The following is a 57,671-nucleotide window of genomic DNA, read 5'->3' as shown; positions in this document are numbered from 1 at the left end:
GATAAACGCGCCACTCAAGCCCGCATGTTATCGGGTGGGATGAAACGCCGCTTGATGATTGCACGTGCCATGATGCATGAACCGAAATTACTGATTTTAGATGAACCAACTGCAGGTGTTGACATCGAATTACGTCGTTCTATGTGGGATTTTCTCACGGAGATGAATGATAAAGGCACCTCTATCATTCTGACCACACACTATTTAGAAGAAGCAGAAATGCTGTGTCGTCGCATTGCGATTATTGACCGTGGTGTGATTAAAGAAGACACCTCTATGAAAAACTTCCTCAATCAACTGAATGAAGAATCTTTTATTTTTGATTTGGCTGAACCCATTCAACCGATTGAACTGGACATCATTGGGGTTCGCTTTAATCTAATCGATGCTGTGACTTTAGAAGTCACGATGGATAAAGCCCATAGCCTGAACGATTTGTTCCAACTGTTAGAAGCACAAGGTATTCGGGTGCGCAGTATGCGAAACAAGTCGAACCGTCTAGAAGAGTTATTTGTCAAAATGGTCGAAAAGAATTTAGATGGAGCTGCGCAATGAATTTTACCCAACTGCGTATTGCACTCTACACCTTAGTTCATAAAGAAATTCGTCGTTTTATGCGGATTTGGCCGCAAACCTTATTACCACCTGCCATCACCATGAGTTTGTACTTCGTAATCTTTGGTAATTTGGTTGGCTCACGTATTGGTGAAATGGGCGGCTTTAGCTATATGCAATTTATTGTGCCTGGCTTAATTATGATGGCTGTCATCACCAACAGTTATGCCAACGTATCTTCAAGTTTTTTTAGTGCAAAATTCCAAAAAAGCATTGAAGAGCTGATTATGAGTCCTGTACCTTTACATGCCATTTTATGGGGCTATGTATTGGGTGGCGTCTGCCGTGGTGTATTGGTCGGCATTATTGTGACAGCAATGAGCCTTTTCTTTACAGACCTTTATATTACCAATTGGTTCGTGACTATTTATACTGTTTTAATCACCTCCTTTTTGTTTTCTTTAGGTGGCTTTATTAATGCAGTCTATGCCAAATCTTTTGATGATATTTCCATTATTCCAACGTTTGTTTTAACACCCCTGACGTATTTAGGCGGTGTGTTCTATGCAATTAGCGCTCTCAGTCCATTTTGGCAAAACTTATCTTTAATTAACCCAGTCGTGTATATGGTCAATGCGTTCCGTTACGGCATTCTAGGTCATAGCGATGTAAACGTGACGATTTCACTCACAGTGATTACACTATGCTGTGCCGCGCTGTATGGCATCGCCTATCATTTACTTTCTCGTGGCTCAGGAATGCGTGAATAATGAGTGTTGAACAATCTCTCCTTGGTAAAGACACCAACTACCCAACCGAATATCAACCCGATATTTTATTCCCTATTTCACGTGCGGCTGCACGTGAAAAATATGCTGACGTTGAAGGCATCCAACTCGGTCAGGACTGGTGGCACGTTTTTGAAATTTCTTGGCTAAATGCTGAAGGTGTCCCTCAGGTTGCGATTGGTCGTATTAGCTTACCTGCATCCTCGCCTAACCTGATTGAATCTAAATCGCTAAAGCTTTACTTCAACAGTATGAACTTTACCCGTTTTCAATCTCCTGCCAATTTTATTGAAACGGTAGAGCATGATTTAACTGCAGCAGCAGAAGCACCAGTTACGCTAACGCTATTTCAGGTTGATGATTTAGCCATCAGTCAGCCTGAGGGCATTTGCATAGATCAACTTAGTCCTGAACGCTTGGAGCAACATCCTGATCCAAGCTTATTACAGTTTGATTTAGAACAGGCAGAAGATGTAGAGGTACAACTTTACTCTCATTTATTGCGCAGTAATTGCCCAGTCACTGGACAACCTGACTGGGGTACAGTTTTTATCCGTTATCAAGGCAAAAAACCTTGTTATCGCAGTATTTTGGCTTATATTATTTCATATCGTCAGCATAATGGTTTTCACGAACAATGCGTGGAACAAATGTTTGCAGATATTTGGCAAAAATTTGCACCAGAAAAGTTGATGGTATATGCAACCTATACACGTCGTGGTGGTTTAGACATTAACCCATGTCGTGTATCGGACTTAACATGGATGCCTCGCCCTATTCGTTTAGCGCGACAATAAAAACATTGAGGTTTTACAATGCCATTTTTTGGATTTATTCCATCTGCAGAATTATTAAATACAATTGAAACTGCACAACAGAAAAAAAATTCAAGTGAACCGCTGTACCCGCTTCGTGACAAAACAGCACTCATGATTAATGATGAAATCATTGATGCAATTTTAACGGAGTTGGTACGCCGTTTTCCTGCCAGTGATAAGCGTGACACTGCCGAAAAACTTGCGGGTTATATCAAATCTACCGTTGCGGTATTGCTTAAACAATTATTAAGCAAAGCACCAAATGATGTCGTCAAACAATCGATTGAATTTTCTGAGCGTAGTAGCTTTAAAGATGCGGCAGGCAATGCACGCATCGGAGAAACACTAGATGCGAGTTTGGTGACCAGCCTTAAACACAACTATGCCGAAATTCAAGCAGGCAATGAAGTCAATAAAGCGGCTTTAACTGAACTGTATAAACAGTTCGCAGAAGCGACAGTACGTCACTTTATGAGCGACTTTAATAAAACCTTAGATTTAGGCATGATTAAACGTAAAGCTGCAGATATCGGTGCTGCTGCGGTAATTAAAGCTGTTCATATTGCTGTTGATAAAATCATTCCAAATCTTAACAAAGAAGAGCTGATGGTATTAGCGGAATATCACGACACTTTATTCCATCCTTAATATAGATACGTACATACATCTTAATCATGTAATGAACTGACAAAATGCCTGATTTCGATCAGGCATTTTTATTCGGAGAATAAATACTGTCAAATCTGTCCGTTTTTAGACAATTGCAGCAAGTTTTTGTGATGCGTTTTAACTTTGTTACAAATCCTGCGCGCTTTTTACACATTCTTTGTCTATTTTTGTATAAGTTTTTACAAAGCAAGCGCGCTTGAATGCTATCTTAGCCGCTGACTTCGCTTTAGCGCTTTAAGGTCAATCTAAGACCTCTTCTTCTATATAAGTACAAACTTATTTACTGCATATAAATAAGTTGTGCAAATCATCAATTTGGAATTTTGCCCAATATGTTCAAACTTGATTTTTATAACAAACTAAAACGTGTTTCTTTACTGATCGGTGCATTTTCTATCACCAGTTTCTGTCAGGCCAATGATTTTCAGCAACATCCGTCTTATGCCAGTTTTAAACAAAAAACGATGCAAACTTATGGCTTGAGCGAAGCGCAAGTTGACTGGGCAATGAATGGTTCTAAAAATTTACCCAATATCATCAATATTATGAACCGTCCAGGCGAAAGTAAGCCTTGGTATGCCTATAAAACGAATTTCCTTGCAGAAAGCACTATTCAGCGTGGTGTACGTTTTAAACAGCAGTATGCAGATACACTCAATCGTGCTGAGCAGCAGTTTGGTGTGCCACAAGCCATCATATTAGGTATATTGGGCGTAGAAACAGGCTTTGGCAGCAATAAAGGTTCATTTATTACTCGTGATGCTTTAGCAACGTTAGGTTTTGGCTACGAACGTCGTGCTGAATACTTCAAAGATGAACTCGCTGCACTCATTGCATGGTCATATAAAGATGGTATTCCAACCTCTTCTGTGGTCGGCTCTTATGCAGGTGCAGTCGGCTACCCTCAATTCATGCCAAGCAACATTCCAAAATTTGGGGTGGATTATGATGGCAACGGTCATATCGACCTTCGTAATTCAGCAGTAGATGCGATTGGCTCAATTGCAAATTACTTGGCACAGCATGGCTGGCAGCGAAATCAACCCATTGCATTTGCAGCACGTTATACAGGTAACAATCCTGACAGCGTGATTGCCAAAGATTTAACCTTACCTACACCTTATGGTGTCTTAAAATCACAAGGCATCGCACCGCTGAATCCTATTGTACAAATAGATGATCTGGATTTGGTGAATGTCATTCAATTGCAAGAGAATTATGGGCCAATTTACTATATTACTTACCCAAATTTTCAGGTGATTACGACCTATAACCGCAGCCGTATGTATGCAACTGCGTTATGGTTACTCGGTACTGAAATTGCCAGCCGATAAACCCCACACCCAAACCAAACAAGTAAAGTCAAGAAATATTTTTAACAATTTGATCACAAAATCATCTTTTTAAATATATTGTTACAATATTGATTATTTTTTAATCAAACAAAGTTGTTTTTTGGTACTTTTTGTCATTATTTTCGTATAAAGACTAGACACCTTTGGTAAGGGATGAATATTATCCATTTCGTCAAATGTAGTCAAAAAAGTGAAATTACAGACAGGATTACCACTATTTCAATCAGTTAAGAGCGAAATAAGTTAAAAATTCTGTCTTCAGGAGTTCAAACCATGCATAGTTCACTTAAATACTTACTTGCACTTTCTGCAGCTGTTGCCCTAAGTCAGTCGCAAGCTGAAATGGTGCAATCATCATTCAATAATGATAATGAGTCATCTAGCCTTGCTGCACGTGTACTCAATAAAGAAGCTCAAAGTTTTAATTCACATTTCTCAAATTTAAACAGCCTTTCAATCACCGAACGTTCAGGCGACCAAATTCGTCGTCAAACGATTGCAGCGAAAATTGAAATTCCTGCAGAAGAGCCTTCAGTGATTGAGAAGTTAAACACTGTGGCTTCAAATACTGTACGTAAATTTAGCCAAACAGGTATGGCGTCTTGGTATGGTCGTCAATTCCACGGTCGTAAAACTGCAAGCGGTGAAACATTCGATATGAATGCAATGACCGCAGCACACCGTAGCCTACCGCTCAACTGTTATATTCGCGTGACCAATAAAAACAACGGCAAAAGCGTTGTTGTAAAAGTAAATGACCGTGGTCCGTTCCATGGCAACCGTGTACTTGATCTTTCTTACGGCGCTGCGAAGCAATTGGGTATTACCAATGCAGGCGTAGGTAAAGTGAGTATTGAGCGTGTTGAAGGTCCTAACTCTTAAAACTTCGCTTTACTCCTGAACATTTGACAAAAAAAGCCACTTTATGTGGCTTTTTTAACATCTAAGCTTTTTGCCCTTAAATCTTAGAGCAAAATATAGATCTACCCCCTTATTCACCACGCTATACTTTTGACCGCTGCATCGTTCTACGCTATATTTTATTCAGTCTAAAAATAACAATGAATCGTTTTCTACAGGAGTAGTGCATGAAGACTGTAACAGAGTGGTTTGATGAGTATAGTGAAAGCCATCAAAATAAAACCAATAAACTTATTCATTGGGTATGCGTACCCACAATCTTTTTTTCAATTGTGGGTATTCTGGCGCATTTTAGCGCGCTACTCACCACGTTGCTGTTAGTCCTCAGTTTTATTTTTTATGCGCGACTCGATTTAGTTTTAGCTGTCGCCATGGCGGCACTCATGCTGGTGATGGCATGGTTAATTTATATTTTACCTGTAGGTTCTGGTTTCTATATTGCCTTGTTTGTTCTGGCTTGGATTGGCCAGTTTTATGGACATAAAGTAGAAGGTAAAAAGCCTTCATTCTTTAAAGACGTCCAATTCCTTCTCATTGGCCCAATTTGGTGCATGGATGCATATTTAGGTAAAATCCTACCTTCTTGGCAAACACGGCAAAAAACGAGCGATTTGCGCGTTTAAACGCTATATCCAATTAGAATAATCGGAAGAACCTTTATTGATAGGTTCTTCCTTGGTGTTTTAACCATCCACTCACATGCTTATCGGCTGGGTCATGATGCGTCCAATGAATTACCCCACCCTTGTCTGAATATTCATATTCACCAAAAAACTCAACCTTATCGTCTTTTTGAATATTGGCTATACGAGGCGCCAAATCAATATTGTGTGCCACTAAAAGTGTTTGTTCATTGCTAAGTTTCAAGATAAATTTTTGATGACGTGAACCCTCATTATCATCAGGTAAAATTGCAATTACCCGACCACTAGCACGAACTTGCACATCACGCTGTTTTAGCCGAAATGCTCGCTCAATCTTGGCAACATCATCTGACCCATTTTCATGCTTAAAAGGTGTTTGAGCATCCTTAGATGGAGTAGATTTTGTGCTTTCACTTGAAATGGATGCGTCATGGCGTGTTTCAGTTTGAAACTGCTGTAAATCTATGCCAAAAAATGCTGCAATTAAAATAACAATAATTGCACCAACACCTAAATTCTTTTTATTTGCCATATTGTCATCACACTTTTAGTCTAGTTTGCATTTCGATATTTATACCCGAACACCGCTCATAAAAAAGCCCCAAATAAACTTGGGGCTTTTTTACAAAATATTTTACGACAGTAAAATTATTTCGCAGCAGCTTGAGCAGCAGCAACTTCTTCAGCGAAGCTCATTTCTGCTTTCTTCTCAATACCTTCACCCACTTCAAAACGAACGAATTGAGCAACTGTAGTACCTGTTGCTTTTAATACTTCAGCAACTTTCTTCTCGTTGTCAATTACGTACATTTGACGATCAAGCGCAACTTCGTTCAAGTATTTTTCTACTGAACCAGTTACCATCTTCTCTACGATGTTTGCAGGCTTACCAGATTCGATTGCTTTCGCTTCTGCAATTTCTTTCTCTTTTGCGATAAGATCAGCAGGAACTTGCTCAGCAGTAACAGCAACTGGGTTGAATGCAGCAACGTGCATTGCAATGCCTTTACCAGTCGCAGCATCACCTGTATAAGAAACAACAACACCAATTTTTAGACCGTGCTTGTATACAGCAAGGTTTTCACCTTCAACGATTTGTGCACGACGTACTTGGATGTTTTCACCAATTTTTTGAACAAGGGCAATACGTGTTTCTTCAACAGTTGCGCCATCTTCAAGTTTAAGCTCAGCAATTTTAGCAGCATCAGTTTCGTTTGCAGCCAATGCAGCAGCAGCAACTTTTGCAGAGAAACCAGCAAAGTTTTCGTCTTTAGCAACGAAGTCAGTTTGGCAGTTTACTTCTAAAAGAATTGCTTTGTTGCCTTCTTGAACGATAGTGATTGCACCGTCAGCAGCAATGTTGCCTGCTTTTTTAGCAGCTTTTGCTTGACCAGATTTACGAAGGTTGTCAATCGCTAATTCGATGTCACCGCCTGCTTCTGTCAATGCTTTTTTACATTCCATCATTGCTAGACCAGTACGATCACGCAATTCTTTAACCATGCTTGCTGTAACTGCAGTCATGTTAATCTCCTAAAATCGGTAGAAAATGAATTCTTTTTTTAACAGAAACGGCCCAGAGGGTGTCTCTTGGGCCGTCTGCATACATGACGCTTACTTTGCCACCATCACATGTCGCAAAAATGACAAGCTTGCGTCAAAACGCATTAAGCCTCAGAAGCAGGAGCTTCTTCGCCTTTCGCTTGAGCGTTGGCTTGAGTTTGAGCGTATTCTTTACCAGCAATGATCGCATCAGCCATTGCAGAAGCATAAAGTGTTACTGCACGGATCGCATCGTCGTTACCCGGAATAACGTAGTCTACGTTGTCTGGGTTAGAGTTTGTATCAACGATACCGATTACAGGAATACCTAAGTTTTTCGCTTCTTTAATTGCAATTGCTTCGTGGTCAACGTCAATTACGAATAATGCGTCAGGTAAACCACCCATGTTTTTCACGCCGCCTAAAGCACGCTCAAGTTTTTCCATTTCACGGCTACGCTCTAAAGCTTCACGTTTAGTAAGCTTAGCGAAAGTACCGTCAGTAGATTGAACTTGAAGATCTTTTAAACGATTGATAGATTGGCGAAGTGTTTTCCAGTTCGTCAACATACCACCTAACCAACGGTGATCTACATACGGTTGACCAGCACGTTGAGCTTGTTCACGGATGATTGCAGAAGCAGCACGTTTAGTACCTACGAACAAAACTTTGTTCTTTTTGCTAGCCAAGTTGTTAGCAAAGTTCAAAGCATCATTTAACGCTGGAACAGTGTGTTCAAGGTTGATGATGTGAATTTTGTTACGCGCACCAAAGATGTATTGACGCATCTTTGGGTTCCAGAAACGTGTTTGGTGACCAAAGTGTGCGCCAGCTTGAAGAAGGTCGCGCATGCTTACGTTGTAATCTGCCATTTTCTTTACCTTAAAGTTTGGGTTAGGCCTCCATATATCCGCATTCTCCACCCCAAAGGGCACCCAGAGTAATGTGACGATATATGTGCGGATTTTTTAAATACCCTTTTACCATGCCGCATGAAACATATTCATAAAAAGCATTTGATAAAATGGGCGGCTATTTATACCATAGTCACACACAAATTTCCAAAAGTTTTTAAAGATCATGAACACTACTTATCAAGCACCACGTCGACTTATTAAAACCGCAGAAGATATTGAAAAGATGCGCGTGGCAGGACGACTGGCGGCAGAAGTTTTGGATATGATCAAACCACACGTCAAACCAGGTGTCAGCACGCTAGAACTAGACACTATTTGTCATGACTATATTGTCAATAAACAAGAGGCTATTCCTGCCTGCCTAGGTTACGGCGCAGCACCAGGTCGCCCTGCTTTTCAGCACACCATTTGTACTTCAGTTAACCATGTCGTGTGTCACGGCATTCCATCTGAAAGTAAAATTCTTAAAAAAGGCGATATTTTAAATATTGATGTTACCGTGATTAAAGATGGTTTTCATGGCGACACCAATATGATGTATGTCGTGGGCGGTGAAACCTCTATTTTAGCCAACCGTTTATGTAAAGTTGCTCAAGAAGCCATGTACCGTGGTATGGCGACTGTAAAGCCAGGTTCTACCATTGGTGATATTGGTCATGCGATTCAAAAGTATGTCGAATCTGAACGCTTTAGCGTGGTACGTGAATATTGTGGTCATGGTATTGGCACTACCTTCCATGATGAACCGCAAGTATTGCACTATGGTCAAGCCAATACAGGCATGGTTTTAGAAGAAGGCATGACGTTTACCATTGAACCTATGGTTAACGCAGGCGTATGGCAAACGAAATTACTAGGTGATAAATGGACAGTCGTAACTAAAGACCATAAATTATCGGCACAGTTTGAACACACCATTTTAGTAACCAAAGATGGCTTAGAAGTTCTGACTGCACGCCCTGATGAAGATTTGTCTCGCTTTCAAGCCTAAGCTTTAATGACAGTTAGCTAAAATCTGTCATTGGCTTGAAATTGAAACTGTTTGTCAAAAAGATCAGTTTTAAACTGGTCTTTTTTTAATTTATTTGCTCTAAATTTTAAAGATAATTTTAAAATTCAAAAGATTATATAAAAACTTAACACTAAATAGTTAATTTACTGCATTTCAACTACCCGCTATAGAGTTAACAAAAACTCAATACAACTTTCAGATCACAAACAAACAATTAAAAAAATATGCTGTAAAAACAACAGTTTTATTTTCCCACACCATTTCATAATGCCTCACATAACAAAATCGCAAATAACAACAAGCACAATGGACATGGAGTTCCGTTATGAAAAAAACCTTATGCTGCCTTGCAATCAGCAGCTTACCAATTGTGAGTTATGCCAATTCACCCTACTTCAGCTTACAGGATGGCGATGGTTTTAAACGCTTTTCTGTCTCGGTGGGAGCATTGCACGTTATGCCGCAAGGCAAAGCACAACCGTTCCAAGTGGGTACTGCTGTAAAAAATGGTGAAGTAGCGAATAATGGTGCCATTAAAGTTGATACTGTTATAAATAATTTAAATGGCGATGTTGATCAGACTCTGCTCGCAAATGTGCTTAAAGCGATTGGTACACTGTCTGGTGGAAATTTGAGTGCTGGACTCAGTGGAACTTCAGCAATCAATGGCTTAGAAGGATGGAGTAACCCTGGTACAGGTTTAGAAGCCGATGATGTCACCACCCTCGGGATTATGAGTAACTATTTCTTTACCGATAATGTCTCTTTTGAAGTCAAAGCTGGGATTCCCCCAAAAGTCGATTTACAAGGTAAAGGAAAAATCTATGCACCTTTCTCTGCCATCGCAACGCCACAACTTGCTAACTTGCCGTTAGAGTTTATGAATATTGATTTGAAAAATAATATTTTCATTACCGATTTAGAAGCACATGGCCCTGCTGCTTCTGCCCGTGCTTGGACACCTGCATTTGAGTTTCAATACCATTTTGGCAAAACAGGTGTAAATAAATTCCGTCCTTATGTCGGTGTCGGGTTAATGTATGCTTATTTTAATGAATTAGAAATTAACCCACGCACTGAACAAGATCTGATTGCCGCAGGTCACATGATTGCCAATATTAAAGAAGGAAAAGCGGGCGCATCTTTAGAAGGTACACCAAGTGCAGCCAATCCTAAAGTTGAATTAGACGCCACCGATGCCTTTGCGCCCGTTGCAACCGTAGGTTTTACCTATGACTTTAATGAAAAATGGTTTGCTGTCGGTTCTGTATCTTATGCACATCTTAAAAACGAAACCACCATTACTGTGACCGATGCTAAACACGGCGAACTCATTCACTCCAAAGCCGATATTGAAGTGAATCCGATCATTGCATACGCAGGTTTTGGGATGCGCTTTTAAGCTCTAATTTTTCTCTTCCCTCTTTCAACTAAATTTAAGACGGCTACGGTCGTCTTATTTTTTCCTGTACTTTTTAATTAAAGCAATCGCTTCAATCTTAATAACTCAATTTTATCATTTGATGAATTTTATTTTATCGCGATCTTGAGCTGAATCGACTACCATAGCAGTCTGTTTGCTGTTGTTGGATGCCTTATGTCGAATGCTCAATTTTCCAAACCTCTGATTTACATGTTAATTGGAAGTGCCATTATTTTGGCATTGTCACTTGGTGTTCGACATGCCTTTGGCTTATACCTTGTGCCAATGAGCCATGAATTTGGCTGGGGACATAATGTTTTCAGTTTAGCCATTGCCATGCAAAACCTCATTTGGGGTGCAGTCCAACCCATTACAGGCGCTTTTGCAGACAAATACGGCAGTAAAATTGTAGTGGCCGTAGGCGGTGCACTGTATGCCATTGGCTTATTACTCATGGCCGTCAGCTCGACAGGCTTGTTGCTAAATTTAAGCGTCGGTTTAATTTTGGGTCTCGCTTTATCTGCCACTTCATTTCCTGTACTACTTTCAGCAGTTGGTCGTGCAGCACCGCCTGAAAAGCGAAGCCTTGCGATGGGTATTGCCAGTGCAGCAGGCTCTTTTGGGCAATTCATTATGCTGCCATCGACCTTATTGTTATTACAAAATGTTGGTTGGTCTGGTGCTTTAATTGTCAGTGCTATTTTAATTGCATTGATTGTTCCTTTGGCATGGATGCTCAAAGCTCCCATGTATCAAAACCCAAGCTCTACAGCGTCCACACAACCAGCTTTGGGGTTTAAGCAAATTCTGATCATCGCTAAAAATCACAAACCATTTTGGTTTTTGGCGCTAGGCTTTTTTGTCTGTGGTTTTCAAGTAGTGTTTATTGGCATTCACTTACCAGGTTATTTAATTGACCATGGTTTTGATGCCACCACAGGAACCATTTTTCTCGCCTTGGTGGGTTTATTTAACATTGTTGGGACATACACAGCAGGTTGGTTAGGCGGTCGCTATTCCAAAGCACATTTGTTGATGTGGCTGTACGGGCTACGTGGCATTGCGATTATCGCATTTTTAGCCCTGCCATTGAACATCTGGACAATTTATGCATTTGGCATCATCATGGGCTTATTGTGGCTATCTACTGTTCCGCTAACCAATGGTATTGTGGCCAATATGTTTGGTATCAAATATCTGACTATGCTTAGCGGCATTGTGTTTTTTACCCACCAAGTCGGTTCTTTTTTTGGGGGATGGCTCGGTGGCTTAAACCACGACCTAACAGGCAACTATAATGCAATTTGGATCGTTTCAATTGCCTTAAGCGCATTTGCGGTCTTGGTGCATTTCTGGGTCAATGAGGAGCACGTTATTCATGACTAATTCTTTATTTAATTTTAAAGTGCTGCTCGCACTAGCGGTTATTGTCCTGCTCGTCTTTTCAATTTTTTTATGGATGCAAACGCCTCAACTGTTTGAGTATTTTAACCAGGCATTCTGTGCGCATTAATTGTCTGCGTCACTCGATCTCTTTATCAATGTATTAATACCAAAAGGAGCAGCTTATATAACATGCTCCATTGACTAGATTGCATTTAAACAGCAAATCTATGCAAAATAAGTTAAATGGTTCAAGATCAAACATTTATTTAAAAAATAATATTTTTCATAAGTTTAGCATTTCTTTTAATTTTATTTGATGGCTGTTTTTACTTAAATTTTCTTGACCATATACCAAGAAAGAGTAAAAACCCAATGAGCAGTCTAAGCCCGCTTTCTCAAGCAATTCATGATGCACCACGTTGGCATCAAGCCGATTCATTACAAAATCCTAATGATATTCAAATACAACCTTTAGCATGTGCTGCCTTAGGTGCTGTCGTGACAGGGCTAGATGCGAAAAAAGCCCAAACAGGTGCAACAATTTATCGTCTAAAACAAGCTTTGGCACAACATCTAGTTTTGATTTTTAAACAACAACATTTAGATGATTTACAGTATTTAGCATTTGCCAGTTACTTTGGTTCTATTTTCCGTCCAAGTTCAGACAACCCTGTTTTAGGCAGTCAAGCCGACACAGGTACACCGCCTGATGTAGTGCCAGTATCAAATGCTGTTGGGCAAGGTGATTATACGGGACATGCAGAACTTAAACCGCATGCAGACCATCAATGGACACCGTTACCCTCTTTTGCCTCGCTGCTGTATGCCATAGAAATTCCAGAACAAGGCGGACAAACCACGTGGTACAACACCATTAAAGCCTACGATGCCTTAGATGAAACCACCAAAGCGGAGATTGATCACCTTCAACTCATTACATACAACCCTTTTGTGCGTGCGCAAAATACGACTGCGACAGGCAGTTATGGTAATTCACCACTGTATCGTTTTCATGATCAACCTATTGTTGGTCATGGCTATCCACACCCTTTGGTGAGAGTCCATCCTGAAACTGGACGTAAAGCCCTTTGGCTGAACACCCATTCTGAAGTTGAGTTGCTCAATTATGATGATCAGGCAGGCAGTGAATTAATTGCTCGGCTCCGCACACATATTTTAAAGCCAGCCTTCCGCTACACGCATCATTGGGAACAAGGGGATTTGGTATTTTGGGACAATCAAGTGACCTTACACTCTAGGGAGCCATTCCCTGCCAAGCAACGGCGCTTACTTAAAAGAATTAGTTTGGCGGGTAGCCGACCATTTTAACTTACTCATCATGCAGACATTGTACCGAGCCATTATTGGACTCAAATAAAATGACGCACCAAAACTAAAACACCAAACGAATAACTTAGAATAAGAAAACCCGTAAAGCCTAAACTTTACGGGTTCTTCTTTTAATGAACTTTAAGCGATGTTGCAGCAACTTAGAATAAGCGGTTCATACCATTTAAAGTTGCTACACGGTAGGCTTCAGCCATAGTCGGATAGTTAAATGTTGTTTCAACAAAATACTTAATTGTATTGTTCGGGCTGTTCATCACGGCCTGACCAATGTGAATAATCTCTGCAGCATTATTACCAAAGCAATGCACACCCAACACTTCTAAAGTATCACGGTGGAACAGAATCTTTAATTCACCTACGGTATCACCCGTAATTTGCGCACGTGCTAAATGACGGAACGACGCCTGACCAACTTCATACGGAATTTTCTCTTCAGTTAATTCCTGTTCGGTCTTACCAATCGAAGAAATTTCTGGAATGGTGTAGATCCCTGTTGGAATATCAGTTACAGGTACCACATTTTCTTCGCCACTCATATTCGCACCCGCACAACGACCTTGGTCATACGCAGCAGATGCCAATGATGGCCAACCAATCACATCACCCGCAGCATAAATATTATCTACTTCGGTTTGATATTGATCATTAACTGTTAACTGACCACGGCTGTTTGGCTTGAGTTCGACATTTTCAAGACCTAAACCATCGGTATTACCTGAACGACCGTTACACCACAGAATTGCATCGGCTTTAATTTTTTTACCACTTTGCAAATATAAAACCACGTGATCATCAAAAGTTTCTAAATGATCAATTTGCTCATTATGACGAATCAACACACCCTGCGCACGCAAGTGATATGACAGCGCATCGGAAATTTCATCATCCAAATAGCTGAGTAATTTATGCTGTGTATTGATCAAATCGACTTTGTGATCTAAACCAATAAAAATAGACGCATATTCACAGCCAATCACCCCTGCACCGTAAATAATAATTTTTTGGATAGAAAAGTCCAAATCCAAAATTTTGTCCGAATCAAATACACGTGGATGGTTGAAATCTAAAATTTCAGGACGATACGGACGACTACCCGTTGCAATCACAATTTGCTGACAAATAATGGTTTCTTTAATGCCGTCTGCACTAAAAACCAAAACTGTATTTTTATCTTGAATATAAGCACGGCCATGATAAATCGCAATTTCATTGCGATCATAAAAACGTGAGTGCGTTTCAACCTGCTGTTGAATTACTTTATGTGCACTTTGAAGCACTTGCTTCATGGTAAACTGACGCCAGTCACCCATTTTTTTAAACATTGGGTCACGACGGTAACGAATAATATTAGACACCGTCTGACGCAGTGCTTTACTCGGGATTGTACCCACATGCGTACAGTTACCACCGAGTTGTTCACGAATATCTACAATCGCAACACGCTTACCTGATTTGGCAAGTTTCATTGCCGCGCCTTCACCCGCAGGGCCTGAACCGAGAACGACCGCATCATACTTCACGAAAGTTCCACTAACGACCTCTTTTTTACGTGGCATTCAACGCTCCTTTTCTTTAAATCTATCTTTTCAATGGGCCATATTATGACGTAAATCGTTTGAATTTTCTGTATTTAGTGTGCATATATTACGTGATAACCACATTTTTTATATGAATATCGTTTTTACCCAATTTAAGCACAATTTCGTTATAATAATATGCTCTTATGATGAATGTTCGTTGACATTTTACCGTGCATGTTGGAATTGGCATATTTTGCTTCAACATTCTGTAAAATGTAAGCCATACTAAATCTCTCCCCTTCAAAAACAGTGGAAAAGTTGAATATGTCTGCAAACCGTAAACCTGAACAGGGTGTCAAACTCCGTGGTGCTGAAAAAGTCGCACGTATTCCTGTAAAAGTTGTTCCTACGGTTGAAACGCCTCGCAAGCCTGACTGGATTCGGGTCAAAATGACGGCACCTGAAGAAGTTCAACGCATTAAAACCACTTTGCGTCAGCAAAAATTACATACCGTTTGTGAAGAAGCCGCTTGCCCAAACTTACCTGAATGCTTTGGTGGTGGTACTGCAACCTTTATGATTATGGGTGATATTTGTACCCGTCGCTGCCCATTCTGTGATGTTGCCCATGGTCGACCAAATGCGCTTGACCCTGAAGAGCCACGTCACATGGCAGAAACCATTGCCAATTTAGGCTTAAAATATGCCGTGATCACCTCTGTAGACCGTGATGACCTATTAGATGGCGGTGCGCAGCATTTTGTAGATTGTATTAAAGAAACCCGAGCGCTCAGTCCAGACACCTTATTGGAAATTTTGGTGCCAGACTTCCGTGGTCGTATGGATATTGCACTACGCATTATGACTGAATGTCCGCCAGATGTTTTCAACCACAATATTGAAACTGTGCCACGTTTATATAAAGCCATGCGTCCAGGTTCAGACTATCAACACTCTTTAAACTTACTCAAAATGTTTAAAGAATACTGTCCTGATATTCCAACCAAATGTGGTTTGATGGTGGGCATTGGTGAAACTGAAGAAGAAGTGATTGCGTTATTGGATGATCTTAAGGTGCACGACGTAGATTACGTGACCATTGGCCAATATTTGCAACCGTCTAAAGAACATGCGCCAATTGACCGTTTTGTAACACCAGAAGAATTTGAACGCTACACCGCACATGGTCAAAAGCTTGGCTTTAAAAATATTTGGGCAGCACCAATGGTGCGTTCAAGTTATTTTGCAGACCGTCAATACTATGGCGAACCTGTTCCAACTGTACGCCGCAAAGCAGACCCTGCTAAAAAAATTAGCGTGCAAACCATTGAGGCTTAACACTCGCTTATTTCCAAATTTGCGATAAAGCCAAAACAGCCCCAACTCGATGTCTGGGGCTTTTTTATGCCTTGTGAATAGATTTCAATAAGTCGATCTGAACATGTTTTGAATGTCTACGACCAAGTGTGAATGGTGTTGTGCCCATAAATTGTTAATCTATCTACTAAGTTCAAACAATAAAATAAGGCTAGCAAAATGTCACAACAAGATTATGAAAATGGCTTAAAAGTCCGCACAGAAGTTATGGGCGAAAGCTTTGTAAAACGTGCACAAGACAATACTGTGCCGTTTACCCAACCTTTACAGGACTGGATTAATGAACATGCTTGGGGCTCAACTTGGCAACGTGAAGGTGTATTACCTCGTAAATATCGTTCATTAATTACCATTGCATTTTTAACAGCGCTAAAAAGCCCAACCGAATTAAAAGGACATATTCGTGGTGCGCTGAATAATGGCGCAAGTGTAGAAGAAATTCAGGAAGTTTTGCTACACAGCCTACCTTATTGCGGTGCACCTGCAACACAGGAAGCCTTTCGTGCAGCTTTAGAAGTGTTGGCTGAACATACCACCAACACTTAAGTGCAAGCTAAGAAGTTATAAAAACTGTCGACATTTCACTGAACGCATACAGTGAAATATCGACAGTTTTGATCTTAAATCCAATACACATTAAAACTATAGAAAAACTCATTCAGCTCAAAACGTACCTGATAACCTAAGTCAGTCAGTTCAGCCGATAAATTGCGAATATCTTCCAAAGGTAAATGTTTAGGTAACACAGCCAAAACTGCCGTATTACCCTGTTTGGCATTTTCCTCAATCAACATAGCCAAACGCTGTTTATACAATTCAATATCAAGGTGGGCGTGATCTGAATAGACTTTCGCTTCCTCAGCAGTCAAAAATTTTACCATCTTATTGTTCTCATCATGTCTTATTCAAATTAAGCATATTGAAGCAAGCCATTCTGACTCAAGTGATTTTTTGTTATTCATTTAATTTTAACCAATCAAATACAACACTCTTCCCTTGCAGATCAACCCACCAAACCTCTGCAATAAAGATAGCTTTTTCATGCAAGACCTTTTAGGCTATCGCTCATTCAAAAGTTCAAAATTGTGTTGGATGGCGTTATGTCAGAATCTGTTTCTATTCCTACTGCACTAATTAACCGCGCGATTGCTGGGCAAGCTGAAGCTCAGTTTGAAGTTGCCGTGCTGTATATGCAAAGCGATTTTGATGAAGATATTGAACTGGCCGAAGAATGGGCACTCAAAGCGGCAAGTAATGGACATATTGAAGCCATGTATTGGCTTGGTGAAGGCTATACCGTATATGCAAAAGATGTGCAGGAAGATGACCCTGAAGATGCCAAACATCACTTTGACCAGGCCTTTTTTTGGCTTAAACAAGCCAGTGATGCGCAACACCCTGCTGCAATTTTAGAACTGTCGGGCTTTTACCGTCGTGGCGATGTCGTTGATAAAGATGTCGCACGTTCAGTCGCACTGGTTCAGCAAGCTGCGGAACTAGGCGAAGTACAAGCCATGCGTGACCTTGCTTTTATTTATGAAAATGCTTTGGGTGTAGATGCAGATGAAACCAAAGCAGATTATTGGACACAAAAAGCCGATGCTGCCCAATAGCTGCAATAATTTTTCTTTCAAGCCGATCAAATGATCGGCTTTGATAGATTTGCTGCTTTCACTTTGGATTATTGAAAGACATTTCAATCATATTTTAAACATCTACCACAATCACTTGTCTGCAAATACCTGCTTGCTGACGTTGTTGCTCAAAAACAGCCGCAGGCATAGGCTCAAAACTGTCAAAAAAACAGATTTCAGCTTCGTCTATTGAATATACCAGTGAATGATTGCCCTCACCGTCTAAAGTATCGTAATACACAATCACAAATTTATTTGCATCAAAGGCTTGCTGAATTTGGGTATAAGCAATAGGCGCTAATATAGGCAATTTTAGCTGTTCAGCTTTTGCATAACTCAACTTTTCTGAATCTTGTAGATCAGGGTCAGGGTCTGTGTAAAACTGCACATTAAAACCGAATTTTTTCAGACCAACTGCCAGACCAATCGTGGTTGTACCCTGCTCAGGTGTATAGCCACAGACATCAATTAATTGTTGAATATCGGCATCAATGCCTAAATGTTGTAATAACATCCAAACCGCGTAAATACCACAATTGGCTTCAAGCTCTGCCAATTCAGAAGGAAGCTCCACCGCCATGCTTTCGCCCCAAAATATAATTGTGTTGATAATAAACAAAACATGATTGGAACTAAATCAATTTCCAAGTACAATATTACGCTAGTCGAGGGATGCTGCGACGTTTTACAGGCACTAAATGTAAAATCGCCAGGCTCGACCAGCGTAGCATATCCATTGCTATGCAAGAAACGGCATCCGCGAACTGAATGATCAATTGTTTTTTTAAGGAGATCGTGATGAACGCGGTTAATGCTTCATTTACAGATTATAAAGTTGCCGATATCACCCTAGCTGATTTTGGCCGTAAAGAAATCAAACTTGCAGAAGCTGAAATGCCAGCATTAATGGGCTTGCGTAAACGCTACTCAGCTGCAAAACCACTTGCAGGCGCGAAAATTCTCGGCTGTATCCACATGACCATTCAAACTGCTGTTTTAATTGAAACATTGGTTGAATTAGGCGCAGAAGTTCGTTGGACATCTTGTAACATCTTCTCTACTCAAGACCATGCTGCGGCAGCAATTGCAGCATCTGGCGTGCCTGTTTTTGCTTGGAAAGGCGAAACTGAGGAAGAATATGTATGGTGTCTTGAGCAACAAATTAATGTAAACGGCACACCTTGGGATGCCAATATGATTCTGGACGATGGCGGTGACTTAACTGCACTTGTTCACGAGAAATATCCTGCATTATTAGAGCGTATTCACGGTATTACCGAAGAAACCACAACTGGCGTACAACGTCTGATTGAAATGTGGAAAGATGGTTCTTTAAAAGTACCTGCCATTAACGTCAATGACTCAGTGACGAAATCTAAAAACGACAACAAATACGGGTGCCGCCACTCGCTCAATGATGCAATCAAACGCGGTACAGACATGCTATTGTCTGGTCGTCGTGCATTAGTGATTGGTTATGGTGACGTAGGTAAAGGTTCTGCGCAATCTTTACGTCAAGAAGGCATGATTGTACGTGTTTCTGAAATTGACCCAATTTGTGCAATGCAAGCATGTATGGATGGCTACGAAGTTGTATCTCCATATAACAATGGCGTGCAAACAGGCAACAAAGCCGATGTCAACCAAGAACTTCTTCAAAACACTGACTTGATTGTGACCACTACAGGTAACTATCACGTGTGTGATGCTGCCATGCTTGATACCTTAAAAGCAGGTGCGGTTGTATGTAACATTGGTCACTTCGACACTGAAATCGACACCAACTACCTACGTGGCTATAAGTGGGTTGAAGTGAAGCCTCAAGTACACCAAGTGTACCGTTCAGAAAACGAAAACGATTATTTAATCTTACTTTCTGAAGGTCGTTTAGTGAACTTGGGTAATGCGACAGGTCACCCATCACGTATTATGGATGGTTCATTTGCAAACCAAGTGTTGGCTCAAATGCACTTATTTGCAGAAAAATTTGCAGACCTACCTGCAGAGCAAAAACAAGCAGCTATTCGTGTTGAAATCTTACCTAAAAAACTAGATGAAGAAGTTGCTGCAGCAATGGTTGCTGGTTTCGGTGGTGTATTAACTCAATTGACCCAAGTTCAAGCGGACTATTTAGGGGTTGCAGTTGAAGGTCCATTTAAAGCGGACGCTTATAAATACTAAGTTTTCAATTCCTCTCCCTAACCCTCTCCTGAGCGTACTTCAAGCACTGCTTTGAAGTTCAACGCAAGAGAGGGAATTATTCATTGTTTAATGAATGTATTCGAGGGTAAGTCCTCTCCTGAGCAAGTTTAAAGCACTGCTTTTAAACCCAGCGCAAGAGAGGATTTAGGAGAGGTGAAAGAATATAAATAAGTATTTATAAAAAGGATTTAACTATGTCGAAACAAGTTCCTATTTCATTTGAGTTTTTCCCATCTAAAACCGATGTAGGTGCAGAAAAACTCAAAGTTGTACATCAAGAATTGCAACTTCTAAAACCTGAATTTTTCTCAATCACTTATGGTGCTGGCGGTTCAACGCGTGAGCGCACGTTATCGGCCATTAGTGATTTAAATGGTAAAGGCACACCTGTCGCACCGCATTTATCTTGTATTGGTGATGACAAAGCACGCATTGCCGAATTGCTTGATATCTATAAAGCTCAAGGTATTGATCGTATTGTGGCTTTACGTGGTGATTTACCTTCAGGTCAGGTCGGTTTAGGCGAATTGCCATATGCGTCGGACTTGGTACGCTTTATTCGTGAACATTCAGGTGATTACTTTCACATTGAAGTTGCGGCTTATCCTGAAATGCATCCTCAAGCAGATAACTTTGATCACGACATTCAAAACTTTGTGACCAAAGTCAATGCAGGTGCAAATGCTGCCATTACCCAGCTCTTTTTCAATCCAGATGCTTACTTCTATTTTATAGAACGTATTCAAAAGCAAGGGGTGAATATTCCTGTTGCACCAGGCATTATGCCTATTACCAATGCCAGCAATTTAATTCGCTTTGCTGACAGCACAGGTGCAGACATTCCACGCTGGATTCGTAAACAGTTGGCAACTTATGGCGATGATACTGCGTCAATTAAAGCCTTTGGCCATGAAGTGATTATCAAGCTATGTGAACGCCTAATTGCAGGTGGTGCACCAAGTTTGCATTTTTATACCATGAACAATACTGAACCAACACGTCAGCTAGTGACTGATCTTGGTTTGGCTTAATCCTTTACCTTTTATTCACCTGAACGAGTAAGACCTATGCCCCGTTTTTATATTGAGGCTGATTTAGCAGTAGATACGCAAGTTGATCTGACTGAAACAGTATTTCATCACTGGGTTAAAGTCTTGCGTGCTCAAGTGGGTGATTGCGCCACCTTGTTTAATGGACAAGGTGGTGAATATCAGGTTGAGCTTACCGAAATTGCAAAAAAAACAGCCTGTGTCCAAGTTCAAGACTTCAATCCAGACAATCGCACACCTCGCTTTAGCACTGTATTAGGTCAAGTCATGAGCAAGGGTGACCGTATGGATTACGCAATTCAAAAAGCAGTGGAGCTTGGGGTGACTGAAATTCAGTTACTGACTTCAGAGCGTTGTGAAATGCGTTTGAAATATGATCGAGATCAAAAAAAACTGGATCACTGGCAAGGTATTGCCATTGCAGCTTGTGAGCAATGCGGTATGAATCTTGTGCCTAAAATTTTAGCGCCCTTAAGTCTATCTGACTGGTTGAATGGTGATTTACCACACACCAAGCTGGTTCTTGCGCCGAATAAAGAACAAGTGAATGTATTGGATAACGCAAGCCAAGATTTTGCTTTGTTGATTGGCCCTGAAGGTGGATTAAGTGATGCTGAAATTGCTGCTGCAAACGCTGTTGGCTTTCAGAACTGGTGTATTGGCGCACGTGTTTTACGCACTGAAACCGCGCCAGTAGTAGCATTATCGATTCTAAATTATACGATGGATAAATAATTTATCTGTTTTTGCAGATTTATCCTGTAAACACGTTGCTTTTTACGATTTACATGATTAATCTCAAGCCATATATTAAAAATATCTGTCTAAAATTCAATCACAAAACACCGAGAATTTTAGCAGCAACAAGTTATTTAAAAATAGAAGTCATTTGATCATTTGTTAGACTTTGGGGATATATGTCAGACGTTCAGGATGAGTTGTTACAGCAATATTTATATGCTGCGCAAATAACCAATACGATTCGACTGCTGCGCTTTTTTTTAGTCAGCATCGCGATTGTCTGTCTGTATGTTTTTTTTATTTACCAATATTCTTTTGCTCATTCATCTATTTATTTTAATGTGTGGTTTATTCTGACCGAATTAACCATTGGTTCCTGTTTACTTTTAACCGCAGTCCATTTTAAAGCAGGACAATATCAGCTAGAGCATGCGCATAGCTGGTTAAAATTGGTCTGTTTTCTGACAGGCACAGCCATCGCATTTGGCGTCAGCTTACTGTACTACTATTTGCCGCAGCACAATCTTGAACTCAGCAGCTACGAAGCCATTATATTAGCGGCCTTGCTGATTATTGTCAGTCAGACCTTTGCCCTGACCTTCTTAACGCAACGTCTCAGTTATTTTTGTTGGGTGTTTATACCTGCGATTTTACCTTATATCGCTGCGCAATTTTTAATTCGCACAGAAAACTCGGCCTTCTTTTTCGTGGCCACTAACTTTGCTCTCATTACCTTGCTCATTTGCGCCAATACTTCTATGCACATGCATCGGCGTTTATCGAGTGTTTATTTTAAAAACAACCAATTCAAAAAAACGGCCGAACAACAAGTGGAATGGACAGATCAGCTCTGCCAACAATTACAAGCTGAAATGAACAAGTCCAAAGACATTGAGCAGCAACTCCAATTCAACAATCAAATGCTGGAACAAAAAGTTAGAGAACGTACTTTTGACTTAGAACAAATCCATCGTGACTTACAAAACCAGCAGCACAATTTAATTTTGGCACATGAAGCCGCGGGCTTAAAACCTTGGGATTGGAATATTCGTGATCGCAGTATTGTGATTAGCGATAGGCATCAGCAAACCCGTTTAGAAAACAGCAAAAAACATCGTAATAAATTAAAACAAATGATCCACCCTGACGATGTCATGCATTTTCATAGCACCATGAAACAACATTTGCGTGGACTAAGTGAGCGTTATGAAGCAACTTATCGGATTCAGCAAAATGGCAAATGGTGTTGGGTGCAAGATATTGGCCGAGTGATTGAGCGTGACCCAACCACGCATAAGCCTTTACGCATGGTGGGTATTCGCCGCGACATTCATCAAGAACGACTTGGTCAAGAACGCTTAAAATTGACCGCAAGTGTGCTTGAACAAGCCGCTGAAGGTATTTTTATTCTAGATGAGAATTTGTGTTATATCGAAGCCAATCCATTCTTTTCAGAATTAAGTGGTTTCGCACGTGAAAAAATTATTGGTAAATCTATATTTGACATAGCCGAGCGCAGTAAAGTCCAACAGCGCATTGCGCATAAGAAAATTACCCAGCAAGTGCTCAACACTGGCAAATATGATGGTGAAATGAATGTTCGCTTTGCTTCTGGTAAAGAACTGCCTGTGCGCTTGCACCTTAATGCAGTCACGGATGAGCAAAACCGAGTCATCAATTATATTGGGATCGTTTCAGATTTAACTGAACACAGAATTCAGGAGCAACGCCTCTCCTACCTCGAAAATTACGACCCACTGACCGATTTACCTAATCGTTTTTATTACAACTATCAACTACATCAGTATTTAGTGTCGCAACAAGATTCTTTGCAGCAACTGGCTGTCATTCGCTTGAATATCGACCGTTTCCGCCCTTTAAATGAATATTTAAGCAATAATGGTGGTGATGAATTACTGCGCCAAGTGGCACAGCGTTTGCGCTTAACCAATGCTGAAGCCTTGATTGTGGCGCATTTAAACGGTGATGATTTTGCAATTGTGTACGAACTTTCGCATATTCGCCCATCTATACAAGAGCATTGCGAACGGATCAGCAAAACCTTTGCATTACCATTTCACATTCAAGATCAAGACCACATTATTACCTTGTCGATGGGGGTTTCTTTATATCCAGAGCATGGCCGCCAGCTAGACTACTTAAACAACTGTGCTGAACAAGCCCTATTAGAAGCAAAACGCTTAGGTGGTAACACTACCAAATACTACTCATTAGAAAATACCAAATTGCTTGAACAGAATGTGCACATAGAACGTGACCTCCGCCAAGCCATTAAAAATAATGAGTTATTGGTCTACTATCAGCCAAAAATTAATTTCCATAATCAGCATGTGGTCGGCTTTGAAGCGTTGGTGCGTTGGAATCATCCAACCAAAGGTATTGTGCCACCAAACTTGTTTATACCTATTGCGGAACAAACCAGTCTAATTTCTGAAATTGGTCGTGAAGTGATTCAACAAACTGCACAACAAATTCAGAAATGGCAGCAATTAGGTTTTAATAATATTCGCGTATCGGTCAATGTGGTAGCACAGCAATTGCAACGTGGTCAGTTATTACAAGATTTAGATGATGCTTTGGCCACCTACCAAATTTCAGGTGACAGTCTGGAGTTGGAAATCACGGAATCATCGTTAGTTGAAAATTCAAGCACCGTGAAATCACTGCTCGATAAAATTAAACAACGCCATATTCATATTTCCTTAGACGATTTTGGTACAGGTTATTCATCCCTATCCTATTTAACCGACTTCCCAATTGACAGCCTGAAAATAGACCGCAGCTTTATTTCAAAAATTGGTCATTCCAAACAAGAGGCGATTGTGAGTGCCATGATTGCGATGGGCAAAGCCATGGGCATGACAGTTGTTGCAGAAGGGATCGAAACTGAACAGCAGTTACAGTATTTGCAGAATTTGAAATGTGACATTGCGCAAGGCTATTTATTTTCCAAGCCTTTACCTGAACAGGAAGCAACGCTGTTTCTACAAGCACGTCAGGACTCACGCGCTTATAGCTCCTTAATCTGAAACTAGACCCGAAAGCTCTAAGTTTGCTCTAAAAATAAACAGCAACGACTGTGCTAATAGGGCAAGTAATGGTATATTCGATAGGATTCATAAAAATCCACCAGCACCGCTGGCTAACTTGTCACATACGAGATTCAGATGGACGATCAATCATTAAAACAGCAGGCACTTTACTATCACGAATTTCCAACACCAGGAAAAATCAGCGTTACACCAAGTAAGCAGCTGGTCAATCAACGTGACTTAGCGCTCGCTTACTCCCCAGGTGTCGCAGCACCATGTTTAGAGATTGAACGTGATCCTTCAAAAGCAGCACTTTACACCGCACGTGGTAACTTGGTTGCTGTAGTCAGTAACGGTACAGCTGTACTCGGTTTAGGGAATATTGGTCCTTTAGCCTCTAAACCTGTAATGGAAGGTAAAGGCGTACTCTTCAAAAAGTTTGCTGGTGTCGATGTCTTTGATATTGAAATTGCTGAAAATGATCCAGACAAAATTGTCGATATTGTTGCCGCGTTAGAACCGACTTTTGGCGGGATTAACCTTGAAGATATCAAGGCGCCAGAATGTTTCTACATCGAGAAAAAACTACGTGAACGCATGAACATTCCTGTGTTCCACGATGACCAACACGGTACTTCAATTATTGTAGGTTCTGCCCTACTCAATGCCTTGTTACTCAATGGCAAAAAAATTGATGAAATTAAAATCGTCGCTTCAGGCGCAGGTGCAGCAGCACTATCTTGCTTGGACTTGTTATGTGCCTTGGGTGCAAAAAAAGAAAATATCATTGTTGCTGACTCTCGCGGCCTAATCACCACTAAGCGTGAAGGTTTAGATGAGTCGAAAAAACGCTATATGCAAGATATTGAAGGAACACAAATTGCCGATGTCATTGGCGGTGCTGATATGTTCCTTGGTCTTTCTGCAGCAGGAATCTTGACCAAAGCCATGGTTAAAGAAATGGCTGAAAATCCAATCATCTTTGCTTTGGCCAACCCAGACCCAGAAATTTTGCCTGAACATGCGCACGAAGTACGTCCAGATGTCATCATGGCAACAGGTCGTTCTGACTATCCAAACCAAGTGAATAATGCACTGTGCTTCCCGTATATTTTCCGTGGCGCGTTAGATGTGGGTGCAACCACCATCAACGAAGAAATGAAAATTGCGTGTGTACATGCCATTGCGCGTATGGCGCACATCGAAGCGGATGCCGCTACCTATGGTGAAAAATCTGCATCTTTCGGTCGTGACTATTTAATTCCACGTCCGCTTGATCAGCGTTTGATTCTTGAAATTGCACCTGCTGTTGCTCAGGCAGCAATGGACTCTGGCGTTGCAAGCCGTCCAATTCAAGACTTCTCAGCGTATCGTCAACGTCTATCTGAGTTTGTTTACAACTCAGCATTTATGATGAAGCCAATTTTTGCACAGGCTAAAACTGATCCAAAACGTATTGCTTATGCCGAAGGTGAAGATTTACGTATATTGCGTGCAGTACAAATTGCAGTAGATGAAGGCTTGGCAAAACCAATTTTGGTGGGTCGTACTGCGGTCATTGAAGCGAATATCAAAAAATTAGGTTTGCGTCTTGAACACGGTGTCAATATTGAAATCGTTGATCAGGAAAACAACCCAAATTACGAAAAATTCGCAGAAGATTATTACACCACTATGCAGCGTAAAGGGGTTACACCTGAGTATGCACAACGTGAAGCACGTCGTCGCTCTACCCTTATTGCGTCAATGTTGGTGAAACACGGTTTAGTAGATGGTATGTTGTGTGGTACTTACTCAAGCTATGACATTCACCTTGATTTCGTGAAAAATGTAATTGGTTTAAAAGAAGGCCGTACCAACTTCTTTACCCTAAATGCATTAATGCTTGAAGACCGCAACCTGTTTATTGCAGACACCTATGTCAACACCAACCCAACTGCTGAGCAGCTTGCTGAAATGACTATTTTGGCTGCTGAAGAAGTACGTCGTTTTGGTATGACACCACGTGTTGCTTTATTGTCACACTCTAGCTTTGGCTCTGACCAACAAGACCCAAGCGCACAAAAAATGCGTAAAGTGTTTGAAATTTTGAGCGAAATTGCACCTGAGCTTGAAGTTGAAGGTGAAATGCACGGTGATGCAGCATTAGACGAAAATATCCGTCAATTTGCTTTCCCGAACTCACGCTTCAAAGGTTCTGCAAACTTGTTGATTATGCCTAACTTAGATTCTGCAAATATTTCATTTAACTTGTTGAAATCTACTTCTGGTAACAATGTCACAATTGGCCCAATCTTGTTGGGTGCAGCGAAACCTGTACACATCTTGACGCCAACCGCTACGACACGTCGTGTAGTGAATATGACTGCGTTAACCGTTGCTGAAATTCAACAAACGGAACGTGACAGCCTATAATTTATAGATACTCCATGTAATTCTGAGCCATTGACTCAGAATTATGGACTTGAGAAAACCTCTATTCTGTAGCATGATTGCTTGAAGAATAGAGGTTTTTTCATGCAAGTTTATTTAGTAGGCGGTGCAGTTCGAGATCACTTGCTCGGTCACCCCTATCACGAAAAAGATTATGTTGTAGTTGGTGCGACACCCGACCAACTCCTGACTCAAGGCTTTCAGCCTGTGGGCAAAGACTTCCCTGTTTTTCTACACCCAGACACCAAAGACGAATATGCACTTGCCCGAACTGAACGCAAGTCGGGTCATGGTTATCATGGTTTTGAGTTTTATACAGACCCGAGTGTGACTTTAGAAGAAGATTTAATTCGTCGTGACCTGACCATCAATGCTATGGCGATGGATGATGAAGGCACTGTTTACGACCCGTACGGTGGGCAGCAAGACTTATGCAATAAAGTCCTGCGTCATGTGTCTGATGCCTTTGCAGAAGACCCTTTGCGTGTATTACGCATTGCACGATTCGCTGCACGTTATCACGGCTTGGGTTTTCAGGTTGCCCCTGAAACCTTGTTGCTAATGCAGCAACTTGCAGAATCAGGCGAACTACAGGCGCTGACACCGGAGCGTGTCTGGAAAGAAACTTCGCGTGCTTTGATGGAAGAACGTGCTGATGTTTATTTTGAAACTTTACGTGCCTGTGGTGCTTTAAAAGTTTTATTCCCTGAGTTGGATGCACTGTTTGGTATTCCACAACGTCCTGAGTATCACCCTGAAATTGACAGTGGTTTGCATACCATGATGTCGCTGCAGCAAGCTTGTCGTGCCAATTATTCACTGGATGTACGTTTTGCAGTGCTTCTACATGATTTAGGCAAAGCCCTGACCCCTGCAGATGAATTGCCACGTCACATCATGCATGAAGAACGTGGTTTAAAGCCTGTTACAGAAGTGTGTGAGCGACTTAAAGTACCAACAAACACCAAACAACTGGCGCTTGCGGTATGTAAGGAACATTTAAAATGCCATCAGGCGCTGACTTTAAAGCCTGGCACTTTATGGCGTTTATTACAGCGTTTAGATGTATTACGTCGCCCTGAGCGAGTCGAAGCCTTTGTACAAGCCTGTGAATGTGACTCACGAGGTCGCTTGGGTTTGGAAGATCGTGACTACCCGCAAGCACAATATGTGTTAGAGGCTGTACAAGTTGTGCGCAGTATCAAAGCGCAGGACTTACCTGCGGATATTCAAGGTCCAGATATTGGTGAAATGCTGATTGAACGACGTATTAAAGCCATTGAGCAATTAAAGGCACGTCATTTAGCAGTCACTGCTTAAACCATTGCTTCATCTCTTTACCTAGACCAGTTTTAAATAAAAAGCCGCTAGCAATACAACTAGCGGCTTTTATATTCAGGCTGAGCCCTGAGGTTTTATCTACTCAATCAAATTCAATATCAAGCTCTGACGAAACCTAATGATGCCCCAGCATCATGCTTTAAGCCAATTGAGCAGGAAAACTAATCACCTGTTCTAAACGCATCTGTTTTGTTGCGACCATTAGTAAACGATCTATCCCCAAGGCTATACCTGAACAAGCAGGCATATTGGGCAAAGCTGCCAACAAATATTCATCAATTGGCATCACATGCAAACCGAGTTGTGCGCGATCAGCATTATCGGCCTCGAAACGTGATCGTAATACCGCTGCATCAATCAGCTCATCATAGGCGTTTGCAAGTTCTAAACCTTCGATATATAACTCAAAGCGAGCAGCGACCAATTCACCATCTGCATCGTTTTTTGTTTTAGCCAATGAAGCCAACTCAGGTGGAAAATCGATTAAAAAAACAGGTGCATCAAACCCTAAACTCGGTTCAACAAAATGAGAGAATAACAGATCGATATATCCTAGACGGTCATCCCCCAAGTCCAAATTCAACCCAAGTCGATGACAACAATCTTTCAGTTGTTGCAGACTCGCCTGCAGTGGGTTTAAATCTAAACGATCCATAAATGCATGTTTATAACTCAGCAGCGTAGGTCGCACTTCGCCAAAACGCTGTTCTAAAGTCAGATTTAGCAAATCTGTGACCTCAAACATTAAATCCTTCAGACTAAACTCAGGGCGATACCATTCCAACATGGTAAATTCGCTATTGTGTTTTCGACCGTGCTCATCATCACGAAACACTTTACAAATTTGATAAATCGGCCCACTGCCACTTGCCAATAAACGCTTCATGGCAAATTCAGGAGAAGTTTGCAAATAATGCGTATGTAGTTTGCCCTGCACATGACGAAGTGCCTGTACAGAAGCCAAATGGACGTCGGTCACCCCTGCTTGTGATAACACGGGTGTTTCAACTTCAAGCACCTCACGCTCAGCAAAAAACTGACGAATTTGTGCATAAAGTTTGGCACGCACACGCATGCTGTTTAAATCACAGGTGGGTTGATACTGAATTATCGAACTCATGCCTGCGGGCCCCCATGTGCTGCCCATTCACGACGCAAAGGATAGGTTTTTCTTAAATGATCAAAAGCCTGCTGCTCGACTTTGCCATCTTTTAGGCAAGCACGTAAATTGGCATCATCTCGTGCAATATTATAAATTTGAGTTAAATGTGCTTGTAAACTGCTTTTCAGGTCTTGCTTTTGAAAATAGGTTTCACAAGCAGGCAACTGACTTTCAAAGGTTTTATTTGCTTCCAAATCGAAAGTTTGGCAGAACGCCTGATAGATCATTTGAGTGCCTCGCGCTTTACCTTCCAAGCTATAACCCGCAATATGTGGCGTTGCCAAAGCCAGTAAAGCTAGCAGTTCTGCGGAAATTTCTGGTTCGTGTTCAAACACATCTAGTACCACTAGACGCTGGGTACGCTGAATATCATGTATTAACGCAGCTTCTTCAACCACTGGCCCGCGTGCAGAATTAATTAAAATAGCTTGAGGCTTCATACATGCCAATCGTGCTGCATTAATTAAGTGATAAGTTGGATGCTCTCCCGTATCAGTTAAAGGCACATGAATAGAGACAGCGTCTGCCTGTTTTAATAATTCGTCCAAGCTGAATTGTTGAACCTGTGGCAGTTGCACAAAAGGATCATGTGCAATTACATTCCAACCTAACAATTGTGCCATTTTGACCAATCTGGAACCGACATTACCTAACCCAATCACACCAAGCGTAAAGTTTTGATTGGCATGTAGTAATTCAGGCTTGAGATGAAGCAATGCGGTAATCACATACTCACTCACCGCTTGCGCATTACAACCTGCGGCATTTGACCATGCAATACCGTGTTGCTCTATCGCAGGAATATCCAGATGGTCAGTACCAATGGTGGCGCTGCCAATAAATTTAAGCGGAGTATTTTGAATGAGTACTGCATTCACTTGGGTAACGGAACGGACTAATAATGCATCGGCATTTTGAACATCTTCATGCGTCAGGCGGCGCCCTGCTTTATGCTGTATTTCTGCCAAATCTGCAAAGAAATAATCGGTATATGCCAGATTTTCATCTGCAATGATTTTCATATTGCCATCCCATGTGTATTTGCCTGCTTATGATAGCTTGTGTTGTTCGGGATGACTATTCGAGCTGAGATAATCTGAATATGTTTTGTCTATGCTACTTACATTGCATAACCCAAAAACAATAAAGCCCTGACATTGTCAGGGCTTTATTGCTGATATTTGGCGGAAGCGGTGTCCGTCTAACAGTAGTCCTACACAGTCTAATCAAATATTAGACCTCTTGCGAAAGTAAAAACTACCTCAATATAGATTTCATGAAATATCAGAAATTAAACCGTTTTTCAGATTCTGAATTCCAGCGCTTGGTTGGCGTACCTCGACCAGTTTTTAGTGAAATGGTGAACCGTACCGGGTTTGTCGGAGAGTCAATATTCTGAGAGACTATCCCGATGACAAAATTAAAATATACCCCTGAAATCAGAGAAAGAGCGGTTCAACTATTGATTGAATCTGAAAAAGATTATCCATCGAATTGGGCTGCGATCACAGCTATTGCTCCTAAAATCGGTTGTACTCCTGAAACATTGCGTGTTTGGTATTTAAAGCATATGGATCAACTAAATCCTGCCAAAGTACAACAGATATCTGACCAAGAAAAAATGAAGCAAATGGAACGTGAAATTAAAGAATTAAAGCGTGCCAATGAAATTCTACGCAAAGCAGCCGCTTTTTTCGCCCAGACGGAGCTCGACCGCCCACACAAATAATGGTGGATTTTATCCATAACAATAAAGATCGATATGGTGTTGAAGCGATTTGTAGAATTTTACCGATTGCAGCTTCGACCTATTATCGGGCTTTAGATCTCGTTGATAACCCAGAACATCGAGCGAAACGTGCTCTGCATGATTTACATCATGCAGAGCAAATCAAACGTATTTGGAAAGAAAGTTTAGGTCGATATGGTGTACGTAAAGTTTGGCAAAAATTGAAACGTGAAGGCTATGTTATTGCACGTTGTACAGTTGCTCGATTGATGCAGAAGCTAGATATACAAGGTGTTTGGCGTGGTAAGAACAAACAAACTACCCGCAGCCGAGATGATCAAAAACGAGCAGATGATTTAGTGAAACGGAATTTTAGTGCTGATCGACCTGACCAATTATGGGTCAGTGACTTTACGTATATTCAAACCAATTCTGGCTGGGTCTACACCGCATTTATTATTGATGTGTTCTCGCGAGCAATTGTTGGATGGAAAGTATCAACACGGATGAATACAGATATGGTACTTGATGCACTGGAGCAAGCATTGCATGATCGAGGCATGCCAAAGAATGTGATTCATCATTCCGACAGAGGTGTGCAATATCTTTCCATTCGCTATACCAATCGTTTAGAAGCAGCAAATTTACGAGCATCAGTCGGTACGACTGGTGATTCATACGATAATGCTCTGGCTGAAACGGTGAATGGCTTATACAAAACAGAGGTGATTGAATATTTAAAAGCAGATTGGCAAGGTTTAGCAGATGTACAACTTGCGACACTAAACTGGGTCGATTGGTTCAATAAAGAACGTGTACACAGCGCACTGGGTTATGTATCGCCTTTTGAGTTTGAAGCAATGTACTATGATAAGATTAATCCGTTAGGTCAGGTGGCCTAACTTAAATAAAAAAGTCTCCGACAAACCCGGTACGGTTCAGTAGTTTGCAAAATTTTTTCTAATAATTAAATCATTGGTATTCTCTTGTACTTAGTAGATCCTATTTTTTAATCTAGGCTTATCAGTACATTTTATATTGAAATTTTCATTGAATAGTAACCATAGCAAAATTATACATTCCTCACTCTTACTATAAACTGTTTGGGGTTCAGGGGGTCGCCCCTGACAAGCCCTGTTGCGTACTAGAAATATGCCCCTTAGGGCATATTTTTGTAGCTACAGGTAGGCTTGCTTAATTAACTTCATTAATAACGTGCTTATACACGATTACTAACAGCTACTCCTCTAAAAAACAGTACGACATATTTTGTCGTATCTTCCTATGAGAGAGATTGACTAAAAAACATATATCTAGCAAAGTTATTTCAACATTAAAAAGGAAAGCTAAATATATGAATTATCAACTACTTTTTCAAAAATTTGTACACTTATATCCAATTTCCAAAACTTTACGTTTTGAATTGATTCCACAGGGTGCAACGCAGAAATTTATTACAGAAAAACAAGTCTTGCTACAAGATGAAGTCAGAGCACGTAAATACCCTGAAATGAAACAGGCAATTGATGGCTACCATAAAGACTTTATCCAACGTGCACTCGGCAATATTGATAGCCAATCATTTGAACAGGCATTACAGACTTTTCAAGAATTATTTCTCCGTTCTCAAGCAGAAAGATCGACTGAAGCCTATAAAAAAGAATCCGAAACAACGCAAACGAAACTGAGAGAGTTAATCGTTAATAGTTTTGAGAAAGGCGAGTTTAAACAAGAATATAAATCTCTTTTCGATAAAAATTTAATCACCAATTTATTAAAGCCTTGGGTCGAAAAACAGAGCCAAACAGGTGACAACAACTACACCTATCATAATGACTTTAATAAATTTACTACCTACTTCTTAGGTTTCCATGATAATCGTAAAAACATTTATAGCAAGGAACCCCACAAAACTGCCCTTGCCTATCGTTTAATTCATGAAAATTTACCTAAATTTTTAGAAAACAATAAAATTTTACGCAAAATTCAAAATGATCACCCTGCATTATGGGAACAACTGCAAGCACTTCATCACACCATGCCACAACTGTTTAATGGTTGGGATCTTTCGCAATTGCTGCAAGTGTCATTCTTTAGCAATACCTTGACCCAAACAGGGATTGACCAATACAACACCATCATTGGTGGTATTTCTGAAGGTGAAAACCGTCAGAAGATTCAAGGTATTAATGAACTCATTAATTTATATAACCAAAAACAGGACAAGAAAAATCGTGTCGCAAAACTTAAACAACTCTATAAACAAATTTTAAGTGACCGTAGTACCCTATCTTTTTTACCACAACAATTTGCAGATGATGCTGAGCTGTATCATGCAATCAATATGTTCTACTTGGACCATTTACACTATCAAAGCATGGTCAATGGTCACTCTTATACGCTCTTAGAACGTGTCCAATTGCTCATCAATGAATTGGCCAACTATGATTTGAGTAAAGTCTATTTAGCACCGAATCAACTGAGTGCTGTTTCACATCAAATGTTTGGAGATTTTGGTTATATCAGTCGTGCATTGAGCTACTATTATATGCAAGTGATACAACCTGATTATGAGCTGTTATTAGCAAGTGCCAAAACAACCGCCAAAATTGAAGCAATCGAAAAATTAAAAACTGCATTTTTAGATGCCCCACACAGCCTAGTGGTGATTCAAGCTGCCATTGATAAGTATCTGCAATTACAACCAAGTAGCAAGCCACATACACAATTGACCGACTTTATTATTTCCTTGCTCAAACAATACGAAACTGTAGCGGATGATCAAAGCATTAAAATCATTAATATTTTTAGTGATATTGAAGGCAAATATAGCTGTATTAAAGGCCTAGTCAATACTGAGTCTACGTCTGAGTCGAAACGTGAAATATTACAAAATGAAAAACTGGCGACTGATATTAAAGCCTTTATGGATGCCATTAACAATGTCATAAAATTACTTAAACCATTTGCACTGAATGAAAAGCTGGCTGCAAGTGTAGAAAAAGACGCTCGTTTTTATAGTGATTTTGAAGAAATTTATCAGGCATTATTGGTATTTGTACCACTGTATAACAAAGTCCGCAATTACATTACGCAAAAACCGTATAGCACTGAAAAATTTAAACTGAATTTTAATAAACCCACTTTACTGAGTGGTTGGGATGCCAATAAAGAAGCCGATAATTTAAGTATTTTGCTTAGAAAAAATGGCAATTATTATTTGGCGATCATGGACACAGCCAAAGGCGCGAATAAAGCCTTTGAGCCAAAGGCACTAAATCAACTCAAAGTCGATGATACTACCGATTGCTATGAAAAAATGGTCTATAAGCTGTTGCCAGGACCAAATAAAATGTTCCCTAAAGTCTTCTTTTCGGAAAGTCGTAAAGCACAATTTAATCCACCACAACACATCATCGAATCATACAACAAAAAAGAGCATATTAGCAGTGAAGCCCATTTTGATCTTAAAAAATGCCATGCACTGATTGATTGGTTTAAACAATGTATTGAGTTACATGAAGATTGGAAGCACTTTAATTTTAAATTCTCACCGACGTCTCAATACAGCAACATCAGTGATTTTTATAAAGAAGTCAGCGAACAAAATTACAAAGTCCATTTCCAAGACATTCCTGCCGACTATATTGAGCAATTGGTGGCTGAAGGCAAACTGTATTTGTTCCAGATTTATAACAAGGACTTTTCACCACATGCCAAAGGCAAAGAAAATTTACATACTATGTATTTTAAAGCCTTATTTAGTGAGGAAAATTTAAAACAGCCTGTCTTTAAACTGAGTGGCGAAGCAGAAATGTTCTACCGCCCTGCCTCACTACAATTGGAAAACACCACTATTCATAAAGCGGGGGAAGCAATGGTGGCGAAGAATCCATTGACACCAGATGCCACTCGTACTTTGGCTTATGACATTATCAAAGATCGACGTTTTACCACCGACAAATATTTGTTGCATATCCCGATTAGTTTAAATTTTCATGCACAAGAATCGATGAGTATTAAAAAGCATAATGACTTAGTCCGTCAGATGATTAAACATAATCATCAAGATCTGCATATCATTGGAATCGACCGTGGTGAAAAGCATCTACTCTATGTCAGTGTGATCGATTTAAAAGGCAACATTGTCTATCAAGAAAGCCTAAACAGTATTAAATCGGAAGCGCAAAATTTTGAAACGCCTTATCATCAACTATTACAACATCGTGAAGAAGGTCGTGCGCAAGCCCGTACTGCATGGGGAAAGATTGAGAATATTAAAGAACTCAAAGATGGCTATTTAAGTCAAGTGGTGCATCGTATTCAGCAGTTAATCTTAAAATACAATGCGATTGTGATGTTAGAAGACCTCAATTTTGGATTTAAACGTGGTCGTTTTAAAATTGAAAAACAAATTTACCAAAAATTTGAAAAAGCCCTGATTCATAAGCTCAATTATGTGGTTGATAAATCTACCCAAGCTGATGAACTTGGTGGCGTACGAAAAGCCTATCAATTGACCGCCCCATTTGAATCATTTGAAAAATTAGGTAAACAATCAGGGGTGTTATTTTATGTCCCTGCTTGGAACACCAGTAAAATTGATCCTGTCACTGGTTTTGTCGATTTGCTCAAACCAAAATATGAAAACCTAGACAAAGCCCAAGCCTTTTTTAAAACTTTTGATAGCATCATTTTTAATGCCAAAAAAGACTATTTTGAATTTAAGGTCAATTTAAATCAGTTTGCAGGACTGAAAGCACAAGCGGCTCGAGCTGAATGGACAATTTGCTCCTATGGTCCTGAACGCCATGTGTATCAAAAGAAAAATGCCCAGCAGGGTGAAACAGTCATTGTAAACGTGACTGAAGAATTAAAAGCCCTGTTTGCAAAGAACAATATTGAAGTTGCAGAAGGTGTTGAACTGAAAGAAATGATTTGTGCCCAAACACAAGTCGACTTCTTTAAACGTTTGATATGGCTATTACAAGTATTGTTGGCACTGCGTTATAGCAGCAGTAAAGATAAACTCGATTATATCTTGTCGCCTGTTGCCAATGTACTAGGTGAGTTTTTTGATTCACGCCATGCATCGACACACTTACCACAAGATTCCGATGCCAACGGTGCATACCATATTGCTTTAAAAGGTCTATGGGTGATTGAACAACTCAAAACTGCTGCAAATACGGAGAAAGTAAATCTTGCCATTAGCAATGATGAGTGGCTACGCTTTGCGCAAGAAAAACTATATCTGACTTAAATCGTAATGCCCGAATAGTTTTTCTATTCGGGCTTTCTATTTCAGTATCGAGGAGCATACTGATGGAACACTTTATCAATATTAGTTTACTCAACGATTTTATTTTTTGCCCCTATTCCATTTACTTACACAATGCCTATATGGGCTTAGATGAAAAACAATATCACGATATCCCTCAAACTAAAGGAAAGCACGCACACCAAAGTATTGATCACGCTACACATAACACCAGTGCACATATTTTACTCGGTACAGAAGTCTATAGTGAGCGTTATGGCTTGACTGGCAAAATTGATATGTTTGACATTAAGAAAGGCAAACTTACAGAACGCAAAAGAACCATAAAAACCATTTACGACGGCTATAAATTACAACTCTATGCGCAATATTTTTGCCTCACTGAAATGGGCTATGAGGTCAAAAGTTTAAATTTTCATTCTTTAACGGATAATAAAAATTTCCCTCTACCCTTACCTGATGCAGAGATTACCGCATGGTTTGAAGATCATATTTTAAAATTTACGTCCTATCATCCATCTCAAGATCTTGTGGCTAATCCCAATAAATGTCGTTTTTGTATTTATAACAATTTATGTGACAAAACAGAATAAGGACCAAATATGCTGAATTTATCTGATATAGAACAGCGTAATATCATTTTATTGCATAGTTTTGATGGCGAATATAAACTCAAAGTGTCTTTAGGCAATATTCAAATTGAAAACCAAGAAGGCGAAGTTCTAACTAAACTTAGCCGACAAACGACCTTAGCACTTTTTATTATTGGGCATTATACGCTCAGCAGCCCATTGATTGATCACTGCCAAAAGAATGCTATTGCTTTAACCGTCTTTAATACGCATTTACGCCCGATTTTCTTTCTATCTCAAGGAGCAGAGGCCAATTTTCTATTAAGGCAAAAGCAGTATCAGATATCAACAGATTTAGCTTTTGAGTTTGCTCAAAAAATTGTTGCCAATAAAATCCTTAACCATGTACATCTACTGAAATTAAAAAGAAAAAAATCTGATAAATTGAAAGATGCATTCGTACAACTACAAAATTATCACGATGCGATCATAGATACACAAGGTTTAGATCAACTCATGGGGATTGAGGGTAATTGTGCCAAATTATATTTTAAGCATCATTTTGAAGCCATTGATTGGAAAGGTCGAAAACCGAGATTAAAAATAGATCCCATTAATGTGGTTCTAGATATGGGTTATACCCTGTTATTTAACTACATCGAAACCAATGCAAAACTCTTTGGATTTGATCCCTATGCAGGGGTATTACATCAACTTTGGTTTAAACGAAAATCTTTAGTTTGTGATTTGGTCGAGCCATTTCGCTGTATTGTGGATCAACAAGTTCTAAAAAGTTTTCAACTTAAACAATTTCAGCATGATCATTTTACTGTGATCAAGCAAAGGTACGTATTACAAAATCAACATATTAAAAAATATAATGAAATTTTAATGACCAGCATTTTAGTGCATAAATCTGAAATATTTGTTTTTATTCAACAGTATTACCGTTGTTTTATGAAGCAACAGCCTGAACGTTATGAAAACTTCGAGTTCATTCAGGAGGAATAAATCCATGATTATTGTCAGTTATGATATTAGCGATAATAAGTTACGCACCCAATTTTCACACTTTCTAATGGAATATGGTGATCGATTACAGTACTCCGTCTATGAAATCAAAAACTCAAATCGCGTATTAAATATTATTACTGCAGAGATCGAAAATAGATTTGAAAAACGCTTTAGCAATGCTGATAGTGTGTTAATATTTAGATTCCATGAACGAGAATTAATTCGTTATGGTCATGCAACACACAGAACAATGCGTTTAGTGTCGTTGTAGCTGCAAACCTCCGTCTTCATGCCAAAAATGATGCACTTTAAGGAGATATTTGATGTTTTTTCTGTATTTTTTTAGAGAATATCAATATTTTAGCTTTATTTTAATGCAAAAACGGGGCTAACAGCCTTTTAAATTTCTACTGTGTGTAGATTCGAATGTTCAAACTCACCTAATTAATGGCTAACAGCCTTTTAAATTTCTACTGTGTGTAGATAAAAGGGTTCTTTAATACACCGGAAGGTAGGCTAACAGCCTTTTAAATTTCTACTGTGTGTAGATGTCTACTCTACCAATTCTCAGAAGCTCGGCTAACAGCCTTTTAAATTTCTACTGTGTGTAGATTTGCTAAGTTTGAGTATGGGGTTTATGGCTAACAGCCTTTTAAATTTCTACTGTGTGTAGATTTCAAAATGACACACCTTGCCTTCTGAGGCTAACAGCCTTTTAAATTTCTACTGTGTGTAGATTCAAACATCAGGAGGCATTGCATTGAGGGCTAACAGCCTTTTAAATTTCTACTGTGTGTAGATGAGAACGAAATCTCGTCACCAGACACGGCTAACAGCCTTTTAAATTTCTACTGTGTGTAGATCTGGTAAGGATGCTAGAGTGTCATCCAAGGCTAACAGCCTTTTAAATTTCTACTGTGTGTAGATAAAAATTGGAGCTGCTGTTGTACGCCAGGCTAACAGCCTTTTAAATTTCTACTGTGTGTAGATTAATTATGGTAATAGAATTAATGATTTGGCTAACAGCCTTTTAAATTTCTACTGTGTGTAGATTAGAACCCACGAGCATTAGCAAATTCGGCTAACAGCCTTTTAAATTTCTACTGTGTGTAGATTGACGAGGGCGAAGTCGTTATAAACTGGCTAACAGCCTTTTAAATTTCTACTGTGTGTAGATATAAACAGCCAAATGACCAATGCAATAAGGCTAACAGCCTTTTAAATTTCTACTGTGTGTAGATTAAGACAAGCTATGTTCACCCCCTTAACTGGCTAACAGCCTTTTAAATTTCTACTGTGTGTAGATGGAGCCGTATCATCAAAATTAAAATGGCTAACAGCCTTTTAAATTTCTACTGTGTGTAGATCGACTGGCAATCTTCCATCGGGAAAATTGGCTAACAGCCTTTTAAATTTCTACTGTGTGTAGATATCATATTAGACTGTAAAGCGAATTCTGGCTAACAGCCTTTTAAATTTCTACTGTGTGTAGATGGAGCCGTATCATCAAAATTAAAATGGCTAACAGCCTTTTAAATTTCTACTGTGTGTAGATCTCAAAAAACTATATTTACGAGCGTTTGGCTAACAGCCTTTTAAATTTCTACTGTGTGTAGATATCACGGTTGTTGTACTGACCTCTTTCGGCTAACAGCCTTTTAAATTTCTACTGTGTGTAGATTACGTTGAGTTGCCCACAGGTATTATCGGCTAACAGCCTTTTAAATTTCTACTGTGTGAACCGTACCGGGTTTGTCGGAGACTTTTTTATTTAAGTTAGGCCACCTGACCTAACGGATTAATCTTATCATAGTACATTGCTTCAAACTCAAAAGGCGATACATAACCCAGTGCACTGTGTACACGCTTTTTATTGAACCAATCTACCCAGTTTAGTGTCGCAAGTTGTACATCTGCTAAACCTTGCCAATCTGCTTTTAGATATTCAATCACCTCTGTTTTGTATAAGCCATTCACCGTTTCAGCCAGAGCATTATCGTATGAATCACCCGTTGTACCGACTGTTGGATCAATCCCCTGTTGAATAAGTATCTTGTACTCATCTCTAATTCTACGTGCATCTTCTAAAGAGATTTCGGGATACGTACCGAGGGATACTTCATTGCGCTTGTTTGTATATGGGCGGGTATAATTAAATATCCAATACCGACTACCATTCGGATCAACACGAAAGTAAAGATTTCCACCATCACCAATCTTTATGCTCTTTTGAGGATCAGCTTTCAGTTTTTTAATTTGTAGTGCTGTGAGCTTATTTTGAGTACGTGCCATGATAAAAAACCACGCAAAAAAAATGTAGTAAGTTTTAACTTACTACATTTCTTACTACTTTATAACCGTCGATTTACGTCAAGTGTCAACGTGCGTCGTACCGTTATATTCCAACATTAACCAATATAATCAATCGCTTATATTGCGCTAAGCAATGTTGGAAAGTTTTGTATGGCGGAAGCGGTGAGATTCGAACTCACGGAGGACTCACACCCTCGTCGGTTTTCAAGACCGGTGCATTAAACCGCTCTGCCACGCTTCCATGTGCGCAATCATACGAAGCTTTTGATTTGATGACAAGTAAAAAATAGCACCCAGTCATTCAAATGAATATTGTTTCACCAAATTATCTGTATGTTTCATCAAAACAACAGCATAGCACCTAAACTTTTTAAAGTTGTGCTGCCAACTCTGCGCCTTCACGAATAGCACGTTTTGCATCCAACTCTGCAGCAAGTTTCGCACCGCCAATAATGTGATAGTTTGCCAAGGTGTTTTCATCTGCCTTCGGCATTAAGTCTTTTACAGATTCTTGCCCTGCACAGACGACAATACTATCTACACGCAACAGTTGCGATTGCCCAGCCATTTCAATCCACAAACCTTCGTTACTAATGGCTTTATACTGCACCCCACGTAACATACGCACTGCATGTTTTTTCAATTGTGCACGATGCACCCAACCTGATGTTTTACCCAAACCCGCGCCTAAAGCTGTAGTTTTACGCTGTAATAAGTAAATTTCACGAATAGGTGGATGTACTTCTGCAGCCAATATCCCGCCTTCGGTCACATAGTTAGGATTTGGATCTACTCCCCACTCACGCTGCCAATCTACTAATGGTTGCGGCTGTGGCTGATTTTCAGGTTTTAATAAAAACTCGGATACATCAAAACCAATACCGCCCGCACCAATGACAGCAACTTTTTGACCAACCGGTGCGCCACGCAATACTTCAGCATAAGACAATACTTGCGGTGCATCGCTCCCTTCAATTTTTAAGGCGCGTGGTACCACACCTGTTGCAATTACAACTTCATCAAAACCTTCACGTTCTAGTTGTTCACGATTCACTTTGGTATTTAAACGTAAATCGACCCCAGTTTTTTCAATTTGTACTTTAAAGTAGCGAATGGTTTCGTGAAATTCTTCTTTCCCTGGCACAACTTTCGCCAAGTTGAATTGTCCGCCCACTTCATTGCTTGCTTCAAACAAAGTCACTTGATGCCCACGGCTAGCAGCAACTGTAGCTGCAGACATTCCCGCAACACCACCACCGACTACTGCAATACGTTTTGGCTGTTTGGTTTTTTCATAGACCAATTCAGTTTCATAAGCTGCACGTGGATTGACGAGACAGGTCGCACGTTGATTTTTAAAAGTATGATCCAAACACGCTTGGTTACAAGCAATACAGGTATTAATTTCATTGACACGATTGGTTGCAGTTTTATTGACCCAAAACGCATCTGCCAATAATGGGCGTGCCATTTGAATCATATCCGCCTTACCTGCTGCCAAAATTTCTTCTGCTGTATCAGGCATATTAATACGGTTAGAGGCGATCACAGGAATTTCCACATGCTTTTTCACCTCTGCGGTGTAATCCACAAAAGCGGCACGCGGTACAGATGTCACAATAGTTGGAATACGTGCTTCATGCCAGCCAATGCCGGTATTGAGTAAGTTCACCCCTGCCTGCTCTAACGCTTGGGCAACTGTAATTACTTCCTGCATGGTATTACCATCATGCACTAAATCGAGCATAGACAAACGGAAGCAGATAATAAATTTTTCACCAACTTCGGCACGAATGGCTTTTACCACTTCTAAAGCAAAACGCGTACGGTTTTCAATCGAACCGCCCCACTGATCTTCACGCTGATTGACATGACGACTTAAAAACTGATTCAGCAAATAGCCTTCAGAGCCCATAATTTCTACACCATCGTAGCCCGCCATTTTGGCTAAATTGGCAGTTTTGGCGTAGTCCTGAATGGTATTTAAAATTTGTCTTTCACTCATTTTACGGGGTTTAAATGGTGAAATTGGTGACTTAATTGGACTTGCAGAAACCACAAAGGGTTGGTAGCCATAGCGCCCTGCATGCAGAATTTGCATTAAAATTTTGGCACCGTGCTTATGTACCGCGTGTGTCACTAGTCGATGCGGTGCAACATCACCCAGGGTATTCATGGTGCCACCTGCAGGCAATAACCAGCCTTGACGGTTAGGTGAAATACCCCCTGTGATAATCAAGCCCACACCACCTTTGGCACGTTCACCAAAATAAGCTGCAAGCTTTGGATAATTATAAAAGCGATCTTCCAAGCCCGTGTGCATTGAACCCATCACGACACGGTTTTTGATGGTGGTAAATCCTAAATGTAATGGTTTTAGAATATTTGCATAGCGAGTTGTCATGATGAATCCTTATATAATTAGCTTTGCAACTTGTTGCATGAATACTTTAACTGATTTTTATAAACTGTTTATGACTCTAAAGTTCGACTGTGTGGCGCAAACGTCAATCTACCGCTTTCCTTGATCTCAAACTGTTAAAAATAGAGCATTTTAATGATGCCCAAAAAATATCTGTTTTGATTATCATCTTCTATCCTCAGTTTGCCATTTCTAAATGAAAATTTAAGCGAGAACCTGATTTTTTTATCAAATGCGCTTTTTAAACGAAAACAAGCATTTTAAAGAGTGCTATAATTTGCAGTTTAGAATTCTCCTTGGCCACCAAATGTGGTGCCTATTTTAAAAAAGTTAGGACTAGCAATGACTGATAATGCAACTATCTTGCAGAATGTACCAGTAGGCAAAAAAGTCGGTATCGCCTTTTCTGGTGGTCTAGATACTTCAGCTGCTTTATTGTGGATGAAGCAAAAAGGCGCTGAACCGTATGCGTATACCGCAAACTTGGGTCAGCCAGATGAAGATGACTATGATGCCATTCCAAAGAAAGCAGAAGAATACGGTGCAGTAAAAGCACGCTTAGTTGACTGTCGTTTACAGTTAGCTTTAGAAGGTATTGCTGCAATTCAATGTGGTGCATTCCATATCAGCACAGGTGGTATGCCTTACTTTAACACTACACCGCTTGGTCGTGCAGTTACGGGCACCATGTTGGTTACCGCAATGAAAGAAGATGACGTCAACATTTGGGGTGACGGCTCAACTTATAAAGGTAACGATATTGAGCGTTTCTACCGTTATGGTTTATTGACCAATCCAGCGCTTAAAATTTATAAGCCTTGGTTAGACCAAACCTTTATTGATGAGTTAGGTGGTCGTGCGGAAATGTCACAATTTCTTATCGACAATGGCTTTGACTATAAAATGTCAAAAGAAAAAGCCTATTCAACTGACTCAAACATGCTAGGTGCAACACACGAAGCCAAAGACCTTGAATATCTTGATGCTGGCATCAAAATTGTTGATCCAATCATGGGCGTGGCGTTCTGGAAAGATGACGTTGAAGTTAAAGCAGAAGAAGTGTCTGTGACCTTTGAAGAAGGTATGCCTGTTGCATTAAATGGTCAGCGTATTGAAAACCCAGTTGAATTGATTCTTGAAGCCAACCGTATTGGTGGTCGTCATGGTTTGGGTATGTCTGACCAAATCGAAAACCGTATCATCGAAGCGAAATCTCGCGGTATTTATGAAGCACCGGGCATGGCGTTATTGCACATTGCTTATGAGCGTTTAGTGACTGGTATTCATAACGAAGATACGATTGAACAATACCGCATTAACGGTTTACGTTTAGGTCGTTTATTGTATCAAGGTCGCTGGTTCGACTCTCAAGCACTGATGCTACGTGAAACTGCACAACGCTGGGTAGCAAAAGCGATTACAGGTACTGTAACTTTAGAATTACGTCGTGGTAATGACTACACCATCATGAACACTGAATCTCCAAACCTCACTTATGAAGCTGAGCGTTTAACGATGGAAAAAGGTGATTCAATGTTTACGCCAATGGATCGTATTGGTCAGTTGACAATGCGTAACCTTGACATTACCGATACACGTGCAAAACTAGGCTTGTACACAAACTCAGGTTTATTGTCAATTGGTACAGGTTCTGCTGTACCTCAACTTAAAGACAAAAACAAATAATCTTGATGATTGTCTGCAAAGTCAAAAGCCGCTCAATATGAGCGGCTTTTTTAGTTTTGAATCAGAAACTTACTACCTGTAAAATCTTTTTAAGTACAAACAGTTTTTAAAGCATCTCTTCCACTTGCAAAGTGTGATAATAAATTTGATTGCGTCCTAACTGTTTAGCACGGTACAACGCTTGGTCTGCACGTTGCAGAAAATCGCTTTTAAAAATGTCTGCCTCACCTTTATAAACCGTAAAACCTAAGCTGATGGTAACAGTACTTGCCACCGTAGACTGGCTATGTGGAATTGCCAAACGCTCTACCGCTTTAAAAATATTGGAAGCGACTGCATAAGCGCCATGCGCATCGGTTTCAGGCAGCAACACCACAAACTCCTCGCCACCATAACGTGCCACAAAATCCATGTGGCGAATAGAATCTTTGATCGACTTGGCAATTGAGGAAATCACTTCATCGCCCTTTTGATGCCCGTAATGGTCGTTGTATTTTTTAAAGAAATCTACATCGATAAATAACAAAGACAAAGCTGTTTCATCATGTCGAGCCTGCTCAAAAAAACTGTCCAGCATTTCATCAAAGGTGCGTCGATTGGAAACTTTGGTCAATGAATCATGCTGACTTAAATGCAACAACTCTTCGGCATGGATACGGTTAATTTTTTCACTGAGTCGGGCTTGGTGCATCACCAAGAAAATCATTCGCTCACGGGTACACAGCATTTTACTGATCAAAAAACCCATCACCGTACTGCCAACCAACACCCGCCCCATCACCATCACATCAATAGGAATATATAAAGTCAGAAGCATTACCATCGCAACTACAGCCGCCATTAAGCCTGTCAGCAGCATGTGAAATGGCTTCACCCCTGTTAGTACATACCCCATAATATAAATCATGCAAATAATCATCATGGCTTGGTGTCTGAACACTTCGGTATGTACGGTCATGGTTAGCCATGTCATCGACACAATTGCCCAGAAAATCAGCCCCATAGCGGCATAGGCGTAGTACGGACGCAATACGCGATAATGTGCAAAGAAAAACAGCGTGAGTAAGCAAAATGCTCCATTAACCAAACCTAGAAAAGAATGGATGAAATCATGCTTAAAAGCAGCACGGTCAATGATCCAATAATCACCTGTAATAATCAGTACGGTCAAAATGAAGTAAATCAGTACACCCGACCAAAAGTATTGATTAATATTGTGGCGTGCTTGTTCAAGATGTTGTTGCCAAAACTCAAGCTCTAACTGCTTTGGAAAAACCTGCCCCGCACGTTTGCGCTGACGTTTAATCAACGCCTCATTTTTTTCTTTGTCGTACTGTAATTTCGCTAATTTATATTTGTATTCCATGGATGCTTTAAATTCCATTTAACTGCTCAGGTTCTAAAACCCAATGCCCCAACAAGCCATATAATTTTTTTAGTGGTTTAAAAATAACACAATGTCAGCAAAATTAATTCAGCCATTTCTATTTTTTATGGCTTTCGACGTTACCATTTTAACATTTATAGATTATCATCTGTTTTATTTTTCAGACTGGCAGCGCCTTGAATACGATTACTCTTATCCAGCCAGATGACTGGCATGCACATTTACGTGATGGTTTAGCACTTCAACGTACTGTACCCGATCTTGCCAAGCAATTTTCACGCGCAATTTGTATGCCTAACCTAGTTCCACCTGTGAAAACTGTGGAAGAAGCAGAGGCCTATCGTGAACGCATCATGGCACACGTGCCTGAAGGTATCGCATTTGACCCTCGCATGGTGTTGTATTTTACCGATCAGACCTCGCCTGAAGAAGTTAAAAAAATAAAAGAATCTGCGCATGTGAATGCAATTAAACTTTACCCTGCTGGCGCGACCACCAATTCAGACAATGGGGTCAGCGACATTCGTAAAGTATATGCGGTGATTGAGCAACTTGAAGAGCAGCAAGTGCCTTTATTGTTGCACGGTGAAGTCACACATCATCATGTCGATATTTTTGACCGTGAAAAGCGTTTCCTAGATGAAGTGTTATCTCCTTTGTTGCAACAGTTCCCGAACTTGAAACTGGTACTTGAGCACATTACCACTTCTGAAGCTGCACAATTTGTTTTAGAACAAGGTCGCAATGTGGCAGCAACTATTACCCCACAACATTTATTGTTTAACCGTAATGATATGTTGGTGGGTGGTGTAAAACCGCATTTCTATTGTTTGCCAATTTTGAAGCGTCAAACGCATCAGCAAACATTATTGGAAGTCGCAACCAGTGGTAATCCTAAATTTTTCTTAGGTACAGACAGTGCACCGCACTCAAAAAATGCTAAAGAAAATGCATGTGGTTGCGCAGGCTGTTATAGTGCCCCTACTGCAATTGAACTCTATGCTCAAGCTTTTGACCAAGTTGGCCGTATTGATCGTCTAGAAGGTTTTGCTAGCTTGTTTGGTGCAGATTTCTATGGTTTGCCACGTAATACCAACACCATTACCTTGGTAAAAGAAGAGCAAACTATTCCAACCAGTTTAGACTACTTGGATGGTGAACAAATTATTCCGCTATATGCGGGTAAAACCATTCAATGGAGAAAAGTGTGACAGATACAACTTTGCCCGTTATGGGGCAACGTTTTCGTGGTTTTTTGCCTGTGGTGGTCGATGTTGAAACCGCAGGCTTTAATGCCCAAACCGATGCTTTATTGGAAATTGCTGCTATTCCCATCATTTATGATGCTGAAGGCAAATTTGTTCCAGGTGAAGCGTATCATGCGCATATCAACCCATTTGAAGGGGCAAATTTAGACCGTCGCTCATTGGATTTTATTGGGATTGACCCATTTAACCCAATGCGTGTGGCCATGGCTGAAGATGAAAAAACAGCGTTAAAGCGGATTTTCAAATCTATAAATGAAGTGCGACGTCAGCAAAATTGTACCCATGCTATTTTAGTGGGTCACAATGCACATTTTGACTTAGGCTTTGTACAAGCAGCCATTGCCCGTACAGGCACTAAAAACCAAAATCCATTCCACAGCTTTTCTGTGTTCGATACTGTGACTTTAAGTGCTGTGATGTTTGGTCAAACGGTGCTGGCAAAATCATGTATTCAGGCAGGTATTGAGTTTGATGGTAAAGAGGCTCACTCGGCACTGTACGATACTCAAAAAACAGCGGAACTCTTTTGTTTTATTCTAAACAAACTTGCACCGCACTTGGTCGAAACCCTACTTAACCCTGAAACATAATCTCCCCCCAATTTCTCATTTTGATTGATCTAAACATGGCAGCCGTTAAACGTCTGCCATGTTTTTTATAGTAACAACTTATCTTTTACTCACCTTAGGCACTGAATCACTCTTTTAACCTTTATTTGGTTATAATGAGTCAGTTCAATTATTTGTGCTTTGCTGTCATGTTAAAAAAGATTCTCTTGGTTCTGGTCATTTTGGCGCCTTCTGCGTTATATATCTATATTGTTAACCGTGACAGCGACAAGGCAGAAACTCCAACTCAAACTGTACCCGCAACAGAAACAGCTGCAGAAAAGCAATACCAAACACCCGAACATTAAAATGGATTCGTTCAGCTAATTCTTTATTTGTGAGTTATTATTTTTTAAACAAATTGCAATTTAGTGATTGGATTTTATTTAATTCTGGTTTGACACTCACCTTAAAAATTAATAATATACGCATCACCTCACAACGTCCCTATCGTCTAGAGGCCTAGGACATCGCCCTTTCACGGCGGTAACCGGGGTTCGAATCCCCGTAGGGACGCCATTTATCGTGCTATACGATCATTTCTAATTCAAACATATTATTTTCAAGATTGCAGAATTGTAGTTTTTCTCTACAATACTTCGCTTCTTTTATTTTTTCTCCTATCACTTATGCAGTCATCCAATCATCAGAATGATGTTGTGCATCAAGGTCGTGCTGAGCCTTTAAAACGTGCAATGAGTACCCGCCATTTGGTTATGATTTCATTGGGCGGAGCCATTGGTACAGGTTTATTTCTTGGCTCAGGTGAAGTGATTGCACAAACAGGGCCTATTGGCGCAATTATCGCGTATATTTTTGGTGGTTTAATTGCCTACATGGTCATGCTGTGTTTGGGCGAACTTGCCGTACACTTGCCTGTTTCAGGTTCATTTGGTGCTTATGCCAAACAATATATTGGCCCAGGCACGGGTTATACCATTACTTGGCTGTATTGGCTCACGTGGTCAGTCACCTTGGGTACAGAGTTTACCGCTGCAGCCTTGCTCATGCAGGAATGGTTTCCGCATATTTCCATGTGGATTTGGACACTCATTTTTGGTGGCGTCGTGTTCAGTTTGAATATGATTTCAACCCGCCTTTTTGCAGAGTCTGAATTTTGGCTGTCATTAGTCAAAGTAGTCACCGTAATTGCCTTTATTGTTTTGGGTTTAATGGCTATTTTTGGCGCTGTATCTTATCAAGGTTATAGCTCCGCACCATTATTCAGCAATTTGACCGCACAAGGCTGGTTTCCTGAAGGTTTATTCCCTATTTTTGCCACCATGTTAATTGTGAATTTTGCCTTTTCAGGCACTGAGCTAATTGGTGTCGCTGCAGGTGAAACTAAAGATCCTGCCAAAAATGTACCCAAAGCCATTAACACTGCCATTTTCCGCCTGTTGATTTTCTTTGTGGGTACAATTGTCGTGATCAGTGCCTTATTGCCTCATCAGGCTGCAGGTTTGGCCGCTGAAGGCGTCAGCAGCAGTCCTTTTGTGACCGTGTTTAATCAGATTGGTATTCCTTATGCAGAAGATATTATTCGCTTTGTGATTATTACAGCTTTACTGTCTGCTGCAAACTCTGGCTTATTTGCAGCTTCACGGATGATGTGGTCGTTGTCACATCAAAAACAATTACCGCAGATTTTCTCTAAAGTGAATGCACGCGGTATTCCATACATTGCAGTGATGGTAACGATGTTAGGGGCAATGCCAGGTTTATTGTCTGAACAATTCGCACCTGAAACCATCTTTAAAAACTTGTTGGGTGTTGCTGCGTTTACTATGGTAGTGGTGTGGATGAGTATTTGTTTAAGCCAGTTCAATTTCCGACGTCAATGGTATAAACAAGGTAAAACCGTTCAAGACCTTGGCTTTACATCACCACTGTTCCCGCTTGTCCCTATTTTAGGTTTTGTGTTTTGCTTTATCACCTGCCTTAGCATGGTATTTGACCCTGAAATGTGGGCTGGCTTTATTGGCTGTATGATTTTTATTGCACTGTGCTATATCAGCTATTACACGATTTATCATCCAAAATCATAAGTCTATATTCAACAGTTCACTTTAAAAATGAATACGAACAGGAGGGTAATCTAAAAGATTATTCTCCTGTTTTATTTTTGCGTTGTATTTAGATTAAAGATCAATCTTGTTGTTACATAAATTATTAAACTAGCTGAACTAAAAATGTGCACACTTCAAATTGTGTGAAAAGCATGATTTTTACCACTTAAATGCAATGACTTGAGCTGAATAGTTTTAATTTTATCCAGTCGGACATTTTTTTCAAAATTATTGCAGAAAAGCGTTTGACACCCCCCAATATACGCCCTATTATACGCCCACCTCTGAAACGTCCCTATCGTCTAGAGGCCTAGGACATCGCCCTTTCACGGCGGTAACCGGGGTTCGAATCCCCGTAGGGACGCCAATTTCAGAAGTAAGTATTTTTTTAAGTCCCTATCGTCTAGAGGCCTAGGACATCGCCCTTTCACGGCGGTAACCGGGGTTCGAATCCCCGTAGGGACGCCATATTCTAAACAACTCAAAATGTTGTTACATGGTTTAAAAATATAAACTTCTATTTGTCCCTATCGTCTAGAGGCCTAGGACATCGCCCTTTCACGGCGGTAACCGGGGTTCGAATCCCCGTAGGGACGCCATATTTGAAATGATACATTTCAACAAAAAGCCCAAGCACAATGACTTGAGCTTTTTGCTATTTCGGCACTCAGAAACCTTTGAGCAGTAAAGTGAAAGACTCAAAGTCAATAATCCACACTTTGAGCCTATCCACAATACATAACAGCAAGACTATTAAGCCGATTTACGCGAATTCACCTGCCCTTTAATCACCGCTGTCAAATTTCCTTTTAAATATTTAAAAAAGACTTTTAACGGAGAGAGTTTTGGATTTGGACGCTTGCCCTGAGCAATTGCCTTAAACTGGGCGGCATACCAAATAATTTCCATAATTGCCATTTTATCAATCATCGGAATGCCTGTTTTAATTTTATCAACGCCATAACGTACGTCTTGCCCTACCAGCAAGCGGTTGGCTAAATCCGTTTCTACAGCAAATGGGCGAGCAATACCAATAAAATCACATGCACCACTGTCTAACGCAGCATTCATAGCTTCGACCGTTCTAAAACCACCCGTCACCATTAAATGACATTTCACCTGGCTGCGGATCAATTCTGCAAAAGATAAGAAGTAGGCTTCACGTGCAATCGTACTAGGCTTGCGCTTATCTGCTTTAGAACCTGCCATGGCTGGGGCTTCATACGTTCCCCCTGAAATTTCAATCAGGTCAACTCCTGCTTCATCCATGGCTTTAAAAACCGTGATCACTTCTTCTTCCGTGATGCCGCCGCGCTGAAAGTCTGCAGAATTCAATTTGACTGATACAATAAAATTATCCGATGTTGCAGCACGCACCGCCTGATAAATTTCCATCAAAAAGCGCATTCGATTTTCTATACTGCCACCCCATTGGTCTTGGCGTTTATTGGTAAGTGGCGATAAAAATTGGCTAATCAAATAACCATGTGCACCGTGTAATTGAATACCCTCAAAACCCGCTTGTTCACAAATTTGTGCGGCTTTGGCAAAACGCTGAATAATATCTAAAATTTCATCATCACGTAGTTCACGTGGAGTACCAAAACTTAAAGCCAAATTAGGGCTAAATGGCACAGCAGAAGGTGCAACGGTTTCTTTGTTCAAACCCTTCGGGCACTGACGACCAGGATGTGACAACTGTACTAGCTGTACCATGTCATAACGCTTTCCTATGTCTGCCCATTGTTTGAGCTGGTCTAAATCTCGGGCCGATTCAATACCCACCACGCCTGGTTCATTTTTAGCGCGTAAATCGACCATGACATTGCCTGTAATTGCGCAACCCAAGCCACCTTTTGCCCATGCTTCATATAAACCTAAATGCAGTGTATTCGGTTGTCCTGCGGTATTGGCTAGCGCCTCACTCATTGCACCTTTAATAATGCGGTTTTTAAACGTGGTATTACGAATTTGTATTGTTTCGGCAAGATGGCTCATACTCTGTTCCGTTTTGTACTTTTTGAACTTTTACTCTAAAGATTTTTCAGAACAGGTCAATGCCATTTTGACAAATCTTATTGTCAAAATGGTTAAATCATTCAGGGCTGTTAGACTTATTTATACACCCTCTTTCAAACCATAATCCATTATCCGCTCACCCAAACCTTCTTCAGCTGAAGAAAAGTTTTCAAATAATTTACACATCACAAATGATGCTTTTGGATTAATCAAAAATTGCTATAGGAATGGATGACTCCAACAAGTTCTAATACTCACTAGCTGCAATCAACTGGCGGGTATATTCTGTTTGAGGATGACTAAACAGCTGTTCGGTGTTCTGAAACTCCATCACTTTGGCTTGATGCAGCACCAAGACTTTTTGGCACAGCGCTTTCACCACTTGCAAATCATGGCTAATAAATAAATAACTCATTTGCTCCTGCTGCTGTAAACGGCGCAACAACTGCACCACCGCACGTTGTGTCGTACGGTCTAAAGCAGATGTTGGCTCATCCATAATCAGCAATTTAGGGCAAAGTACCAAAGCGCGCGCCAATGCAATTCGCTGACGTTGCCCACCCGAGAGTTCATGCGGATAGCGCTGTTTAAAACTCACGGGTAATTCTACTTTGCTTAAAGCTTCATCTATGCGCTGGCTGATCTCCTGTTTAGACAAGTGCTGTAAAGCCAAACCTTCACCAATAGTTTGTTCCACATTTAAACGCGGGTTTAAACTGCTGAATGGGTCTTGAAACACGATTTGAAAATGCTGACGTAAAGGACGCAATTGCCGTTCATTTAACGCATTTAAATCTTGCCCAAGCAGCTCAATTTTGCCTTCACTTTCAATTAAACGGGCAATTGCAAGTGCTAGTGAACTTTTACCCGAACCACTCTCCCCCACAATTCCAACCGATTGTCCCTGTGCTAGTGCTAAAGCCAAAGGTTCAACTGCAACTACATAATCTTTAACCCGATTCAGTAAGCCCTGTTTAATTGGAAACTTCACCCCAACCTGATCCAATGCTAATACGGTAGACAATTCTTCAACCTGTAAGGCTTCGCCAAAATCGTGATTCAATAAATTTTGCGTATAAGCTTGCTTAGGCTGACTAAAAATTTCTGTAACACTGCCCTGTTCTTCAACCCGTCCACGATTCATCACAATCACTTGATCAGCATAATGTTTAACCAAATTCAAATCATGGCTAATCAAAATCATTGCCATGTTACGGCGTGCTTGCAAGCTTTTTAATAAATCCAAAATCTGCGCCTGTAAAGTCACATCCAAAGCGGTCGTAGGTTCATCGGCAATTAGAATGTCAGGATCAAGCGCCAAAGCCATAGCAATCATCACTCGCTGCCGCTGCCCACCAGACAATTCATGCGGATAGCGCTTTAACTTCTCCTCTGGCTGCGGAATGCCGACATCCTCAAGTAATTCCAATACTCGCGCACGTGCTTTTTCCTTGCTCCAACCATGCAACCATAAACTTTCCCCTATAATCTTTTCTACCCGATGCAACGGATTTAAAGCAGTCATCGGTTCCTGAAAAATCATGGCAATACTTTGACCACGAACTTGTCGCAGTTGTTGTGGCTTGAGACGCAGTAAATCCTGTTCTGCAAATATAGCTTGGCCTTGTACCTGTAAATGTGGCGGCAGCAAGCCCAGTAAGGCCAAACTACTAATGGATTTTCCAGAGCCACTTTCACCCACTAAAGCGATGGTTTCACCAGCATGCAATTCAAAATTTAAATCATGCAGTAACACCTGTTGCTGATGCTGAATATTCAGCTGACTGACTTTGAGCAACACTGAATTTGAAAGTTCAGCCAACTGATTAACGTCTTGGGTCGAATGCATCACGTGTTGCCTCCCCAATATAAATTAATAAGGATAGAACGATGGCTAAAGTAAAAAAGCCTGACAATGCCAACCACGGTGCATTTAAATTATTTTTACCTTGTAATAACAGCTCGCCCAAAGATGCCGCATCGGGCGGTAAGCCATAACCTAAAAAGTCGAGTGCGGTTAAAGCAGTGATATTGGCTGTGAGCATAAACGGCAACTGCGATAAACTCGAACTCATGGCATTGGGTAAAATATGCCGAAACATAATGGTACGATCGGTAACCCCCAAACTCCGCGCTGCACGCACATAATCAAAATTTCGAGCACGTAAAAATTCTGCACGCACCAAGCCAACCAAACTGGTCCAACCAAACAGCAGCATAATCACAAATAACCAGTACACACTTGGAGTAAACATACTGACTAAGATCATCACCATGAACAGCATTGGCAGACCGCCCCAGACCTCTAAAACACGCTGCCCAATCAGATCAATCCAGCCTCCATAGTAGCCCTGAATCGCCCCAACCATAATGCCCAAAACTGCCGATGCAAAAGTCAGTGCAAACCCAAACAGCAGTGACACCCGCAAACCATATAGAATGCGTGCCAAAACATCACGACCTTGATCATCTGTGCCTAGCCAGTTTTGTGCGGTTGGTGGCGATGGTACAGGCACAGCCAAATCCAAATTCGGCGTTTGGTAAGAAAATTCTATCAGCGGCCAAAGCGCCCAACCTTTATTAGTAATTAACTGTTGCACCACGGGGTCTTTATAATCCGCTTCGGTTTCAAACACACCACCAAAAGTCGTTTCAGGATAGGCCTTAAACACAGGCATATATAAAGACTGCTCGTATTTGACCAATAACGGCTTATCGTTGGCGATTAACTCTGCGGCCAAGGACAATACAAAAATGACAATAAAGACGATAAAACAGCCAAAACCCAGTTTATTTTGCTTAAAACGTTGCAAACGTGCGCGCGTAATTGGTGACATTATTTTGTCCCCCGCGATTCAAAGTTAATTCGAGGGTCAATCACCTGATACAGCACATCACTGATTAATCTTAAAATTAAACCCAAAAGGGTAAAAATAAACAAGGTACCAAAAATAACAGGATAATCACGCTGCACAATTGCTTCAAAGCCAAGCAAACCTAATCCATCCAAATTAAAAATAATTTCGATAAACAGATTGCCCACAAAGAAAATCCCCACCAAAGCTTCAGGTAAGCCTGCAATCACAATTAGCATGGCATTACGAAACACATGCCCATACAACACACGTGACTCGGTTAAGCCTTTGGAGCGAGCTGCCAGTACATATTGTTTATTTAACTCTTCCATAAAAGAGTATTTGGTCAGATACGTCAGCCCTGCAAACCCACCGATCACCATTGCCAGTAAGGGCAAGGTCATGTGCCAGAAATAATCGGTAATTTTGCCCCACAAACTCAGCTGAACAAAATTTTCAGAAACCAAGCCTTGTAATGGGAACCACTGGAAATACGAACCACCTGCAAAAAATACAATCAGCAAAATCGCAAATGCAAACGCAGGAATGGCGTAGCCAATTGCCAACAAAATTGAAGTGGCTTTATCAAATAGCAAACCATGCTGACGGGCTTTTGTAATCCCAAGTGGAATAGAAATCAGATAGATCAGCAAAGTACTCCAAAGCCCTAAAGATAAAGATACAGGTAACTTTTCCAACAGTAATTGAGTCACAGGTTTATCTTTAAAAAAGCTAGTACCGAAATCGAGTTGCACATAACTGGTCAGCATTTGCCAAAAGCGCTCGTGGGCAGGCTTGTCAAACCCATATTGCGCTTCAATTTTTGCCACCATTTCATCACTTAGACCTTTGGCACCCTGATAATTACCGCTATTGCTTACCACAGTTTCGCCACCACTCATGCCCATGCCCTGAAAAGCTTCAGCCTGCTGAATGGCTTGCTCGACTGGCCCACCTGGTGCAATTTGAATCACCACAAAGTTAATCAATAAAATGAAAAACAGGGTGGGAATAATCAGCAGCAATCTTTTTAGTATATATGTGCCCATGTGCTCACCTTTTGGCAATGTGCTGGTTCATCGCAAACACTGTCATGCTTGAATTTTAAAAATCGTTATTGTTGACGCAAATAATGTGCAACTTTCTTGGCTTGAGTTGCATCGCTCCACCAGTAATCAATCCCTGCAGATAATTTAGGTTTAATGGCAGGCTGACGATACATATTCCAGTAGGCATACCAGTTTTCACCTTTGCCGTAGGTTGGAATTTGATAATAACCTGCCCGCAATAAACGATCTAAAACCTTGGTACGTACAATTAACTGTTCACGGTTGGGTGCACGGATCAACTGTTGTACCACTTCATCAATCACTGGGTTTTTAATCCCTGCATAATTATAATTTCCTGGCTGATCTGCGGCAGCGCTACTCCATAGCTGTGCCTGTTCATTGCCAGGACTTAAAGATTGCGGCATGACGCTAGTGGTCATATCAAAGTCGGCACGGCGCATCCGTTCAATATATTGCGGCACATCCACATGCCGAATGGTCACAACCACACCTAGGCGTTTCATATTGCGCACAAAGGGCATTAAAGTCCGTTGTAAGCCATCTTGATGAATCAGAAATTCTATTTGGATAGGTTTGCCTTTGGCATCTACCAATTTGCCATGCTGAAAACGATAACCTGCTTTCAAAAGTAGCTCACGTGCTTTAAGCAATCCACTGCGGTTAAATCCGCTGGCATCGGTCACAGGAAACTGCCAGTTTTGCAATACACCTTGTCGTTGGACTGGATGTAGTTTGGCTAAATAGGGTTTTAAAATGGCCAATTCTTCGGCTGATGGTGTGCCTTTAGCCTCTAGCTCGCTATTAGAAAAATAGCTTTGCAAACGGCGATATTGCCCATAAAACAGAGCTTTGTTTTGCCATTCAAAATCGTAAGCATAGGTCAAGGCTTGCCGAAAACGAATATCCTGAAATGCATGTCTGCGGGTATTGAATACAAAACTTTGAGTTGGAATTGGGTTCTGGTGCTGAAATTTATGCTTAACCACCATGCCCGCATTCACGGCAGGGAAACGATATTCCGTCACCCATTTACGTGCCGTATATTCTTCATGCAGCGTATATTGCCCCGACTTAAAGCCTTCAAAGGCAATATCTAGATTGCGATAATACACATATTTTAGGCGGTCAAAATTATAGCGCCCTTTGTTTATGGGCAGATCCTTGCCCCAGTAATTAGGATTACGTTTATAGGTGATGCTGCGCCCTGCATCAATCCGTTCAATCAGATAAGGCCCAGAACCTAAAATAGGTTCGAGGGTAATACGGGTAAAATCACGCTTTTGCCAATCTTTTTTAGAATAGATGGGCATTTGCGACAAAATTAAGGGCATTTCTGCATTGTTGCTGGATTTAAAACTGACTTTTACCTGATGTTTGGACAAGACTGTGGTTTTATCCAAGTCAGACAAATACATTTGCAAACCCGGATTGGACTTGGTCTGAAATGCATCAAAACTGAATTTAACATCTTCTGCAGTGACTGGAC

At 40.5% G+C, this 57,671-nt stretch carries 45 protein-coding genes, 5 tRNA genes, 3 pseudogenes, 1 CRISPR repeat array and 1 other annotated feature (2 of these 55 cut by a window edge); of the genes and pseudogenes, 35 read left to right on the top strand and 18 right to left on the bottom strand.

Annotated elements, in window-relative coordinates; all coding sequences use genetic code 11:
* The 7 genes from ACNS8M_RS04590 to ACNS8M_RS04560 form a co-directional block, all read left to right on the top strand.
* Positions 1-555, top strand: the 3' portion of a protein-coding gene (locus ACNS8M_RS04590; RefSeq protein ID WP_168418075.1) for an ABC transporter ATP-binding protein. 381 nt of this gene lie to the left of the window's left edge; 555 of the gene's 936 nt are visible here — the last part of the coding sequence; its start codon lies beyond the left edge, outside the window; its stop codon occupies positions 553-555.
* Complete coding sequence (locus ACNS8M_RS04585; RefSeq protein ID WP_168418074.1) at positions 552-1,325, top strand: ABC transporter permease; 774 nt, start codon at positions 552-554, stop codon at positions 1,323-1,325. Before ACNS8M_RS04590 ends, ACNS8M_RS04585 begins: the two co-directional genes overlap by 4 nt.
* Positions 1,325-2,140: an NADPH-dependent 7-cyano-7-deazaguanine reductase QueF gene (gene queF, locus ACNS8M_RS04580; RefSeq protein ID WP_168418073.1), complete on the top strand. Its 816-nt coding sequence runs from the start codon at positions 1,325-1,327 to the stop codon at positions 2,138-2,140. The genes ACNS8M_RS04585 and queF overlap by 1 nt, the downstream gene beginning before the upstream one ends.
* A gap of 18 nt (positions 2,141-2,158) precedes the next feature.
* Complete coding sequence (locus tag ACNS8M_RS04575; protein WP_168461179.1) at positions 2,159-2,809, top strand: hypothetical protein; 651 nt, start codon at positions 2,159-2,161, stop codon at positions 2,807-2,809.
* Positions 2,810-3,162: 353 nt separating this feature from the next.
* Positions 3,163-4,164: a lytic murein transglycosylase B gene (gene mltB / locus ACNS8M_RS04570; protein ID WP_168418071.1), complete on the top strand. Its 1,002-nt coding sequence runs from the start codon at positions 3,163-3,165 to the stop codon at positions 4,162-4,164.
* A gap of 294 nt (positions 4,165-4,458) precedes the next feature.
* Positions 4,459-5,067, top strand: a complete 609-nt coding sequence (locus tag ACNS8M_RS04565) for a septal ring lytic transglycosylase RlpA family protein (protein ID WP_168418070.1) — start codon at positions 4,459-4,461, stop codon at positions 5,065-5,067.
* A gap of 206 nt (positions 5,068-5,273) precedes the next feature.
* The gene (locus ACNS8M_RS04560; protein WP_168461181.1) at positions 5,274-5,729 is read left to right on the top strand and encodes a DUF962 domain-containing protein; all 456 of its coding nucleotides are present in this window, start codon (positions 5,274-5,276) and stop codon (positions 5,727-5,729) included.
* Between the two features lie 34 nt (positions 5,730-5,763).
* Here ACNS8M_RS04560 and ACNS8M_RS04555 read toward each other — a convergent pair whose 3' ends face one another.
* The 3 genes from ACNS8M_RS04555 to rpsB form a co-directional block, all read right to left on the bottom strand.
* On the bottom strand, positions 5,764-6,282 hold the full coding sequence (locus ACNS8M_RS04555; RefSeq protein WP_168418068.1) for a DUF3465 domain-containing protein: 519 nt from the start codon (positions 6,280-6,282) through the stop codon (positions 5,764-5,766).
* 116 nt (positions 6,283-6,398) lie between these two features.
* Complete coding sequence (gene tsf, locus ACNS8M_RS04550) at positions 6,399-7,274, bottom strand: translation elongation factor Ts (protein ID WP_168461185.1); 876 nt, start codon at positions 7,272-7,274, stop codon at positions 6,399-6,401.
* Positions 7,275-7,417: 143 nt separating this feature from the next.
* Positions 7,418-8,164: a 30S ribosomal protein S2 gene (gene rpsB / locus ACNS8M_RS04545; RefSeq protein WP_168418066.1), complete on the bottom strand. Its 747-nt coding sequence runs from the start codon at positions 8,162-8,164 to the stop codon at positions 7,418-7,420.
* Between the two features lie 208 nt (positions 8,165-8,372).
* Here rpsB and map point away from each other — a divergent pair, with 208 nt between their 5' ends.
* The 4 genes from map (at position 8,373) to ACNS8M_RS04525 (ending at position 13,359) form a co-directional block, all read left to right on the top strand.
* Complete coding sequence (gene map / locus ACNS8M_RS04540; RefSeq protein WP_419225218.1) at positions 8,373-9,200, top strand: type I methionyl aminopeptidase; 828 nt, start codon at positions 8,373-8,375, stop codon at positions 9,198-9,200.
* Positions 9,201-9,546: 346 nt separating this feature from the next.
* Positions 9,547-10,623 carry an OmpW/AlkL family protein gene (locus ACNS8M_RS04535; protein ID WP_419225216.1) on the top strand — a complete coding sequence of 359 codons (1,077 nt, stop codon included), beginning with the start codon at positions 9,547-9,549 and terminating at the stop codon, positions 10,621-10,623.
* A 195-nt stretch (positions 10,624-10,818) separates the two neighbouring features.
* On the top strand, positions 10,819-12,030 hold the full coding sequence (locus ACNS8M_RS04530; RefSeq protein WP_419225215.1) for an MFS transporter: 1,212 nt from the start codon (positions 10,819-10,821) through the stop codon (positions 12,028-12,030).
* A 372-nt stretch (positions 12,031-12,402) separates the two neighbouring features.
* Positions 12,403-13,359, top strand: coding sequence for a TauD/TfdA dioxygenase family protein (locus ACNS8M_RS04525; RefSeq protein WP_168418063.1), 957 nt, complete (start codon positions 12,403-12,405; stop codon positions 13,357-13,359).
* Between the two features lie 161 nt (positions 13,360-13,520).
* Here ACNS8M_RS04525 and sthA read toward each other — a convergent pair whose 3' ends face one another.
* On the bottom strand, positions 13,521-14,936 hold the full coding sequence (gene sthA, locus ACNS8M_RS04520; protein ID WP_168418062.1) for a Si-specific NAD(P)(+) transhydrogenase: 1,416 nt from the start codon (positions 14,934-14,936) through the stop codon (positions 13,521-13,523).
* A 288-nt stretch (positions 14,937-15,224) separates the two neighbouring features.
* On the opposite strand from sthA, the gene lipA reads away from it, so the two are divergent.
* Together lipA and ACNS8M_RS04510 are read left to right on the top strand one after the other, a co-directional pair.
* Complete coding sequence (gene lipA, locus ACNS8M_RS04515) at positions 15,225-16,238, top strand: lipoyl synthase (RefSeq protein ID WP_168418061.1); 1,014 nt, start codon at positions 15,225-15,227, stop codon at positions 16,236-16,238.
* Between the two features lie 198 nt (positions 16,239-16,436).
* Positions 16,437-16,823, top strand: a complete 387-nt coding sequence (locus ACNS8M_RS04510) for a carboxymuconolactone decarboxylase family protein (RefSeq protein WP_136144185.1) — start codon at positions 16,437-16,439, stop codon at positions 16,821-16,823.
* 74 nt (positions 16,824-16,897) lie between these two features.
* Here the strand turns inward: ACNS8M_RS04510 and ACNS8M_RS04505 are convergent, their stop codons facing one another.
* On the bottom strand, positions 16,898-17,158 hold the full coding sequence (locus ACNS8M_RS04505; protein WP_136144186.1) for a hypothetical protein: 261 nt from the start codon (positions 17,156-17,158) through the stop codon (positions 16,898-16,900).
* Positions 17,159-17,377: 219 nt separating this feature from the next.
* Here ACNS8M_RS04505 and ACNS8M_RS04500 point away from each other — a divergent pair, with 219 nt between their 5' ends.
* Positions 17,378-17,890 carry a tetratricopeptide repeat protein gene (locus ACNS8M_RS04500; protein ID WP_136144187.1) on the top strand — a complete coding sequence of 171 codons (513 nt, stop codon included), beginning with the start codon at positions 17,378-17,380 and terminating at the stop codon, positions 17,888-17,890.
* A 94-nt stretch (positions 17,891-17,984) separates the two neighbouring features.
* On the opposite strand, the gene ACNS8M_RS04495 is transcribed toward ACNS8M_RS04500, so the two are convergent.
* The gene (locus ACNS8M_RS04495; protein ID WP_136144188.1) at positions 17,985-18,491 is read right to left on the bottom strand and encodes a cysteine peptidase family C39 domain-containing protein; all 507 of its coding nucleotides are present in this window, start codon (positions 18,489-18,491) and stop codon (positions 17,985-17,987) included.
* Positions 18,492-18,709: 218 nt separating this feature from the next.
* Here ACNS8M_RS04495 and ahcY point away from each other — a divergent pair, with 218 nt between their 5' ends.
* The 6 genes from ahcY to ACNS8M_RS04465 all read left to right on the top strand — a co-directional run bounded on the left by ahcY (position 18,710) and on the right by ACNS8M_RS04465 (position 28,709).
* Positions 18,710-20,092, top strand: a complete 1,383-nt coding sequence (ahcY, locus tag ACNS8M_RS04490; RefSeq protein WP_136144189.1) for an adenosylhomocysteinase — start codon at positions 18,710-18,712, stop codon at positions 20,090-20,092.
* Positions 20,093-20,307: 215 nt separating this feature from the next.
* Complete coding sequence (metF, locus tag ACNS8M_RS04485; RefSeq protein WP_168525859.1) at positions 20,308-21,144, top strand: methylenetetrahydrofolate reductase [NAD(P)H]; 837 nt, start codon at positions 20,308-20,310, stop codon at positions 21,142-21,144.
* A gap of 36 nt (positions 21,145-21,180) precedes the next feature.
* Positions 21,181-21,897, top strand: a complete 717-nt coding sequence (locus tag ACNS8M_RS04480) for a 16S rRNA (uracil(1498)-N(3))-methyltransferase (protein ID WP_419225214.1) — start codon at positions 21,181-21,183, stop codon at positions 21,895-21,897.
* Between the two features lie 182 nt (positions 21,898-22,079).
* Positions 22,080-24,953, top strand: a complete 2,874-nt coding sequence (locus ACNS8M_RS04475; protein ID WP_419225213.1) for an EAL domain-containing protein — start codon at positions 22,080-22,082, stop codon at positions 24,951-24,953.
* A 138-nt stretch (positions 24,954-25,091) separates the two neighbouring features.
* On the top strand, positions 25,092-27,371 hold the full coding sequence (locus ACNS8M_RS04470) for an NADP-dependent malic enzyme (protein ID WP_419225212.1): 2,280 nt from the start codon (positions 25,092-25,094) through the stop codon (positions 27,369-27,371).
* A 102-nt stretch (positions 27,372-27,473) separates the two neighbouring features.
* Positions 27,474-28,709, top strand: a complete 1,236-nt coding sequence (locus tag ACNS8M_RS04465; protein WP_168461195.1) for a multifunctional CCA addition/repair protein — start codon at positions 27,474-27,476, stop codon at positions 28,707-28,709.
* A gap of 160 nt (positions 28,710-28,869) precedes the next feature.
* Here the strand turns inward: ACNS8M_RS04465 and epmA are convergent, their stop codons facing one another.
* Both epmA and ACNS8M_RS04455 read right to left on the bottom strand, forming a co-directional pair.
* On the bottom strand, positions 28,870-29,850 hold the full coding sequence (gene epmA / locus ACNS8M_RS04460) for an EF-P lysine aminoacylase EpmA (RefSeq protein ID WP_194559137.1): 981 nt from the start codon (positions 29,848-29,850) through the stop codon (positions 28,870-28,872).
* Positions 29,847-30,914: a 4-phosphoerythronate dehydrogenase gene (locus tag ACNS8M_RS04455; RefSeq protein ID WP_168418052.1), complete on the bottom strand. Its 1,068-nt coding sequence runs from the start codon at positions 30,912-30,914 to the stop codon at positions 29,847-29,849. Before ACNS8M_RS04455 ends, epmA begins: the two co-directional genes overlap by 4 nt.
* 254 nt (positions 30,915-31,168) lie before the next feature.
* Here ACNS8M_RS04455 and ACNS8M_RS04450 point away from each other — a divergent pair.
* From ACNS8M_RS04450 to cas2, 6 genes and pseudogenes are all read left to right on the top strand, one after another.
* Positions 31,169-31,255, top strand: a pseudogene (locus ACNS8M_RS04450) (IS5/IS1182 family transposase); the annotation flags it as partial.
* A gap of 48 nt (positions 31,256-31,303) precedes the next feature.
* Positions 31,304-32,523, top strand: a protein-coding gene (locus tag ACNS8M_RS04445) for an IS3 family transposase (RefSeq protein ID WP_419225211.1) whose coding sequence is annotated in 2 segments (ribosomal slippage) — positions 31,304-31,580 and positions 31,580-32,523 — 1,221 coding nt in all. Because the reading frame shifts where the segments join, the coding sequence is not laid out codon by codon here.
* Positions 31,579-31,695: a sequence feature (AL1L pseudoknot), on the top strand. (Overlaps the previous gene by 117 nt.)
* 452 nt (positions 32,524-32,975) lie before the next feature.
* Positions 32,976-36,884, top strand: coding sequence for a type V CRISPR-associated protein Cas12a/Cpf1 (gene cas12a, locus ACNS8M_RS04440; protein ID WP_419225209.1), 3,909 nt, complete (start codon positions 32,976-32,978; stop codon positions 36,882-36,884).
* Between the two features lie 62 nt (positions 36,885-36,946).
* Positions 36,947-37,495, top strand: a complete 549-nt coding sequence (gene cas4 / locus ACNS8M_RS04435; RefSeq protein ID WP_180076055.1) for a type V CRISPR-associated protein Cas4 — start codon at positions 36,947-36,949, stop codon at positions 37,493-37,495.
* Between the two features lie 9 nt (positions 37,496-37,504).
* Positions 37,505-38,485, top strand: coding sequence for a type V CRISPR-associated endonuclease Cas1 (cas1, locus tag ACNS8M_RS04430; RefSeq protein ID WP_180076054.1), 981 nt, complete (start codon positions 37,505-37,507; stop codon positions 38,483-38,485).
* Positions 38,486-38,489: 4 nt separating this feature from the next.
* Positions 38,490-38,759 (top strand): CRISPR-associated endonuclease Cas2, encoded by a 270-nt coding sequence (gene cas2, locus ACNS8M_RS04425; RefSeq protein WP_180076053.1) that lies wholly within the window; start codon positions 38,490-38,492, stop codon positions 38,757-38,759.
* A 115-nt stretch (positions 38,760-38,874) separates the two neighbouring features.
* Positions 38,875-40,232: a CRISPR direct-repeat array (repeat unit 36 nt; unit sequence GGCTAACAGCCTTTTAAATTTCTACTGTGTGTAGAT).
* A gap of 32 nt (positions 40,233-40,264) precedes the next feature.
* Here cas2 and ACNS8M_RS04420 read toward each other — a convergent pair.
* The 4 genes and pseudogenes from ACNS8M_RS04420 to ACNS8M_RS04405 form a co-directional block, all read right to left on the bottom strand.
* A pseudogene (locus tag ACNS8M_RS04420) lies at positions 40,265-40,513 on the bottom strand (integrase core domain-containing protein); the annotation flags it as partial.
* Positions 40,508-40,780 (bottom strand): annotated as a pseudogene (locus tag ACNS8M_RS04415) (Arm DNA-binding domain-containing protein); the annotation flags it as partial. The pseudogenes ACNS8M_RS04415 and ACNS8M_RS04420, both read right to left, overlap by 6 nt.
* Before the next feature lie 172 nt (positions 40,781-40,952).
* A tRNA-Ser gene (locus tag ACNS8M_RS04410) sits at positions 40,953-41,042 on the bottom strand.
* A 129-nt stretch (positions 41,043-41,171) separates the two neighbouring features.
* Positions 41,172-43,205 (bottom strand): FAD-dependent oxidoreductase, encoded by a 2,034-nt coding sequence (locus ACNS8M_RS04405; protein WP_419225208.1) that lies wholly within the window; start codon positions 43,203-43,205, stop codon positions 41,172-41,174.
* A 360-nt stretch (positions 43,206-43,565) separates the two neighbouring features.
* Between ACNS8M_RS04405 and argG the strand changes: the two genes are divergently transcribed.
* The gene (argG, locus tag ACNS8M_RS04400; RefSeq protein ID WP_168525845.1) at positions 43,566-44,909 is read left to right on the top strand and encodes an argininosuccinate synthase; all 1,344 of its coding nucleotides are present in this window, start codon (positions 43,566-43,568) and stop codon (positions 44,907-44,909) included.
* Between the two features lie 106 nt (positions 44,910-45,015).
* On the opposite strand, the gene ACNS8M_RS04395 is transcribed toward argG, so the two are convergent.
* The gene (locus ACNS8M_RS04395) at positions 45,016-46,275 is read right to left on the bottom strand and encodes a GGDEF domain-containing protein (protein WP_194559155.1); all 1,260 of its coding nucleotides are present in this window, start codon (positions 46,273-46,275) and stop codon (positions 45,016-45,018) included.
* Between the two features lie 197 nt (positions 46,276-46,472).
* On the opposite strand from ACNS8M_RS04395, the gene pyrC reads away from it, so the two are divergent.
* The 8 genes from pyrC to ACNS8M_RS04355 all read left to right on the top strand — a co-directional run bounded on the left by pyrC (position 46,473) and on the right by ACNS8M_RS04355 (position 50,840).
* Positions 46,473-47,507, top strand: a complete 1,035-nt coding sequence (gene pyrC, locus ACNS8M_RS04390; RefSeq protein ID WP_168418625.1) for a dihydroorotase — start codon at positions 46,473-46,475, stop codon at positions 47,505-47,507.
* Complete coding sequence (gene rnt / locus ACNS8M_RS04385) at positions 47,492-48,154, top strand: ribonuclease T (RefSeq protein ID WP_168418626.1); 663 nt, start codon at positions 47,492-47,494, stop codon at positions 48,152-48,154. The genes pyrC and rnt overlap by 16 nt, the downstream gene beginning before the upstream one ends.
* Positions 48,155-48,321: 167 nt before the next feature.
* Positions 48,322-48,480: a hypothetical protein gene (locus ACNS8M_RS04380; RefSeq protein WP_168418627.1), complete on the top strand. Its 159-nt coding sequence runs from the start codon at positions 48,322-48,324 to the stop codon at positions 48,478-48,480.
* Positions 48,481-48,615: 135 nt separating this feature from the next.
* A tRNA-Glu gene (locus tag ACNS8M_RS04375) sits at positions 48,616-48,691 on the top strand.
* Between the two features lie 110 nt (positions 48,692-48,801).
* Positions 48,802-50,220: an amino acid permease gene (locus tag ACNS8M_RS04370; protein WP_419225207.1), complete on the top strand. Its 1,419-nt coding sequence runs from the start codon at positions 48,802-48,804 to the stop codon at positions 50,218-50,220.
* A gap of 312 nt (positions 50,221-50,532) precedes the next feature.
* Positions 50,533-50,608: transfer RNA gene (locus ACNS8M_RS04365), tRNA-Glu, on the top strand.
* Between the two features lie 25 nt (positions 50,609-50,633).
* Positions 50,634-50,709, top strand: a tRNA-Glu gene (locus ACNS8M_RS04360).
* Positions 50,710-50,764: 55 nt separating this feature from the next.
* Positions 50,765-50,840: transfer RNA gene (locus ACNS8M_RS04355), tRNA-Glu, on the top strand.
* A gap of 154 nt (positions 50,841-50,994) precedes the next feature.
* On the opposite strand, the gene ACNS8M_RS04350 is transcribed toward ACNS8M_RS04355, so the two are convergent.
* The 5 genes from ACNS8M_RS04350 to ACNS8M_RS04330 all read right to left on the bottom strand — a co-directional run.
* Positions 50,995-52,239, bottom strand: a complete 1,245-nt coding sequence (locus tag ACNS8M_RS04350) for an NADH:flavin oxidoreductase/NADH oxidase family protein (protein ID WP_419225206.1) — start codon at positions 52,237-52,239, stop codon at positions 50,995-50,997.
* 268 nt (positions 52,240-52,507) lie between these two features.
* Positions 52,508-54,109, bottom strand: a complete 1,602-nt coding sequence (locus tag ACNS8M_RS04345; protein ID WP_419225324.1) for an ABC transporter ATP-binding protein — start codon at positions 54,107-54,109, stop codon at positions 52,508-52,510.
* Positions 54,087-55,097 carry an ABC transporter permease gene (locus tag ACNS8M_RS04340; RefSeq protein ID WP_168418630.1) on the bottom strand — a complete coding sequence of 337 codons (1,011 nt, stop codon included), beginning with the start codon at positions 55,095-55,097 and terminating at the stop codon, positions 54,087-54,089. The genes ACNS8M_RS04345 and ACNS8M_RS04340 overlap by 23 nt, the downstream gene beginning before the upstream one ends.
* Positions 55,097-56,164: a microcin C ABC transporter permease YejB gene (locus ACNS8M_RS04335; RefSeq protein WP_419225205.1), complete on the bottom strand. Its 1,068-nt coding sequence runs from the start codon at positions 56,162-56,164 to the stop codon at positions 55,097-55,099. The genes ACNS8M_RS04340 and ACNS8M_RS04335 overlap by 1 nt, the downstream gene beginning before the upstream one ends.
* A gap of 65 nt (positions 56,165-56,229) precedes the next feature.
* On the bottom strand, positions 56,230-57,671 hold the 3' portion of the coding sequence (locus tag ACNS8M_RS04330; RefSeq protein WP_168418632.1) for an extracellular solute-binding protein. It continues 397 nt past the right edge of the window; 1,442 of the gene's 1,839 nt are visible here — the last part of the coding sequence; its start codon lies beyond the right edge, outside the window — the gene reads right to left on this strand; its stop codon occupies positions 56,230-56,232.

This window comes from Acinetobacter sp. A2 (assembly GCF_048537555.1).
Taxonomy (GTDB): Bacteria; Pseudomonadota; Gammaproteobacteria; order Pseudomonadales; family Moraxellaceae; genus Acinetobacter.
This window is presented reverse-complemented; position numbering and strand designations above follow the sequence as displayed.

What these genes read in the sequence shown, in the direction of transcription:
- ACNS8M_RS04345 (WP_419225324.1), bottom strand. Translation starts at nt 54,109, where the DNA reads ATGCATTCGACCCAAGACGTTAATCAGTTGGCTGAACTTTCAAATTCA.
- ACNS8M_RS04500 (WP_136144187.1), top strand. Translation starts at nt 17,378, where the DNA reads ATGTCAGAATCTGTTTCTATTCCTACTGCACTAATTAACCGCGCGATT.
- ACNS8M_RS04575 (WP_168461179.1), top strand. Translation starts at nt 2,159, where the DNA reads ATGCCATTTTTTGGATTTATTCCATCTGCAGAATTATTAAATACAATT.
- ACNS8M_RS04505 (WP_136144186.1), bottom strand. Translation starts at nt 17,158, where the DNA reads ATGGTAAAATTTTTGACTGCTGAGGAAGCGAAAGTCTATTCAGATCAC.
- ahcY (WP_136144189.1), top strand. Translation starts at nt 18,710, where the DNA reads ATGAACGCGGTTAATGCTTCATTTACAGATTATAAAGTTGCCGATATC.
- ACNS8M_RS04555 (WP_168418068.1), bottom strand. Translation starts at nt 6,282, where the DNA reads ATGGCAAATAAAAAGAATTTAGGTGTTGGTGCAATTATTGTTATTTTA.
- cas1 (WP_180076054.1), top strand. Translation starts at nt 37,505, where the DNA reads ATGCTGAATTTATCTGATATAGAACAGCGTAATATCATTTTATTGCAT.
- metF (WP_168525859.1), top strand. Translation starts at nt 20,308, where the DNA reads ATGTCGAAACAAGTTCCTATTTCATTTGAGTTTTTCCCATCTAAAACC.
- ACNS8M_RS04465 (WP_168461195.1), top strand. Translation starts at nt 27,474, where the DNA reads ATGCAAGTTTATTTAGTAGGCGGTGCAGTTCGAGATCACTTGCTCGGT.
- ACNS8M_RS04380 (WP_168418627.1), top strand. Translation starts at nt 48,322, where the DNA reads ATGTTAAAAAAGATTCTCTTGGTTCTGGTCATTTTGGCGCCTTCTGCG.
- ACNS8M_RS04370 (WP_419225207.1), top strand. Translation starts at nt 48,802, where the DNA reads ATGCAGTCATCCAATCATCAGAATGATGTTGTGCATCAAGGTCGTGCT.
- cas2 (WP_180076053.1), top strand. Translation starts at nt 38,490, where the DNA reads ATGATTATTGTCAGTTATGATATTAGCGATAATAAGTTACGCACCCAA.
- ACNS8M_RS04495 (WP_136144188.1), bottom strand. Translation starts at nt 18,491, where the DNA reads ATGGCGGTGGAGCTTCCTTCTGAATTGGCAGAGCTTGAAGCCAATTGT.
- cas4 (WP_180076055.1), top strand. Translation starts at nt 36,947, where the DNA reads ATGGAACACTTTATCAATATTAGTTTACTCAACGATTTTATTTTTTGC.
- ACNS8M_RS04565 (WP_168418070.1), top strand. Translation starts at nt 4,459, where the DNA reads ATGCATAGTTCACTTAAATACTTACTTGCACTTTCTGCAGCTGTTGCC.
- ACNS8M_RS04480 (WP_419225214.1), top strand. Translation starts at nt 21,181, where the DNA reads ATGCCCCGTTTTTATATTGAGGCTGATTTAGCAGTAGATACGCAAGTT.
- cas12a (WP_419225209.1), top strand. Translation starts at nt 32,976, where the DNA reads ATGAATTATCAACTACTTTTTCAAAAATTTGTACACTTATATCCAATT.
- tsf (WP_168461185.1), bottom strand. Translation starts at nt 7,274, where the DNA reads ATGACTGCAGTTACAGCAAGCATGGTTAAAGAATTGCGTGATCGTACT.
- map (WP_419225218.1), top strand. Translation starts at nt 8,373, where the DNA reads ATGAACACTACTTATCAAGCACCACGTCGACTTATTAAAACCGCAGAA.
- sthA (WP_168418062.1), bottom strand. Translation starts at nt 14,936, where the DNA reads ATGCCACGTAAAAAAGAGGTCGTTAGTGGAACTTTCGTGAAGTATGAT.
- mltB (WP_168418071.1), top strand. Translation starts at nt 3,163, where the DNA reads ATGTTCAAACTTGATTTTTATAACAAACTAAAACGTGTTTCTTTACTG.
- ACNS8M_RS04395 (WP_194559155.1), bottom strand. Translation starts at nt 46,275, where the DNA reads ATGGAATACAAATATAAATTAGCGAAATTACAGTACGACAAAGAAAAA.
- ACNS8M_RS04470 (WP_419225212.1), top strand. Translation starts at nt 25,092, where the DNA reads ATGGACGATCAATCATTAAAACAGCAGGCACTTTACTATCACGAATTT.
- argG (WP_168525845.1), top strand. Translation starts at nt 43,566, where the DNA reads ATGACTGATAATGCAACTATCTTGCAGAATGTACCAGTAGGCAAAAAA.
- ACNS8M_RS04340 (WP_168418630.1), bottom strand. Translation starts at nt 55,097, where the DNA reads ATGTCACCAATTACGCGCGCACGTTTGCAACGTTTTAAGCAAAATAAA.
- ACNS8M_RS04510 (WP_136144185.1), top strand. Translation starts at nt 16,437, where the DNA reads ATGTCACAACAAGATTATGAAAATGGCTTAAAAGTCCGCACAGAAGTT.
- epmA (WP_194559137.1), bottom strand. Translation starts at nt 29,850, where the DNA reads ATGAGTTCGATAATTCAGTATCAACCCACCTGTGATTTAAACAGCATG.
- ACNS8M_RS04405 (WP_419225208.1), bottom strand. Translation starts at nt 43,205, where the DNA reads ATGACAACTCGCTATGCAAATATTCTAAAACCATTACATTTAGGATTT.
- ACNS8M_RS04535 (WP_419225216.1), top strand. Translation starts at nt 9,547, where the DNA reads ATGAAAAAAACCTTATGCTGCCTTGCAATCAGCAGCTTACCAATTGTG.
- rpsB (WP_168418066.1), bottom strand. Translation starts at nt 8,164, where the DNA reads ATGGCAGATTACAACGTAAGCATGCGCGACCTTCTTCAAGCTGGCGCA.
- ACNS8M_RS04475 (WP_419225213.1), top strand. Translation starts at nt 22,080, where the DNA reads ATGTCAGACGTTCAGGATGAGTTGTTACAGCAATATTTATATGCTGCG.
- lipA (WP_168418061.1), top strand. Translation starts at nt 15,225, where the DNA reads ATGTCTGCAAACCGTAAACCTGAACAGGGTGTCAAACTCCGTGGTGCT.
- ACNS8M_RS04350 (WP_419225206.1), bottom strand. Translation starts at nt 52,239, where the DNA reads ATGAGCCATCTTGCCGAAACAATACAAATTCGTAATACCACGTTTAAA.
- ACNS8M_RS04560 (WP_168461181.1), top strand. Translation starts at nt 5,274, where the DNA reads ATGAAGACTGTAACAGAGTGGTTTGATGAGTATAGTGAAAGCCATCAA.
- ACNS8M_RS04455 (WP_168418052.1), bottom strand. Translation starts at nt 30,914, where the DNA reads ATGAAAATCATTGCAGATGAAAATCTGGCATATACCGATTATTTCTTT.
- ACNS8M_RS04530 (WP_419225215.1), top strand. Translation starts at nt 10,819, where the DNA reads ATGTCGAATGCTCAATTTTCCAAACCTCTGATTTACATGTTAATTGGA.
- queF (WP_168418073.1), top strand. Translation starts at nt 1,325, where the DNA reads ATGAGTGTTGAACAATCTCTCCTTGGTAAAGACACCAACTACCCAACC.
- ACNS8M_RS04585 (WP_168418074.1), top strand. Translation starts at nt 552, where the DNA reads ATGAATTTTACCCAACTGCGTATTGCACTCTACACCTTAGTTCATAAA.
- rnt (WP_168418626.1), top strand. Translation starts at nt 47,492, where the DNA reads ATGGAGAAAAGTGTGACAGATACAACTTTGCCCGTTATGGGGCAACGT.
- ACNS8M_RS04335 (WP_419225205.1), bottom strand. Translation starts at nt 56,164, where the DNA reads ATGGGCACATATATACTAAAAAGATTGCTGCTGATTATTCCCACCCTG.
- ACNS8M_RS04525 (WP_168418063.1), top strand. Translation starts at nt 12,403, where the DNA reads ATGAGCAGTCTAAGCCCGCTTTCTCAAGCAATTCATGATGCACCACGT.